Origin of the sequence: Rhodoplanes elegans, assembly GCF_016653355.1 — a bacterium.
GTDB lineage: Bacteria > Pseudomonadota > Alphaproteobacteria > Rhizobiales > Xanthobacteraceae > Rhodoplanes > Rhodoplanes elegans.
Genome location: NZ_NHSK01000097.1, coordinates 1 through 55,969, shown reverse-complemented (window position 1 = coordinate 55,969; position 55,969 = coordinate 1). Strand labels below are relative to the sequence as shown.

At 70.0% G+C, this 55,969-nt stretch carries 48 protein-coding genes; 30 read left to right on the top strand and 18 right to left on the bottom strand.

Annotated features, from left to right (window positions below):
- Positions 1-485: 485 nt before the first annotated feature.
- Positions 486-3,608 carry an EAL domain-containing protein gene (locus tag CCR97_RS13050; protein WP_170145942.1) on the bottom strand — a complete coding sequence of 1,041 codons (3,123 nt, stop codon included), beginning with the start codon at positions 3,606-3,608 and terminating at the stop codon, positions 486-488.
- A 241-nt stretch (positions 3,609-3,849) separates the two neighbouring features.
- On the opposite strand from CCR97_RS13050, the gene CCR97_RS13045 reads away from it, so the two are divergent.
- The gene (locus tag CCR97_RS13045; protein ID WP_111358572.1) at positions 3,850-4,302 is read left to right on the top strand and encodes a baeRF12 domain-containing protein; all 453 of its coding nucleotides are present in this window, start codon (positions 3,850-3,852) and stop codon (positions 4,300-4,302) included.
- Positions 4,303-4,590: 288 nt separating this feature from the next.
- Here the strand turns inward: CCR97_RS13045 and CCR97_RS13040 are convergent, their stop codons facing one another.
- Positions 4,591-5,532 (bottom strand): NAD-dependent epimerase/dehydratase family protein, encoded by a 942-nt coding sequence (locus CCR97_RS13040; protein WP_170145941.1) that lies wholly within the window; start codon positions 5,530-5,532, stop codon positions 4,591-4,593.
- Complete coding sequence (locus CCR97_RS13035; RefSeq protein ID WP_111358570.1) at positions 5,529-6,692, bottom strand: trans-sulfuration enzyme family protein; 1,164 nt, start codon at positions 6,690-6,692, stop codon at positions 5,529-5,531. The genes CCR97_RS13040 and CCR97_RS13035 overlap by 4 nt, the downstream gene beginning before the upstream one ends.
- Before the next feature lie 186 nt (positions 6,693-6,878).
- On the opposite strand from CCR97_RS13035, the gene CCR97_RS13030 reads away from it, so the two are divergent.
- The 5 genes from CCR97_RS13030 (at position 6,879) to CCR97_RS13010 (ending at position 10,730) form a co-directional block, all read left to right on the top strand.
- Positions 6,879-7,073: a twin transmembrane helix small protein gene (locus tag CCR97_RS13030; RefSeq protein WP_111358569.1), complete on the top strand. Its 195-nt coding sequence runs from the start codon at positions 6,879-6,881 to the stop codon at positions 7,071-7,073.
- A gap of 104 nt (positions 7,074-7,177) precedes the next feature.
- Positions 7,178-7,759 carry a cob(I)yrinic acid a,c-diamide adenosyltransferase gene (locus CCR97_RS13025; protein ID WP_201159546.1) on the top strand — a complete coding sequence of 194 codons (582 nt, stop codon included), beginning with the start codon at positions 7,178-7,180 and terminating at the stop codon, positions 7,757-7,759.
- A gap of 156 nt (positions 7,760-7,915) precedes the next feature.
- Positions 7,916-8,665: an electron transfer flavoprotein subunit beta/FixA family protein gene (locus CCR97_RS13020; protein ID WP_201159545.1), complete on the top strand. Its 750-nt coding sequence runs from the start codon at positions 7,916-7,918 to the stop codon at positions 8,663-8,665.
- A 1-nt stretch (position 8,666) separates the two neighbouring features.
- Positions 8,667-9,614, top strand: coding sequence for an electron transfer flavoprotein subunit alpha/FixB family protein (locus CCR97_RS13015; RefSeq protein ID WP_201159544.1), 948 nt, complete (start codon positions 8,667-8,669; stop codon positions 9,612-9,614).
- A 237-nt stretch (positions 9,615-9,851) separates the two neighbouring features.
- A complete protein-coding gene (locus CCR97_RS13010) occupies positions 9,852-10,730 on the top strand; it encodes a 3-hydroxybutyryl-CoA dehydrogenase (RefSeq protein WP_111359395.1) in 879 nt (292 codons plus the stop codon).
- 115 nt (positions 10,731-10,845) lie between these two features.
- Here the strand turns inward: CCR97_RS13010 and CCR97_RS13005 are convergent, their stop codons facing one another.
- The gene (locus tag CCR97_RS13005) at positions 10,846-11,766 is read right to left on the bottom strand and encodes a DMT family transporter (protein ID WP_244670422.1); all 921 of its coding nucleotides are present in this window, start codon (positions 11,764-11,766) and stop codon (positions 10,846-10,848) included.
- Between the two features lie 213 nt (positions 11,767-11,979).
- Here CCR97_RS13005 and CCR97_RS13000 point away from each other — a divergent pair, with 213 nt between their 5' ends.
- A complete protein-coding gene (locus tag CCR97_RS13000) occupies positions 11,980-12,270 on the top strand; it encodes a hypothetical protein (protein ID WP_111359394.1) in 291 nt (96 codons plus the stop codon).
- Between the two features lie 137 nt (positions 12,271-12,407).
- Here CCR97_RS13000 and CCR97_RS12995 read toward each other — a convergent pair whose 3' ends face one another.
- Positions 12,408-13,781 carry an LVIVD repeat-containing protein gene (locus CCR97_RS12995; protein WP_244670428.1) on the bottom strand — a complete coding sequence of 458 codons (1,374 nt, stop codon included), beginning with the start codon at positions 13,779-13,781 and terminating at the stop codon, positions 12,408-12,410.
- Positions 13,782-14,172: 391 nt separating this feature from the next.
- On the opposite strand from CCR97_RS12995, the gene CCR97_RS12990 reads away from it, so the two are divergent.
- The gene (locus tag CCR97_RS12990) at positions 14,173-14,751 is read left to right on the top strand and encodes a hypothetical protein (RefSeq protein WP_201159543.1); all 579 of its coding nucleotides are present in this window, start codon (positions 14,173-14,175) and stop codon (positions 14,749-14,751) included.
- 18 nt (positions 14,752-14,769) lie between these two features.
- Here CCR97_RS12990 and tldD read toward each other — a convergent pair whose 3' ends face one another.
- Positions 14,770-16,191 carry a metalloprotease TldD gene (gene tldD, locus CCR97_RS12985; protein WP_111359200.1) on the bottom strand — a complete coding sequence of 474 codons (1,422 nt, stop codon included), beginning with the start codon at positions 16,189-16,191 and terminating at the stop codon, positions 14,770-14,772.
- Positions 16,192-16,285: 94 nt separating this feature from the next.
- Here tldD and CCR97_RS12980 point away from each other — a divergent pair, with 94 nt between their 5' ends.
- The gene (locus CCR97_RS12980) at positions 16,286-16,594 is read left to right on the top strand and encodes a hypothetical protein (protein WP_111359199.1); all 309 of its coding nucleotides are present in this window, start codon (positions 16,286-16,288) and stop codon (positions 16,592-16,594) included.
- 27 nt (positions 16,595-16,621) lie between these two features.
- Here CCR97_RS12980 and CCR97_RS12975 read toward each other — a convergent pair whose 3' ends face one another.
- From CCR97_RS12975 to CCR97_RS32300, 8 genes are all read right to left on the bottom strand, one after another.
- Positions 16,622-17,761: an ABC transporter ATP-binding protein gene (locus CCR97_RS12975; protein WP_111359198.1), complete on the bottom strand. Its 1,140-nt coding sequence runs from the start codon at positions 17,759-17,761 to the stop codon at positions 16,622-16,624.
- Complete coding sequence (locus CCR97_RS12970; protein ID WP_111359197.1) at positions 17,758-19,515, bottom strand: ABC transporter permease; 1,758 nt, start codon at positions 19,513-19,515, stop codon at positions 17,758-17,760. The genes CCR97_RS12975 and CCR97_RS12970 overlap by 4 nt, the downstream gene beginning before the upstream one ends.
- Positions 19,516-19,743: 228 nt before the next feature.
- Complete coding sequence (locus CCR97_RS12965; RefSeq protein ID WP_111359196.1) at positions 19,744-21,072, bottom strand: ABC transporter substrate-binding protein; 1,329 nt, start codon at positions 21,070-21,072, stop codon at positions 19,744-19,746.
- Positions 21,073-21,269: 197 nt separating this feature from the next.
- On the bottom strand, positions 21,270-21,482 hold the full coding sequence (locus CCR97_RS12960; protein WP_111359116.1) for a YbdD/YjiX family protein: 213 nt from the start codon (positions 21,480-21,482) through the stop codon (positions 21,270-21,272).
- Positions 21,475-23,562 (bottom strand): carbon starvation CstA family protein, encoded by a 2,088-nt coding sequence (locus tag CCR97_RS12955; RefSeq protein WP_111359117.1) that lies wholly within the window; start codon positions 23,560-23,562, stop codon positions 21,475-21,477. The genes CCR97_RS12960 and CCR97_RS12955 overlap by 8 nt, the downstream gene beginning before the upstream one ends.
- 337 nt (positions 23,563-23,899) lie before the next feature.
- Positions 23,900-24,598 (bottom strand): 2-keto-4-pentenoate hydratase, encoded by a 699-nt coding sequence (locus CCR97_RS12950; RefSeq protein WP_111359118.1) that lies wholly within the window; start codon positions 24,596-24,598, stop codon positions 23,900-23,902.
- Entirely contained in the window at positions 24,595-25,008 is a 414-nt protein-coding gene (locus CCR97_RS12945; protein ID WP_111359119.1) for a cupin domain-containing protein, read from the bottom strand. The genes CCR97_RS12950 and CCR97_RS12945 overlap by 4 nt, the downstream gene beginning before the upstream one ends.
- Positions 25,005-25,886 (bottom strand): NAD(P)-dependent oxidoreductase, encoded by an 882-nt coding sequence (locus CCR97_RS32300; RefSeq protein WP_111359120.1) that lies wholly within the window; start codon positions 25,884-25,886, stop codon positions 25,005-25,007. Before CCR97_RS32300 ends, CCR97_RS12945 begins: the two co-directional genes overlap by 4 nt.
- 536 nt (positions 25,887-26,422) lie before the next feature.
- On the opposite strand from CCR97_RS32300, the gene CCR97_RS12935 reads away from it, so the two are divergent.
- The 10 genes from CCR97_RS12935 to CCR97_RS12890 all read left to right on the top strand — a co-directional run bounded on the left by CCR97_RS12935 (position 26,423) and on the right by CCR97_RS12890 (position 38,475).
- Entirely contained in the window at positions 26,423-26,821 is a 399-nt protein-coding gene (locus CCR97_RS12935; protein ID WP_111359122.1) for a cupin domain-containing protein, read from the top strand.
- Positions 26,822-26,985: 164 nt separating this feature from the next.
- Positions 26,986-28,005 (top strand): Bug family tripartite tricarboxylate transporter substrate binding protein, encoded by a 1,020-nt coding sequence (locus CCR97_RS12930; RefSeq protein ID WP_111359121.1) that lies wholly within the window; start codon positions 26,986-26,988, stop codon positions 28,003-28,005.
- Between the two features lie 260 nt (positions 28,006-28,265).
- Positions 28,266-29,984: a CocE/NonD family hydrolase gene (locus CCR97_RS12925; RefSeq protein WP_111358404.1), complete on the top strand. Its 1,719-nt coding sequence runs from the start codon at positions 28,266-28,268 to the stop codon at positions 29,982-29,984.
- Between the two features lie 175 nt (positions 29,985-30,159).
- A complete protein-coding gene (locus tag CCR97_RS12920; RefSeq protein WP_111358403.1) occupies positions 30,160-30,657 on the top strand; it encodes a tripartite tricarboxylate transporter TctB family protein in 498 nt (165 codons plus the stop codon).
- A 6-nt stretch (positions 30,658-30,663) separates the two neighbouring features.
- A complete protein-coding gene (locus tag CCR97_RS12915) occupies positions 30,664-32,169 on the top strand; it encodes a tripartite tricarboxylate transporter permease (RefSeq protein ID WP_111358402.1) in 1,506 nt (501 codons plus the stop codon).
- 103 nt (positions 32,170-32,272) lie between these two features.
- Positions 32,273-33,106 carry a cupin domain-containing protein gene (locus CCR97_RS12910; RefSeq protein ID WP_111358401.1) on the top strand — a complete coding sequence of 278 codons (834 nt, stop codon included), beginning with the start codon at positions 32,273-32,275 and terminating at the stop codon, positions 33,104-33,106.
- A gap of 342 nt (positions 33,107-33,448) precedes the next feature.
- Positions 33,449-35,128, top strand: a complete 1,680-nt coding sequence (locus CCR97_RS12905) for a methyl-accepting chemotaxis protein (RefSeq protein WP_111358400.1) — start codon at positions 33,449-33,451, stop codon at positions 35,126-35,128.
- A gap of 163 nt (positions 35,129-35,291) precedes the next feature.
- The gene (locus CCR97_RS12900; protein ID WP_111358399.1) at positions 35,292-37,097 is read left to right on the top strand and encodes a gamma-glutamyltransferase family protein; all 1,806 of its coding nucleotides are present in this window, start codon (positions 35,292-35,294) and stop codon (positions 37,095-37,097) included.
- A gap of 141 nt (positions 37,098-37,238) precedes the next feature.
- Entirely contained in the window at positions 37,239-37,961 is a 723-nt protein-coding gene (locus tag CCR97_RS12895; RefSeq protein WP_111360678.1) for an enoyl-CoA hydratase/isomerase family protein, read from the top strand.
- 13 nt (positions 37,962-37,974) lie between these two features.
- Positions 37,975-38,475 carry a TIGR02444 family protein gene (locus tag CCR97_RS12890; protein ID WP_170146118.1) on the top strand — a complete coding sequence of 167 codons (501 nt, stop codon included), beginning with the start codon at positions 37,975-37,977 and terminating at the stop codon, positions 38,473-38,475.
- Positions 38,476-38,660: 185 nt separating this feature from the next.
- On the opposite strand, the gene rquA (CCR97_RS12885) is transcribed toward CCR97_RS12890, so the two are convergent.
- Together rquA (CCR97_RS12885) and rquA (CCR97_RS12880) are read right to left on the bottom strand one after the other, a co-directional pair.
- Positions 38,661-39,356, bottom strand: coding sequence for a rhodoquinone biosynthesis methyltransferase RquA (gene rquA / locus CCR97_RS12885; protein ID WP_111358995.1), 696 nt, complete (start codon positions 39,354-39,356; stop codon positions 38,661-38,663).
- A gap of 205 nt (positions 39,357-39,561) precedes the next feature.
- Entirely contained in the window at positions 39,562-40,311 is a 750-nt protein-coding gene (gene rquA / locus CCR97_RS12880; RefSeq protein WP_201159542.1) for a rhodoquinone biosynthesis methyltransferase RquA, read from the bottom strand.
- A 287-nt stretch (positions 40,312-40,598) separates the two neighbouring features.
- Between rquA (CCR97_RS12880) and CCR97_RS12875 the strand changes: the two genes are divergently transcribed.
- The 3 genes from CCR97_RS12875 (at position 40,599) to CCR97_RS12865 (ending at position 43,704) form a co-directional block, all read left to right on the top strand.
- Positions 40,599-41,330, top strand: coding sequence for a CBS domain-containing protein (locus tag CCR97_RS12875; protein WP_111358992.1), 732 nt, complete (start codon positions 40,599-40,601; stop codon positions 41,328-41,330).
- Between the two features lie 275 nt (positions 41,331-41,605).
- A complete protein-coding gene (locus CCR97_RS12870; RefSeq protein WP_170145976.1) occupies positions 41,606-42,625 on the top strand; it encodes an amidohydrolase family protein in 1,020 nt (339 codons plus the stop codon).
- Positions 42,622-43,704 carry an Ldh family oxidoreductase gene (locus CCR97_RS12865; RefSeq protein ID WP_111358990.1) on the top strand — a complete coding sequence of 361 codons (1,083 nt, stop codon included), beginning with the start codon at positions 42,622-42,624 and terminating at the stop codon, positions 43,702-43,704. The genes CCR97_RS12870 and CCR97_RS12865 overlap by 4 nt, the downstream gene beginning before the upstream one ends.
- 207 nt (positions 43,705-43,911) lie before the next feature.
- Here CCR97_RS12865 and CCR97_RS12860 read toward each other — a convergent pair whose 3' ends face one another.
- A complete protein-coding gene (locus CCR97_RS12860) occupies positions 43,912-45,492 on the bottom strand; it encodes an alpha/beta hydrolase (protein ID WP_201159541.1) in 1,581 nt (526 codons plus the stop codon).
- Positions 45,493-45,885: 393 nt separating this feature from the next.
- The gene (locus CCR97_RS12855) at positions 45,886-47,688 is read right to left on the bottom strand and encodes a thiamine pyrophosphate-binding protein (RefSeq protein ID WP_111358166.1); all 1,803 of its coding nucleotides are present in this window, start codon (positions 47,686-47,688) and stop codon (positions 45,886-45,888) included.
- A 727-nt stretch (positions 47,689-48,415) separates the two neighbouring features.
- Here CCR97_RS12855 and CCR97_RS12850 point away from each other — a divergent pair.
- From CCR97_RS12850 to CCR97_RS12815, 8 genes are all read left to right on the top strand, one after another.
- A complete protein-coding gene (locus CCR97_RS12850; protein WP_244670423.1) occupies positions 48,416-49,198 on the top strand; it encodes an SDR family NAD(P)-dependent oxidoreductase in 783 nt (260 codons plus the stop codon).
- 276 nt (positions 49,199-49,474) lie between these two features.
- Positions 49,475-51,229, top strand: coding sequence for a nif-specific transcriptional activator NifA (gene nifA / locus CCR97_RS12845; RefSeq protein WP_111358167.1), 1,755 nt, complete (start codon positions 49,475-49,477; stop codon positions 51,227-51,229).
- Positions 51,230-51,710: 481 nt separating this feature from the next.
- Positions 51,711-53,192, top strand: a complete 1,482-nt coding sequence (nifB, locus tag CCR97_RS12840) for a nitrogenase cofactor biosynthesis protein NifB (protein ID WP_111358168.1) — start codon at positions 51,711-51,713, stop codon at positions 53,190-53,192.
- Positions 53,193-53,222: 30 nt separating this feature from the next.
- Positions 53,223-53,417, top strand: coding sequence for a 4Fe-4S dicluster domain-containing protein (locus tag CCR97_RS12835; RefSeq protein ID WP_111358169.1), 195 nt, complete (start codon positions 53,223-53,225; stop codon positions 53,415-53,417).
- Positions 53,418-53,427: 10 nt separating this feature from the next.
- Entirely contained in the window at positions 53,428-54,255 is an 828-nt protein-coding gene (locus CCR97_RS12830; protein WP_111358170.1) for a 4Fe4S-binding leucine-rich repeat protein, read from the top strand.
- Positions 54,239-54,607, top strand: coding sequence for a nitrogen fixation protein NifZ (locus CCR97_RS12825; RefSeq protein WP_111358171.1), 369 nt, complete (start codon positions 54,239-54,241; stop codon positions 54,605-54,607). The genes CCR97_RS12830 and CCR97_RS12825 overlap by 17 nt, the downstream gene beginning before the upstream one ends.
- Positions 54,608-54,656: 49 nt before the next feature.
- Positions 54,657-54,869, top strand: a complete 213-nt coding sequence (gene nifT / locus CCR97_RS12820) for a putative nitrogen fixation protein NifT (RefSeq protein WP_111358172.1) — start codon at positions 54,657-54,659, stop codon at positions 54,867-54,869.
- On the top strand, positions 54,866-55,777 hold the full coding sequence (locus CCR97_RS12815) for an SIR2 family NAD-dependent protein deacylase (protein ID WP_111358173.1): 912 nt from the start codon (positions 54,866-54,868) through the stop codon (positions 55,775-55,777). Before nifT ends, CCR97_RS12815 begins: the two co-directional genes overlap by 4 nt.
- The last annotated feature ends 192 nt before the right edge of the window (positions 55,778-55,969 follow it).

Genomic DNA, 55,969 nt, shown 5'->3' with positions numbered 1-55,969 from the left:
GCGAATCCCGCGGGCGCGCACGAACGCCTTCAGCTCCCGAGCCGACGCGGTCAGTGCCGCTTCACCACCGAGCCCCTCGACGAGCCGATCCCACTCGGTCGAATCAAGATGGTTCCTTGCCATCTCCAGCTTGAATCACATCCCGGGTCCGACGGGAATCCCCTTATCTTAGCGCCTATGGGGCTCGACCCGCGCATCCATCGCCTTCGCCTGAAAGCACTCTCTCGCAGCGAGATGGGTCGCCGGGTCAAGCCCGGCGACGACGGCGGAGGGGGCAGCCGGCGTGTTTGCCCCTCACTGAAACTTCTCAGCTTTCTGAGATGTGTGCATCCCGTAGCGCGAAGGCGGGGACTCAGGTGCGTCACGGAACGGGGCTCTGGATCCCCGCCTTCGCGGGGATGAGCGGAGCGCGGAGCGACGTCGGTGGACAGCCGTCGTCGGGGGTACGTCGCTGACGGCCCGGCCCGCGCCGCGCCGGGCAGATCTCACGCCGCGACGGTGCGGCGGCTGTGCGCCAGCGTCTCGGACATCGCGGCCGGCATGGCGCGGCCGAACAGGTAGCCCTGGCCGAGCGTGCAGCCGATGGCGCGCAGGATCTCCTGCTGCTCGATCGTCTCGACTCCTTCGGCGATCGTGCTCATGCCCAGCCCGGCGGCGAGCTCGGTGATGCCGCGCGTGATGGTCAGGCAGTCGATGTCGTTCGGCAGCTCGCTGACGAAGGAGCGGTCGATCTTGATCTTGTCGAAGGGGAAGCGGCGCAGGTAGCCGATCGACGAGTAGCCGGTGCCGAAGTCGTCCATCGCGATGCGCACGCCGAGCGCCCGCAGCGCGTGGAGGGTCGCGAGATTGGTCGGGCTGTCCTCGAGCAGCACCGTCTCGGTGATCTCGAGCTCGAGCCGGGCCGGATCGATGCCGCTGTCGGCGAGGACGGATTTCACGGTCCCGACGATGTCGCCCGAGCGGAACTGCAGGGGCGACAGGTTGATGGCGATGTCCACGGTGTCGGGCCAGCGGGCCGCGTCGGCGCAGGCCCGCCGCAGCACCCATTCGCCGAGCGGCACGATCAGGCCGATGGTCTCGGCGATCGGGATGAACTCGGCCGGCGACACCGGGCCGCGTTCCGGATGGGTCCAGCGCAGCAGCGCCTCGAAGCCCTTCACGGTGCCGCTGCGCAGATCGACCCAGGGCTGGTAGTGCACCTCGAACTGCTCGGCGTCGTGGGCGGCGCGCAGATGCAGCTCGAGGGCGCGGCGCGCCTTGAGCTGGGCGTCCATCTCGGGCTCGAAGAAGCAATGGGTCCGGCGCCCGCGCGCCTTGGCGCGGTAGAGCGCCATGTCGGCGTGGTTGAGGAGATCGTCGGGCGAGCGGCTGTCGCGGTCCAGCGTGGTGGCGATGCCGACGCAGGGCGTCACCGTGATGGCGTGGCCTTCGATGAGATAGGGGGTGCTGATCACCGCGATCAGCCGTTCGGCGAGCTGCCCGGCGTCCTCGGTGCGGGTGATCCCGTCCTGCACGACGGCGAACTCGTCGCCGCCGATGCGGGCCGCGGTGTCCTGCTCGCGCACGCAGCCGCGCAGGCGGTCGGCGACGTGCTTCAGGAGCCGGTCGCCGATCGGGTGCCCGAGCGTGTCGTTGACGTCCTTGAAGCCGTCGAGGTCGATGCAGATCAGCGCCAGCCCCTCGCCGTCCGGACGATCGCGGGCGACCGCCTCCTCCAGTCGGGCACGGAACAGGGTGCGGTTGGCGAGCTCGGTCAGGCTGTCGAAATGGGCGAGGCGACGGATCCGCTCCTCGTCGCGGGACTGCTGGGTGACGTCGATCGACGCCACCAGCTTGGCCGGCCGGCCGTCGTAGGAGAGCATCCGCGTGAACGGCTGGGCCAGGATCTCGCTGCCGTCGGCGCGGCGATGCCGCCACACATGCTCGCCGCGCGACGGCTCCGGCGACCGGGCGGCGAGCCGGACCGCGGCGTGGTCGGCGGGATCGCGCAGGTCCAGCACCGTCATGGCGAGAAACTGCTCGCGGCTCCAGCCGTAGTGATGCACGGCGGCGTCGTTGACGGCGAGGAAGCGCAGGGTCTCGCAGTCGAACACCCACATCGGCACCGGATTGGCGTCGAACATCAGGCGGAACGACTGCTCGCTGCGCTTGAGCTCGGTGATGTCGATGCGGATGCCGATCGAGCCGCCGTCGCTGGTCCGCCTCTCCTCGACGCGCAGCCAGCGGTCGCCCGGCAGGCGCTGCTCGTGGCTGCCCGCATGGGCGTGGAAGCTCGCCATGCGTTCGGCCAGCCATTCCTCCTCCCGACCGACCGCCGCCGGAATCAGGCCGGCCCTCAGCCGTTCCCCCAGGCGATCCTCGAGCCGCAGGCCGGGCGCCAGCGGCATCGGATTGGCGGCGTAGAGGTCCTCGTAGAACCGGTTCCACACGACGAAGCGGTTTTCGGCGTCGAAGAAGGCGAGGCCGACCGGCACCGCCTCGATGGCTTCGCGCAGGCGCGCATGTGCGGCCCGCTCCGCCTCGGACGCGCGCTCCGCCTCGCCCCGTGCCGTGCGCAAGGCCGCCTCGCGGTCGCGATTGTCGCGCAGCAGGGCCTGGAGCGATTGCGACAGCGATTCCACCTCGGCGTAGTCGCGCAGCACCGGCAGGTCGACGTCCTGGAAGCGGCGCGCGCCGCGCGCCGCTTCGGTCAGTCGCTCGAGCGGCGCCGCGATGCCGCGGGCGACGCCCATGGCGAGGATCACGGCGAGCGCCAGCGCACCGGCCGAGACGAGCACGCCGCGGCCGATCTTCGTCTCCACCCGGGCGAGCGCGGTGCTGCGGTCGACGGCCGCGACGATGCGACCGCCCGATTCCGGCAGCTGAACCACGCCATAGATACGCCTGGGCCCCTCGGCCGGTGTGCCCGGCGTCCAGGCGTCCGCGACGGCGGTCAGCCGCCGCGCGATCTCCGGGTCGAGCGCCTTCGTCGCCGAGGTGCCGCGGTCCCCCGAGGCGTACGCCATCAGCCGGCCGGCGGAGTCGACGAGCCAGAAGCTCGGGTCCAACCCGTCGGCACTCTCCTGCACGATCTTGTCGAGCCAGGTCGGCCGCAGGGCCATCCCGACCAGCCGAACGACGGTGCCGTTCTCGTCCAGGATCGGCAGCACCAGGAGGGTGACCGGCGCGCCGGTGATGCGGCTGGTCATGACGTCGCTGACGACGAACCTGCGTTCGGCCATCGCGATCTTGAAGTAGTCGCGGTCGGAGACGTCGAGGCCGATGCCGCCCGGCGCCGTGTGGCAGACGACGCGGCCGGCCCGGTCGAGCACCAGCAGGCCTTCCGACCACGGACGCGTGCGCTCGATCTGGGCGAGGTAGCGGTTGCAGCTTTCGGGCGACCCGTGTGTCACCTCCGGAACGAAGCTCACGATGTCGAGCAGGGTCCGCGCCTCGAGCTGTGCCTCGCGGTAGCGACCGGCGGCGCGGCGCGCCAGCGCCTCGACCTGCTGCCCGGCCGTGTCGATGTCGCTGACCCAGTCGCGATGGAGACCGACCGCGATGGCGGCGATGAGCGGCAGCACGGCGACGAGGATCAACCCCAGCAGCCGCAATCTGATACCCGTCACTCGTGGGGACGTTCTCGCCCGGCCGCCTGTCATCGCCTGTCTCGCCTAATGCCGAGACAATCGCCGACCGGCTACCTCCCCGGTCTTAAGGCACGCGGCTAACCAATGGTAAAAGATCGTTATGTTTGACGATGTGTTGTGTCGATTGCCGAATGGCGTCTTCGCGCGTCACGGATTGACCGCGGCTCCGATGCGCCTATCCTGATGCGGGCTTGCCTTCGCGTAAGGAGAGGCGAACCCTATGACCAAGCTCAACATTCCGCATGATGCCTTCGTCTTCGTGGCGGATGGGCGCAAGGCGCTCGTCCTGCGCAACGAGGGGGACGAGAAGTTCCCCAATCTGCGTACCGAGCAGGTCTTCGTCGATGCCGACAACCCGGCCGCCCGCGAGCAGGGCACCGACTCGCCCGGCCGCGCTTTCGCCAGCGTCGGCGCGCGGCGCAGCAGCGTCGAGCAGACCGACTGGCACGTGATGGAGGAGCAGCGCTTCGCCAAGGAGTCGGCGGCCGCACTGCACCGCCTGGTGCGCGATCGCAAGGTGAAGGCGCTGGTGATCGCCGCGCCGCCCAAGACGCTCGCCGAACTGCGGCGCGCCCTGCACAACGAGGTCAAGGCCGTGGTGGTGGCCGAGATCGACAAGGACCTCACCAAGCTGCCGGTCTACGAGATCGAGAAGCATCTGAAGGCGGCATAGGCCGTTCGGCCGGACGGAGGCACCGCGGTCCGCTCGTCCCCGCGAAGGCGGGGACCCAGGGGAGATACGGCAAGACGCCCTGGATGCCCGCCTGCGCGGGCATGAGCGGAGGGCGGGGCGCACTTCGAATCCTCGAGAGCCGAGACTCGGCGACCTGTCATTCCGGGGCGGCGCAACGCGCCGAACCCGGAATCCAGCCGCGGGCTCGGACACCGGGGTTGGATTCCGGGTTCGCGGACCTGCGGTGGTCCGCGCCTCGGAATGACCCATCAAACATGCCGGGCGGCGTCACGCCCGCCGCGTCGCGCCGAGCTCGTAGAGGGCGGCGGCCAGCGCCGCCTCGAACGGCGTGTGCGGAACCTGCCCGATCGCGGCGGCCAGCCGCCGCTCGTCGATGCGGTGCGGCACCGTCCACAGATAGGCGATGTCGGTCAGCTCGCGGAACACCGGCACCAGCGGGGCCAGCAGGCGCAGCATCCACCACTGCATGCGGTCGATCTTGAACGACCGGCCGAGCGCCGTGGTGATCGCTTTCAAGAGCTCGTCGCCCGTCACGGCGTGGCCGGCGAAGCCGTAGGCCGCGAAGGGCGGCACGGCGTCGCGCACCGCCGCGAGCTTCGGGACCGTCGCGGCGACGTCCGGCAGGTAGGCCCAGGTGTGGACGACGTCGAGCGGCCCCGGATAGGCGAGCCGCCCGTGGCTGATGTGGTTGAGGACGACACGGTCGAGCCAGCCGCCGGCATCGCCGCCGTAGAAGTCGCCGGTGCGCAGCACGATGGTGCGCAGGCCGGTCTCGGCCTCGGCCCGCAGCCGCTCCTCGATGGCGACCCGGATCGTTCCCTTGCGCGAGGTCGGCCGCATCGGCGTGTCCTCGTCGAGCACGGGCGGCATGCCGGCGCCGTAGCCGTAGACATTGCCGGGCATCATCAGGGTCGCGCCGGCGGCGCGCGCCGCCGCGATGGCGGTCTCGGCCAGGCCGAACGCCTCCGCCTCCCATCGCGTGTAGGGGACGTTGAGGGCGTGCAGCACCACGTCGGCGCCCTGCGCCGCCTTGACGACCGACTCGGTGTCGCGGGCGTCGAGCGTGATCAGCTCGGTGTCGGGCGCGATGCGGGACGCGGCGCTGCCGCGCACCAGGCTCGCGACCTGCCAGCCGGCGTCACGGAACGCCTCCGCGCTCGCGCGGCCCAGCCGGCCGGCGCCACCCAGCACGAGAACCCGCCCGCTCACGACGCGACACTCCCCAGCGCCCGGTCGAGATCGGCGTAGAGGTCCTCCGGATCTTCCAGGCCGACCGACAGGCGCAGCAGGTTGGTCGGGCAGGGCGAGCCCGGCCCCTCGATCGAGGCGCGGTGCTCGATCAGGCTCTCGACGCCGCCGAGCGACGTCGCCCGCTTCCACAGCGTCACGGCGGCCGCGACCGCGATCGCGATCGCTGCCTGTTCGCCGCCGAGCACGTCGACCGACAGCATGGCGCCGTAGCCGGTCATCTGGCGGGTCGCGATCGCGTGCCCCGGATGATGCGGCAGGCCGGGATAGCGCACCCGCTCGATGCCGCGGTGATGGCCGAGCCAGGTGGCGAGCAGGGCGGCGGATTCGGATTGCGCCCGCACCCGGACGTCGAGGGTGCGCAGGCCGCGCAGCAGCAGCCACGCCTCGAACGGCCCGAGGATCAGGCCGAGACGCGCGCGCAGCTCGGCGATGCGGGTCCACCAGGCGTCATCCGGATCCCGGGTCGCGAGTGCGCCGGCGATCACGTCCGAATGGCCGTTCAGGTACTTGGTCGCCGAGTGCATCACGAGGTCGGCGCCGAGCGCCAGCGGCCGGCTGAACACCGGGGTGGCGACGGTCGAGTCGACCGCCACCCTGGCGCCGGCCGCGTGCGCGATCTCCGCGACGCCGGCGATGTCCGTGATGGTCCACAGCGGGTTGCCGGGCGTCTCGATCCACACCAGCCGGGTCTTCCCGGGCACCACGGCGTCCCGCACGGCGGCGAGATCGGTGGTGTCGACCAGCGTGACCGTGTGCCCGTAGCGCGGCGCCTCCCGCACCAGCCAGTCGCGGAACGCCCAGTACATCACCTGCGACGCGACGATGTGGCCGGGCTCGGGCAGCGCCATCACGGCGGCGGTCGCGGCCGACAGGCCGGAGCCGAGCAGCATCGCCGCCGTGGCGCCTTCGAGCGCGGCCAGCACGCCCTCGGCCTGGCGCACGGTCGCGTTGTCGGGCCGGCCGTAGACGTAGCCGGACGAATAGGCGTTGTCGGGATCGCGCAGATAGGTGGTCGAGACGTGCACGGGCGGCACGATCGCGCGCGTCACGGGCTCGACGGCGCCGAGCGCCTGGGCGGCGAGCGTGCGGGGCTTCGGGGGCGTCGGAGGCTTTGCCATCAGGGGTCCGGGATTTGCGGTGGCGCCGGTGGGCGCCGTCGCCCCGTAGTGGCGCGAAGGCCGGCCTGGCACAAGAGGTGTCGCCACCATTCCCGCCCGGCGAAACATCCCTATATGGTGGCCTCGTGCCGCGGCCCGCGGCGGTCGCGACTCGGCCACGGCCGATTGCAGAGAGGACGCCCCCGCATGGCCCACGCGCTCAGCATGTATGCGGTCCCGGTGGCGATCGGCGCGGTCGCCGTGGTGCTCCTCCTCGGCCTCGTCAACATGCTGCGGGGCGGCTCGCCGTCGACCTCGCAGCGGCTGATGCGCTGGCGCGTGGTGCTGCAGCTCGTCGCCATCGTGGTGATCATGGCGACCATCTGGGCGATGGGCCGGTAGCGGGCGCCCGAAAAAACGCACCGGCATTGCCCGGGCGCCGAAATCCGTTACGGTCCCGCCACCGTAGAGACCCGACTGGACCGGACCTTCGCAGGACAAGCCCCATGGTCGTGCTCAATCGCATCTACACCCGCACCGGCGACGACGGCACCACGGCACTCGGCACCGGCGAGCGGCGCAAGAAGCACGACCTGCGCATCGCCGCCTACGGCACGGTCGACGAGACCAATGCGGCGCTCGGCGTGGCCCGGCTCTCCACCGCGGCCGAGCCGGAGCTCGACGCCATGCTGGCGCGCATCCAGAACGACCTGTTCGATCTCGGCGCCGACCTGTGCATGCCGGGCGAGGCCGGCAAGGGGCCGGGCGGGGCGCGGCTCGCGGTCAGCGAGGAGCAGGTCGCCCGGCTGGAGCGCGAGATCGACGCGCTGAACGCCGATCTCGCGCCGCTGCGCTCCTTCATCCTGCCGGGCGGCACCCCGGCGGCCGCCGCCCTGCACGTCGCCCGCACCGTGTGCCGGCGGGCCGAGCGGCTGATGGCAGAGCTCGCCGACCGGCCCGACGAGACGGTGTCCGGGCCGGCGCTCAAATACGTCAACAGGTTGTCGGACTTCCTGTTCGTCGCGGCGCGGTGGGCCAACGATCGTGGCGCCGCCGACGTCCTGTGGCAGCCCGGCCGGAACCGCTGAGCGGGGCGCCGGGCGGCGCCCGCCCGGGCGGAAATTTCGTCGCAGCTTGAAGGTTTTCCAGACAGGCCCGGCGGTCCCCTGCGGCACTGCGGAAGTCGCGTTGACAGCCCCGGAACCGGGCCATAGGTTGCGCCGCCGCCGCGGGAGTCATGCAGCATGAAGGTCCTTGTCACAGTCAAGCGGGTCGTCGACTACAACGTGAAGGTGCGAGTGAAGCCGGACGGATCCGGCGTCGAGCTCGCCAACGTGAAGATGTCGATGAATCCCTTCGACGAGATCGCCGTCGAGGAGGCGATCCGGCTGAAGGAGGCCGGAAAGGCGACCGAGATCGTCGCCGTCTCGATAGGCCCGGCCCAGGCGGCCGAAACCATCCGCACCGCGCTCGCCATGGGCGCCGACCGCGGCATCCTGGTGAAGACGGACGGCATCGTCGAGCCGCTGGCGGTGGCCAAGATCCTCGCCAAGGTGGTCGCCGAGGAGGCGCCCGGCCTCGTCATCATGGGCAAGCAGGCGATCGACGACGACTGCAACCAGACCGGCCAGATGCTGGCCGCGCTGCTCGGCTGGCCGCAGGGCACGTTCGCCTCCAAGGTCGTGCTCGAAGGTGACGGCGTCACCGTGACGCGCGAGGTCGACGGCGGCCTGCAGACGGTCGCGCTCAAGGGCCCGGCGATCGTGACGACGGATCTGCGGCTCAACGAGCCGCGCTACGCCTCGCTGCCCAACATCATGAAGGCGAAGAAGAAGCCGATCGCCGAGAAGGCCCCGGCCGACTACGGCGTCGACGTGGCGCCGCGGCTCGAGGTCCTCAAGACCGTCGAGCCGGCCGGCCGCAAGGCCGGCGTCAAGGTCGGCTCGGTCGCCGAGCTGGTCGGGAAGCTCAAGGACGAAGCCGGAGTGCTGTGAGATGGCGAACCTTCTGGTTGCGGAACACGACGGCGGAACCCTCAAGGACGCCACCGCCAAGGCCCTGACCGCGGTGCGCGCGCTCGGCGGCGACGTCCACGTGCTGGTCGCCGGTCAGAATGTCGCGGGCGTCGCGGCGGCCGCGGCCGCCCTCGACGGCGTCGCCAAGGTGATCACGGCGGACGACGCCCGCTACGCCCACCAGACGGCCGAGCCGCTGGCGGCGCTCCTGGTGTCACTCGCGCCGGCTTACGACGCGCTCGTGATGCCGGCGACGGCGATCGGCAAGGACGTGATGCCGCGTGTCGCCGCGCTCATCGACGTCATGCAGGTGTCCGAGATCATCAAGGTGCTCGGTCCCGACACGTTCGAGCGGCTGATCTATGCCGGCAGCGCCGTGCAGACGGTGCGGTCGCGCGACGCCAAGAAGGTGATCACGGTCCGCATCTCGTCGTTCCAGGCGACCGGGGCCGGCGGCGCCGCGGCACCGATCGAGCCGGTCGCGGCCGTGGCCGACCCCGGCATCTCCCGCTTCGTGGGCGAGGAGCTGTCGAAGTCGGAGCGTCCGGAGCTGACCTCGGCCCGCATCGTCGTCTCGGGCGGCCGCGCCGTGCAGAGCCGCGAGAACTTCGCCAAGTACATCGAGCCGGTGGCCGACACGCTCGGCGCCGCGGTCGGTGCCTCGCGCGCCGCCGTCGACGCCGGCTACGCCCCCAACGACTGGCAGGTCGGCCAGACCGGCAAGGTGGTGGCGCCGGAGCTCTATGTCGCAATCGGTATCTCGGGCGCGATCCAGCACCTCGCCGGCATGAAGGACTCGAAGGTCATCGTCGCCATCAACAAGGACGAGGAGGCGCCGATCTTCCAGGTCGCCGACTACGGCCTCGTCGGCGACCTCTTCAAGATCCTGCCCGAGCTCCAGGAGGAGCTCGCCAAGCTGGGCAAGTGACGCCGGGCGAGTGAAGCCGGGCAAGCGACGTCTGGCCGACGTCTGCTGCACGACCTGCGCGAATCCGGCCGCCGTCACCCCGACGGCGGCCGCGGCACCGCCCGCCGAGGCCCGGTCCGGGCATCACGGCCGTGGCGGGCGGCCGAGACTGGCGATATAAGAGCTTCCCGGTCCATGGCCGGGCCCGTCCCCCGGCGGGCCCGAGAGCCTGGACCGCCAGTCCCTCGGGTAGGTGACATGACGAATATCGACAAGGTCGGCGTGATCGGGGCCGGGCAGATGGGCACCGGGATTGCCCATGTCTGCGCCCTGGCCGGACTGGACGTGGTGCTCAACGACGTCAGCGCGGACCGCGTCAAGGCCGGGCTCGCGACCATCAACGGCAACATGACCCGGCAGGTGCGGCGCAACCGCATCACCGAGGCGGAGCGCCAGACGGCGCTCGCCCGCATCGTGCCGTCGGTCTCCTACGACGGCTTCTCGGACTGCGACCTGGTGATCGAGGCGGCGACCGAGAAGGAGGACGTGAAGCGCAAGATCTACGGTCAGCTCTGTCCGCACCTCAAGCCGGACGCGATGATCGGCTCCAACACCTCGTCGATCTCGATCACGCGGCTCGCCGCCTCGACCGATCGGCCGGAGCGTTTCATCGGGATTCATTTCATGAATCCGGTGCCGCTGATGGAGCTGGTGGAGCTGATCCGCGGCATCGCCACCGAGGACGTCACCTACGAGGCGACCAAGGCGTTCTGCGTGCGGCTCGGCAAGACGGTCGCGGTGTCCGAGGATTTCCCGGCCTTCATCGTCAACCGTGTGCTGATGCCGATGATCAACGAGGCGATCTACACGCTGTACGAGGGCGTCGGCACCGTCGAGGCGATCGACACCGCGATGCGGCTCGGCGCCAACCATCCGATGGGCCCGCTGCAGCTCGCCGACTTCATCGGCCTCGACATCTGCCTGTCGGTCATGCAGGTGCTGCACGAGGGGCTGGCCGACTCCAAGTACCGGCCGTGCCCGCTCTTGGTGAAGTACGTCGAGGCCGGCTGGCTCGGCCGCAAGACCCAGCGCGGCTTCTACGACTATCGCGGCGAGAAGCCGGTTCCGACGCGCTGACCCGTAGGGTGGGCAAAGGCGCGCCGAAGGCGCGTCGTGCCCACGCGGACGATGGAATCGATGTTGGACGGCGTGGGCACGCTTCGCTTTGCCCACCCTACCCGTCGCGAGCGCATCACCGCTTCCGCCACCTCATAAACATCTTCCACAGCCGTCCGTCGATCGCGGCGAGGCCGGCCGCGATGCCGAGCATGCCGGCGATCTGGTGCGCGGCGAGACGCTCGTCCATCAGCACGGTGCCGAGCAGCATGGCGCTGACCGGGATCAGGAAGGTGACGAGCAGCGTGTTGGTCGCCCCGGCCCGCGCCAGCACCCGGAAATACAGCACATAGGCGAGCGCGGTCGAGAAAGCGCCGAGCGCGACCAGCGCCGCGACGGTCGGCCACGAGGGCAGGGGCAGCGTCCACGGCTGGTCGAAGAGCAGCACCGGCGGCAGCATCAGGGCGATCGCCGCGACCGCCTGGCCGCCGCCCATCTGGTTCGGCGACAGGTGCTTGTAGCGGCGCGCATAGATGGCCCCGACCGCGTACAGGAACGCCGCCAAGAGGCAGGCGATCTCCCCGGCGATGTGGCCGCCGATCCCGCCGAGCGCTGCCGGGCCGATCATCACGGCGACGCCGACGAGGCCGAGCAGCAGGCCGACCGTGCGGGCCGGGGTGATGCGGTCGTCGCGGGTCGTGAGATGGGCGAGCACGATGGCGAACAGCGGCGTCGTCGCGTTGAGGATCGCCGCGAGGCCGCTGCCGATGTGCCGCTGGCTCCACGAGATCAGCGCGAAGGCGGCGGCGTTGCTGAGGAACCCCATCACCAGGAACGGCACCCAGTGGCGCGTCATGCCGGCGAGCTCGCCGGCCCGCCAGCACAGCGCCAGCATGATGGGCGCCGCGACCGCGACGCGGACCAGCGAGATGGTCATCGGCGGCACCTCGGCCACCGCCACCTTGGCGAAGTAATAGGACGCCCCCCACAGGGTGGAGAGGGCGACGAGCATCAGCCAGTCGCCGGGCGACATGGTCAGGACGGGGCCTTGGCGCATGTCTTCCTTTTAAGGGCGAAGACCGGCCGACGCGACAGCGAAACGCACCCTTTCTGCATGTCGTGAGAGCAACGCCCGGGCGGGCGTCGCCCGGCAAGCTTTCGTTAACCGGGGCACCGGGGAGTGCGCCGCGCCGGACCCCGACGTTCAGGACTCGTCAACCGGTCGTGCGCCGCAATGGCACGGAGGAGTTGTGTCACCCGGGAGATGCCCATGGAGCTCACCACCGGACTGACCGCCGCCTGGCTCGACGCGGTGCGCCGCGCCCAGTCGGACATGACGCAGCGCTACGCCCGTCAGGTGCCGGAGAGCCAGCCGTCCTATCAGGAGCGAACGCTCGGCGACGTGATCGAGCGCGCCATCAAGGCGGGCGGCGCCGCCCCGCCGGCCGAGAGCCGGAGCCAGACGACGCAGACCCAGCAGGCCACGGTGGCACAGCGCCCCGCGCCGACCGCGACGGTGCCGAAGGGCGTGGTCGGGCGGATCCTCGACATCGAGGTGTGAGCGGCGCACGCATGGGGTGCCTGCTGCAAGTCGCGGCTGGCGCACCCGAGAGATGAACCAGCTCTCCCGGTGTTCGGCCTCGTGCCCTGGACAAGGCGCGTCGCGCCGCGCCCGGGACACGGAGGCCGTGCTTCAGCTCACGGCAGGCCGGCGATGCTGCGGGGCTCGCCGGTCACCTCGAGAATGTGCATGCCGGTGTTGGCGCGATCGACGACGTAGATGTAGCCGCGGTCGTCGGTCTCGACGTTGTTGCTCTGGATCGCGGTCTTGCAGCGCTCCTCGCCGTTCACCTTGATGCAGCGCTTGTCGGTCGCCTCGGTGATGGCCGGGATGAAGTAGCCGACCTCGCGCGGATTGAACGGGTCGCGGATGTCGAGCGCCCGGACGCCGGCGTTGAACCAGGTGATGAAGGCGAGCTTCCTGTTGAACACCGGGGCCGTGCTCTCGTTGGAGGAGTGCGAGCCGAAGCGGCCGCCGCGCGAGCAGAAATCGCCCGAGGCCTCCTTCACGGTGTAGTTCGAGATGATCATCGGCCGCCGCTCGATCGTGACGTCGGCGAACCACACCATCTGGCGCGCCTCGCCCTCCTGGCATTCGTTGATCAGCGACTCGTTGACGATCATCACGATGTCGCGGGTCGCGCCGAATTTGTCGTTCTTGAACTCGGCGATAGGCATCTTGAGCAGCGGGAACACCGTGTGGGCGCCGGTGAGCGGCAGCTCGAGCCGGCCGATCTCCGGCGCCTTCATGTTCTCGGGCGTCGGCTCGGCGGGACCTTCCAGGAGCTTCTGGCGGTCGACGATCTGCAGCACGCCCCCCTTGTTGGTGCCGTAGCCGAAATAGACACGGTTGCCCGACGGGCCGGTCGAGATCGGGCCGTGCAGCTCGGTCGCCACCGGGCCGGTCGCGCCGGGCTCCTGGCCGGGCAGGCCGAAGTCGCGGATCTTCTTCGGGTTGGCCGGATCGGAGAGATCGTAGACTTGGCTCATGCGGCGGGTGCGCCAGCCGGGCGCGCCCGAGACCAGATAGGCGATGCCGGTGTCGCACTCCCAGAAGCTCTTGTGGGTGTCGCGCAGCCCGTCGAGCCGCGTGATCAGCTTCGGCTCCTCGGGTTTCGTCACGTCCCAGATCTCGTGCGCCTGGCCGCCGAACACGCGGAGCAGATAGAACTTGTCACGGTCGCCCTTCGGCAGCGACGCGCCGGCGCAGACGCGGGTCATCTGGCCGCCGCCGCCTTCGTAGAGACCCTCCAAGCCGGGCATGTGCTTCAGGTATTTCGGGTTCCTCGGATCCGTCACGTCGACGATCGAGGTGCCGTTGAACTCCGGCTGGCCGGTCGTCGGGTTGACGGGCTTCGGCACCGCATCGGTGCCGCCGTGGTGGCCGACATAGGCGATGTAACGATCGCCCTGCTTGGCGATGGTGGGCTGGTACGCGCTGCGGGCTTGCAGGTCGCTGTGGCCGACGAGGCGCATGTTCATCGCCTCCGGCGGATCGCCGAGCTTCTGCATCTGGCCGGCGCTCGCTGCGCTGCACGCGAGGCCGAGCGGCACCGCGAGCAGACAGATCGCGGACACAGTGGTGTTATAATGTCCGATCATGCGCTTCCTCCCTGGTCTTGTTTGGTCGTTTGTTTGTTGGAGGGAAGCCTAAGCAGGTCGGCCCGCCGGCGCAATCGATCGTGCGGCACCCCGTGTCAATCGATGGTGAGGTCTGCAGGGTTTGCATACATTGATCCCGCGATCGGGCCTCGGGCTCGACACCGGCGCCGAAGCCGGCGATCATCCGTGGTCGGCCGACCGCGAAGATCGCGACGCGTCGGTCCCGGACGTGATCAGCAGAGGTGCGCCGTTGCCGGCCGGGAGGGCCCGCATGAGGTCCCGCGGGAGAGCGAGCCGATCGGTGTTCTGGAGCGGCGCGACCGGCGGCGCGCTGCTGCTCGCCGCGTTGCTGGCCGGGGACGGCCCGGCGGCGACGTCGGGCACGGACGACCGGCGACCACCCGCCGGCACCGTGGCCGAGACGGCGCCACGCTTCGTCGAGACCGCGTGGCCCTTCGCGATGGATCAGTGGGGTCTCGGCCGCGCCTTCCGCTGTAGCGCAGCGGACTGCGGCAGCGAGATCACGATCTTCGTCCGCCCGAAGATCGGCTTCTGCAATTGCACGACCGGCGTCGCCGACGACGAGGAGATGGACCGGGTCGGCGACGTCGACCTCCTGGCGCCGCGCTTCGCGCCCGCCGAGGCGGGGCGGGGCGTGGCGGTCGGCGAGATGCCGGGCTGGATGCGCGCCTATGCGCTGGCGGGTCGCAGCGATCCCGCCGGGACCGTGCTGGCCGTCGCCTTCTCGGCACAGTGCAACGTGATGGTGGCGACCGCGATCGGCGCCGCCGGCATCACGCCGGCGGTGCGGGAGCGCGTGCGCGGGTTTCTCGCGAGCCCGCCGGCGCTCACATGGGCGCGCGCCGCACTCGGATCGTGATCAGGACGAGGGTGTGCCTCAGCCGCCGGTGCCGCCGACCGTGATGCGGTCCATGCGCAGCGTCGGCTGGCCGACGCCGACCGGGACGCCCTGGCCGTTCTTGCCGCAGGTGCCGATGCCGTGGTCGAGGGCGAGGTCGTTGCCCATCATGGTGACGCGGTGGAGGTCGGTCGGGCCGTTGCCGATCAGCATGGCGCCCTTCACGGGCGCGCCGACCTTGCCGTCCTCGATCCGGTACGCCTCGGTGCACTGGAACACGTACTTGCCCGAGGTGATGTCGACCTGCCCGCCGCCGAACGACACGGCGTAGATGCCGTTCTTCACCGACGCGAGGATTTCTGCAGGGTCGTGGCTGCCCGCCGTCATCACGGTGTTGGTCATGCGCGGCATCGGCACGTGGGCGAAGCTCTCGCGGCGGCCGTTGCCGGTCGGGGCCATGCCCATCAGCCGGGCGTTCTGGCGATCCTGCATGTAGCCGACCAGGACGCCGTCCTCGATCAGCACGGTGCGGTTGGTCGGCGTGCCCTCGTCGTCGATGGAAAGAGAACCACGGCGCGACGCCATGGTGCCGTCGTCGATCACGGTGACGCCTTTTGCCGCGACCTGCTGGCCGAGGAGGCCCGCGAAGGCCGAGGTCTTCTTGCGGTTGAAGTCGCCTTCGAGGCCGTGGCCGACCGCCTCGTGCAGCATCACGCCGGGCCAGCCGGGGCCGAGCACCACGTCCATCTCGCCGGCCGGGGCCGGGATCGACTCGAGGTTCACCAGCGCCTGACGCACCGCGTCGTCGGCCGCGCCCTGCCAGGCCGCGTCGCTGACGAACTGCTCCATGGTGGCGCGCCCGCCATAGCCGTGGCTGCCGGTCTCCTGGCGATCGCCGTCACCGACCACGACGGAGACGTTGACCCGCACCATCGGCCGCACGTCGCGATAGCTCTCGCCGTCCGGCCGCACGATCTCGACCGCCTGCCAGGTCGCGGCGATCGACGCCGTCACCTGGCGAACCCGCGGGTCCTTGGCGCGCGTGTAGGCGTCGATGGTCTCCAGCAGCCGCACCTTGTCGGCGAAGGCGATGCCGGCGAGCGGATTGGCGTCGGTGTAGAGCTTCGCGTTGGTGCGCGGCGGCGCCGCCGCCAACGTGCCCGTGTAGCCGCCCTTGACCGCCTTCACGGCGTCGGCGGCGCGGCCGATCGCCTCTTCCGAGAGGTCGGAGGCGTGGGCGTAGCCGACCGCCTCGTCCTTGACGGCGCGAAGCCCGAACCCCTGCGTGGTGTCGTAGGTCGCCTGCTTGAGGCGGCCGTTGTCGAACACCAGCATCTCGGACTGGCGGTATTCCAGGAACAGCTCGCCGTCGTCGGCCCCGTCGAGGCCGCGCGCGATCAGGCGCGACACGTTGGTCCGGTCGAGCCCGGCGCGGTCGATCAGCGAGGTCGTGGCGGTCATGGCGGATCTTTCGTTGCGGAAACGGTTGCCCGGAAGATAGTGGGTCCGACGCGCCGGCGCGAGGGGGCATCGGACCACCAGGAGAGGAGGAGCCATGGACTGGATCAGCGCCGTGGAGACGGTGATCGAGACGGCAAATCAACGAAACCCGCAGTACGTCGACGTCATCGACGACATCGTCGCCGGCCGGCTCCACGCCGGCGCCATCGAGGCAAAGTACGGATCGAAAGACCTCGTCGTTTCAGCGCTCTCCCATGTCACCCGGGCCGTGCATGGGATCGGAAGTGGCGCAGTCCGACCTCTGGCCGATGGCGGATGGTATGAGCGCGACGGCGATCGTTACGAGGTCGCGCCCGGCCTCCGCGACGCCTGGTGGGCGGCCCGGAACCGCGTCTCCGCGTAACCGCAGAGGCCGCCGGGGGGGGCCGCCTCACTCTCCCAGCACGTGCAGGCGGTCGGTCGCGATGTCGATCGCGACGGCGGTGCCGGGCGCGAGGCCGGCCGGGGCGGTGCCGTGGGTGAGGTCGACCAGGATCGCGGCGCCCTCGATCGCGCCGGTCATGGAGGCGCCGACCGCGATGCCGTAACGCTCGGTCGCCCCCAAGAACTCCTTGAACCGGATCGTGCCGGAAATTCGCGCGCGACCCTCCGCCGGCGGAGCGTCCGGGCGCGACAGGATCGCGTGGTGCGGGCGGAAGACGAGCTTCGCCCCGGGCGGCGGCTCGCCGGACGGGAGCGCGCCTGCGGGCAAGGGGATGGTGCCGGCTGCGGTTTCGAAGGCCGCCGCAGCGCCGTCGCGGACCACGCGGCCGTCCAGGATGTTGGTGGTGCCGAGAAAGCCGGCGACGAACAGGTTCCTCGGCGCGTCGTAGAGCGCCGTCGGGGCGCCGACCTGCTGCACGGCGCCGTCCTTCATCACGGCGATCCGGTCGCAGATCGTGTTCGCCTCCTCCTGGTCGTGGGTGACGAAGATCGCGGTGAGGCCGAGGCGCTGCTGCAGCTCGCGCAGCTCGCGCCGCACCTCTCCACGCAGTTTCGCGTCGAGGTTCGACAGCGGCTCGTCGAGCAGCAGCACCTTCGGCTCGACCACGATGGTGCGGGCGAGCGCGACGCGCTGCTGCTGGCCGCCGGAGAGCTGCGCCGGCCGACGCTTCTCGAGCCCCCCGAGGCCGACGAGATCGAGGGCGGCGGCGACACGCTTTCTGATCTCCTGGCGTGGCAGGCGGCGCTCCTCCAGTCCGAAGGCGACGTTCTGCTCGACCGTCATGTGCGGCCACAGGGCGTAGGACTGGAACACCATGCCGACGTCGCGCTTCCACGGCGGCAGGCCGGAGACGTCGCGACCGGCGATCAGTACCCGGCCGCGGTCGGCCTGGTTGAAGCCGGCGATCAGTCGCAAGAGCGTGGTCTTGCCGCAGCCCGACGGCCCGAGAAACGCGAAGAACTCGCCGGGCTCGATCCTCAGGTCCACGTCGCGCAGCACGTGATTCGAGCCGTACCAGAGATCGACATGCTCGATGGCGATGTCGACCGAGGGCGTCGCGAGGGTGTCGACGGCGAGCGCAGTCATCCGGTGGCTCCGGGGATGGCCGGGCCCGCGGCGCCGCGGCTCTGGCGGCGGTGCTGGCGTTCGACCACGAGGTGGGACAGGAAGGTGCAGACCGCCACCAGCACCACGGCGATGACGCCGAGCGCCGCGCCCGGCCCGCGGCCGGCGGGCGACTGCATGAACACGTAGAGCCCGTAGGCGAGCGGCGCGTCGGAGTTCGACTGCACCAGCATCAGCGTCGCGGCGAGCTCGACCGAGGCGGTGGCGAAGGACGAGATGAATCCGGCGAGCATGCCGCCCGAGATCAGCGGCACGACGATGCGGCGGATGGTGCGGGCCTTGGTGGCGCCGAGGTTCTCGGCCGCCTCCTCGAGCGACACCGAGACCTGCTGGAGCGCGGCGTAGCAGGCGCGCAGCGCGTAGGGCAGGCGGCGCACCGCGAGCGCCAGAACGATGACGATCCACAGCGTGGCGAGCGGCACGCCGCCGACATCGATGCCGTAGAAGGTGCGCAGGTAGCCGATGCCGATGACGACGCCCGGCACCGCGACGGCCGCCATCGCGATCCAGTCGAGCCACTGCCGGCCGGGCAGCTTCGTGCGCAGCACCAGATAGGCGATCGCGGCGCCCAGCACCACGTCGATGATCCCTGCGAGCGACGCATAGAGCAGCGTGTTGGTGATGTAGACCGAGGAATCGCCGAACACCCGGGCGTAATGCGCGAGCGTAAAACCGTCCGGCAGCGGGCTGTACGACCACACGGTGGCGAGCGACAGCATCAGCAGGGCGGCGTGCGGGGCGAGCACGATCACCAGGATGAGGACGACGACGCCCCAGGCGACCACGTGCTCGAAGGGGCGCAGCCGGCGCTTCTCCAGTCCGCCGCCGCCGCGCTGCACGGTCGCGTAGTCGCGGCCCCGCATGGCGAGCATCGACAGCGCGATCGCCGAGACCGACAGCAGCACCAGCACGACCGAGATCACGTAGCCCATCGGGTCGGCGATGCCGATCGAGGTGATGCGCAGATAGGCCTGCGGCGCGAGCATGTCCTTGACGTTGAGGAGGAGGGGGGTCGCGAGATCGTCGAACACCTTGACGAACACCAGCGAGGCGCCGGCGATGTATCCCGGCATGGCGAGCGGGAAGACGATGCGGCGGAACAGCCGCAGGCCCGAGCTGCCGAGGTTCTGGGCCGCCTCCTCCATGCTGCGGTCGATGGTGCGCAGCGCCGTCGAGAGATTGAGCAGGATGAACGGGAAGTAGTGCACGCCCTCGACGAAGACGACGCCGTTCAGCCCCTCCATGAACGGGATCTCGATGTCGAACCAATCGCCGAGCAGGAGATTGATGGTGCCGCTGCGGCCGAACACGAGCTGCATGGCGACCGCGCCGACGAAGGGCGGCATGATCAGCGGCAGGAAGCCGAGCGTCTGCACCAGCGCGGCGCCGCGGAAGTCGAAGCGCGTCGTGATCACGGCGAGGGGTAGCGCCAGCACGGTCGCCAGCGCGACCGTCATGGCGGCGGCGATGATCGAGTTCCAGGTCGAGCGCACCAGGAGATCGGTGCGGGCGAAATCGTAGAAGTTGACCAGCGTGAAGGTGCCGGTGCCCTTTTCGGTGAAGGCGACCCAGACGACGGTGCCGACCGGGATCACCAGCGCGACGGCGAGGAACGCGACGATGGCAGCCGCCACGGCCCACTGGCCGGGCGTGGCCAGGGCGGCGCGCGCACGAGGTGCCGCTTCGGCAGAGATCGTCGGCGCGAGGGGTGTCATGGCGCGCTCTGCATGGATGGCCGCAGCGCTGGCGCTCCCTCTCCCCGCAGGCGGGGAGAGGGGTGGGGTGAGGGGGCGCCGCCCGGACGCCGAGCATTCGCGATTTGTGGAAGCGCCCGCTCATCCGGCTCGCCGCACGGCGGCGCGCCACCTTCTCCCCGCGCGCGGGGAGAAGGAAGGACTGCGCTCTGCATCGGGGCGGTCATGCGAGCAAGCTGCGTCGTCGCCTCACTTCGCCAGCCGTGTCGCCTCGTCGGCCTTGGCCTTGGCGCTCGCGTAGTTGTCGCGGGCGAAACCGGCCCAGCGGTTCTCCAGCTCGGCCTGGCGGGCGCCCTTCTCCTTGGCGCCCGTGAAGGCACCGCCGATCTCCGGCGAGGCGGCCTCCGCGGCCGTCACCGGCATGGCGGCGACGAGGTCGCGCGCCTGCTTCACCAGCGCGCGGCCTTGCGCGTTGTCCTTCTTCGCCAGCGCCGCCTCGGCCTCGTGGATCGCCTTGGTGGCGGCCTTCAGATTGTCGAGCTGGAACGTGATCAGCTGATCGAACAGCGCGTCGACCACGGCGGTGCGCTTCTCCGACACGTCGGGATCGAACTTCACGCGCGAGCCGAGGGACGGATCCTTGAACGGGTTCGGATAGTCGGCCGGCGCCTTGGCGTAGGTCGCGGGGTTCACGGGCAGGCGCCGGATGGTCGGCTCGAGCAGCACCTCCTGGCCCTTGTCCGACAGGAGGAAGTCGATGAACGCCTCGGCGCCGGCGCGGTTCGGCGCATTGGCGACGATCGCCACGTTGGCCGGCACGATGGTGGTCACGCTCGGATAGACGAACTTCACCGGGAAGCCGGCGGCCTGGGCCGAGAAGCCGAAGAAGTCGATGACGATGCCGACACCGAACTGGCCGGAGTTGACGCCTTCCGGCACGCCGAACGAGCGCTCGGTCACCTGGCGGAAGTTGCCCGCCATCTCCTTGACGGTGCGCCAGCCCTGGTCCCAGCCCTCGCCCTGCAGCACGGTCTCGATGGTGAGATGCGTGGTGCCGGAGCGCGACGGCGCCGCGATCGCCACATGATCGAAATAGATCGGCTTGGCGAGGTCGCTCCATTCCTTGGGGTCGGGCAGCTTGTTGGCGCGGGCGTAGCGGGTGTTCCACATGATGCCGTAGCCGGACGCCGCGAAGCCGAAATAGAAGCCCTCGGGATCGTTGATCGGGAAGGCGCCGATCTTGTCCGGAATGCCGGTCGCCTTGGGCTGGTGCTTGGCGAGCAGGCCCTTGCCCTTGAGCACCTCGAAGGCGTCCGGCGCCGAGGCCCAGAACAGGTCGACCTGGTTTTTGGCGCGGGTCTCCTCGATGTACTTCACGCCCGCATTGGTGTTGCGGTTCTGGACCTCGAGCGTGAAGCCGGGGGTGGCCTGCTCGAAGGCCTTCTTCACCGGATCGGTGACGTCCTTGGAGAAGGAGGTGACGACGGTGACGCGGGCGGGTGCCTGCGCCTGCGCGGGCCCGAGGGCCGTGGTCGCGGCGGCCATGCAGAGGCCGAGGACGGCGAGCAATCGGATCATCGGAGGCAACTCACCTGGGCGGTGACGGGACTGGAATGGCGGAGCGGCGGAGCATAGCCATGAACCCGGGCGCGGTCACGCGCGGGCCGCCGGGCCATCCACCGGTTCGGGCGCCGGCCGTCTCGGGGTGGCGTGCGCCAAACGAAAGGGGCGGCCCGTGGGCCGCCCCTTCGCATCCCGCCCGGCTCCGCGCCGGCCTAGCAGCAGCGGAACCGGCCGTTCTTGCCGAACCCGTACCGGGCGTCCTGCCGTTCCCGGAAGAACTCTTCCCAGGTCATGACCGGCTCGTCCGGGTGGGTCACCTTGCGGTGCTCCACATAGGTGTCGTAGTCGGGCACCCCGACCATCAGGCGGGCCGTGCGAACGGCCCACCCGGCGAGGCCGAGCGTGCTGGGGCCCGGCTCAGGCATGGGCCGCCCGCGCGGTGCCACTGACGCCGCCGACCTCCGCGGTGGTGACCCGCGAGCTCGCGAGCGCCTTGCGGATGCTGATGAAGCCGAACACCAGCATCGACAGGACCACGGCGACGAACGCCGCCGAGAGCGCCGTGTTGATGTAGTCGTTGAAGACCACCCGGCTCATCTCCTCGAGGTTCTTGGCCGGAGCCAGCACCTTGCCCTGGGCGAGCGCGTCGCCGAACACCTGGGCGTGCGCCAGGAAGCCGATGCGCGGGCTGGGGTGGAAGATCTTCTGCAGGCCGGCCGTCAGCGTGCAGGCGAGCAGCCAGGTGGTGGGCAGCAGCGTGACCCAGGCGTACCGCTCCTGCTTCATCTTGAACAGGACGGTGGTGCACAGGATCAGGGCGATGCCGGCCAGCATCTGGTTGGAGATGCCGAACAGCGGCCACAGGGTGTTGATGCCGCCGAGCGGGTCGACGACGCCCTGGTAGAGGAAGTAGCCCCAGCAGGTCACCGAGAGGGCCGAGCCGATCAGGTTGTTGACCCACGACTCGGTGTTCTTGAAGGGCGGGATCACGCTGCCCACGAGGTCCTGGATCATGAAGCGGGCGACCCGGGTGCCGGCGTCGACCGTCGTCAGGATGAACAGCGCCTCGAACAGGATGGCGAAGTGATACCACAGGCCCATCATGGTCTTGCCGCCGATCAGGCCCGACAGGATGTGGGCCATGCCGACGGCGAGGGTGGGCGCGCCGCCGGCGCGCGACAGGATCGTGTGCTCGCCGACGTCGCTCGCCATCTGGCTGAGCATCTCGGGCGTCACCAGGAAGCCCCAGGTGGAGATGACCTGCGAGGCCTTCTCGACCGTGGTGCCGATCACGCCGGCCGGGCTGTTCATGGCGAAGTAGACGCCGGGCTCGATGACGGTCGCGGCGATCAGCGCCATGATGGCGACGAAGGACTCCATCAGCATGCCGCCGTAGCCGATCAGGCGGATCTGATCCTCGTTCTCGATCATCTTGGGCGTGGTGCCCGACGAGATCAGCGAGTGGAAGCCCGAGACCGCGCCGCACGCGATGGTGATGAACAGGAACGGGAACAGGCTGCCGGCCCACACCGGCCCGGTGCCGTCGATGAACTTCGTGAAGGCCGGCATCTTCAGCTCGGGCTGGACGACGATGATGCCGATGGCCAGCAGGCAGATGGTGCCGATCTTGAGGAAGGTCGAGAGATAGTCGCGCGGGGCGAGGAGCAGCCACACCGGCAGCACCGAGGCGACGAAGCCGTAGCCGATGATGGCGAGGGCCAGCGTCTCGCCCTTCCAGTCGAACAGGACGGCCAGCGAGGGCGTCTCGGAGACGGTCTTGCCGAAGATCAGCGCGGTCATCAGCAGCACGAAGCCGATGATCGACATCTCCATGATGCGGCCGACCCGGATGAACCGGGTGTAGACGCCCATCAGCATGGCGATCGGGATGGTCGCGACCACCGCGAAGGTGCCCCACGGGCTGCCGACCAGCGCCTTGACGACCACCAGGGCCAGCACGGCGAGCAGGATGATCATGATCAGGAGCACGCCGACCAGCGCGATGCCGCCGGCGACCGGGCCCATCTCGGCGCGGATCATGTCGCCGAGCGAGCGGCCGTCACGCCGCGTCGACATGAACAGCACGATCATGTCCTGCACGGCGCCGGCGAACACGACGCCGGCCAGGATCCACAGCGTGCCGGGCAGATAGCCCATCTGCGCCGCGAGCACCGGGCCGACCAGCGGGCCGGCGCCGGCGATGGCGGCGAAGTGGTGCCCGAACAGCACGTACTTGTTGGTCGGGACGTAGTCGAGCCCGTCGTTGTGGCGCTGCGCCGGGGTCGGCCGCGCCGGGTCGACCTTCAGCACCTTCTCGGCGATGAACAGCCCGTAGAACCGGTAGGCGATCAGGTAGACGCAGACGGCGGCCACCACCAGCCAAGCGGCATTGATGCTCTCGCCCCGGTTGAGGGCGACCATCCCGAGCGAGACGGTGCCTACCAAGACGATCAAGACCCAGAGGGCCCAATGCCCTCTGGGGTTGCTGCGCACGAGTGCAGTCATGGGATTCTCCTGATCCGGATCCGCCAGTGCAGTGACAAGTGCAGAGAGGTGCAGTGAGGCGCGGCCGCAACGAGAACACGCGGCACGCAATAAACGTTCACTGCGGCTGGCGTATCAAGAAAGGGGAATGCCCTATAGTCGGACGAGTCCTTATCGGGACGTGCAACTCTTTTGAATTTCAGGGTTCTCGCGAAATTTTCGGAGTCACGCAACTTTCGCGTGCCCGAGGCGATCGATCATAACGACAACGTATAAGGGGTATTACGGCGCCTCCGTCTCCTGCACGGTGGCCGAGTATGCCCGCCGCCGGACCGGCGACGGGCAAGCGGGGCGCGGATCAGGAGAACCGGACCGTCACCTCGCCGATCGGCGCCAGACGGTGCGCCAGCAGGCGATCCTCCGCGCCGAGCATCAGGGGCGGCGTGATCGAGCCGGCGATGATCACGTCGCCGGCCCGCAGCGTCTCGCCGAGCGCCGCCAGCGTATCGGCGACGTGGCGCACGATCCGCACGAGCCCGCCCGTGTTGGCGGTCACGTCGTCCGGAGCCGGCACTGACGTACCGTCGCGCAGCACGGTGGAGACGAGACCGGTCGTGTCGCCGTTCGGCCGGGGCATGCGCGGGCCGAAGATCACGTGCCGGTGAAAGATGTTGCCGGAGAGGATCGGCTCCGGGTCGTCGAGCGGCGAGAAGTCGGCGAGCTCGATGGCGGGCCCGAGCGCCGCGATCGCGGCCGCCGCCGCCGCCTCGTCGCCGCCGCCCGGCAGGTCGGTGCCGATCTCGACGGCGATCTCCGGCTCGGCGACCGGCATGGCGAAGCGCGAGATCGCCACCGTCCCGCCCGAGGCGACGACGTTGCGGTCGAGCAGGAAGCCGACGATCGGTGCCGCGATTTTCAGCTTGGCGAGGCCGGCCGGCGCGCCGAAGCCGACCTTCCAGCCGATCGGCCTGGCGCCGCCGGCGAGTGCGCCGCGGCGCAGCTCCATCTGGGCCGCCATGCCGCGGGCGAGCCGCGGGTCGTCGAGCGGACCGCTCATCGCTTGCCCTCCGCGACGCTCTCCGGCGTCTCGTAGCCGGAGTCGGCGATCGAGCCGGCGCCCATCCAGCCCCACACCAGCACCACGTCCTTGTCGGACGTGTTGTTGAAGCCGTGCCAGCAGCCGCGCGGCGAGTAGACGACGTCGCCCTTCTTGGATGGCTCGAGGCCGTCCCCGGTGATGATGTGGCCCTCGCCCTCGAGCACGATGAAGAACTCGTCGCAGTTGCGATGGAGGTGGGCCTCGTGGCTCGCGCCCGGCTTCAGCACGGTCCACCCGACGACGTGGTCGGCTCCGGCCGACTTCTTGTCGATCAGGAACTGGACCTGCATGTCGATCCAGCCGTCGTCGCGCTTGAGGCCCTCCACCAGCGGGACCGCGTCCATGGTGGTGCGGAACATCTTGCTCATGACTGTCCTCCCAGCCGCCGATAGACCTCGTGGGCGGCGACGAAATCGCGGTGGTCGATGCCGAGGCCCCGGCACGCGTTCATCATCTCGTTGGCGGCGGCGGCGAGCGGCACCGGGCTGCCGAGCCGGCGTCCGAGATCGAGCGCCAGCATCATGTCCTTCTGCTGCAGCGTCACGTCGGCGAGCGGCTTCGCCGGCATCTTGCCCTCCAGGATGAAGGGCCCGCGATAGCCGAGCACCGGCGACGCCGCGACGCTCTTGAGGATCGCCTCGACCGCGACGGCGCGATCGACCCCGCCCTTCTCGGCGAGCGCGACCGATTCGCCGAAGCAGATCACCTCGACCATCAGAAGCAGGTTGACGGCGATCTTCATCTGGCAGGCCAGCCCGTTGCCGCCGACCCGCATCACCTTAGGCCCGATGGCGAGCAGCACCGGCGTGATCGTCTCGTAAGCCTTCTCGTCGCCGCCGACCATCACCGAGGCCTGGCCGGCCTGGATGGTGACCGGGCTGCCGGAGATCGGCGCGTCGAGCATCACGCGGCCGGCGGCGGCGAACTTCTCCGCGACGCCGCGGCTGACATGCGGCGCGATGGTGCTCATGTCGGCATAGATGCCGCCCTCGCGCAGGCCGGCGAGAATGCCGTCCGGCCCGAGCGCGACCTGCTCGACGGCGGCGCCGTCCGTCACGATCGAGAAGACGATGTCGGCGTTCGCGGCCGCCTTGCGCGGCGTCTCGGCGAACGCCATCCCGGCCGCGATCAGCGGCTCGGCCTTCGATCTGGTGCGGTTCCAGCCGGTGACCCGGTGCCCGGCCGCCATCAGGCGCGGCACGATCAGGGATCCCATGTCGCCGAGACCGACGAATCCGATCTCCACCGTTGTTCTCCTCGGGGGTTGGCGCCGTCCGGCGCGGCGGCGACCGCAGGCCGCGCGAGGCGGGCCGGCGTCGTGTCGTGCCGCGAAACGGAAGGGCGCGGGGGAAGAAGGCGCCGCATGCTGCCGTGCCGCCCGCGCTTGCGCAAGCGGGACGACACGCGCGTGGGCGGGACGAAACGCCTCGCGCCGGCCTATTCGGGCGACGTCCCGGATCCGGCACACCCGGCGGATTCGTTGTGCGGTGCGAAAGAGGGGCGTCCGCTTGTCATACGAAGTGTCGCGACGCCATCACGGAGGGACGTGGCCGAGATCCACCGTCTCGGCATGCGGAACCCGCTTCGCAGTGCCGCGGGTTTCGCAATTGACAAACTGACGAGCGCCCGCCGAAGCTCGTCCCAACCGACGCGGCGACACGACCGCGACACGAACAACAAGAATCGACCAGGGAGAGACGCATGAGCGAGCCGGCCGCGGCTGCGAAAGACCCGCGCGCGAGCGATCCCACCGTGGGCGAGCGAAGCGCAAACGCTCCCACCATGAGCGAACACGGCGCGGCGCGGACGCCGGGCGCCAAGCGCGCCGCGCCCGGCGAATACGTGTTCGAGCTCGCCAAGGTCAACCACATCCTCGGTGGTCCCGACTACTCGACCGCCAACGGCGCCTGCGTCGAGGGCGACCGCATGATCGTCGGGCTGATGCGCATGCCGGCCGGCACCGGCGCCGAGCCGCATTCGCATCCCAACGAGCAGTGGATCTACATTCTCGAGGGCACGTTCCGGGCGACGATCGGCGATCGGCCGGTCGAGGCCGGACCGGGCTCGCTGGTCTACATCCCGGCCGGCACGATCCATTCGGGCGGCGCCACCGAGGCCGGCGACGTGCTGTTCTTCACCGTCAAGGACGCCTCGCACTCGCTGCACGGCATCAAGGCGTGACGGCGTCCGGCTCTGCGCGGCGCGCGTGAGACGACGCGCACGCGCCGAGGGCGACCCGTCGGTCGCCCCGCGCCACGGCGCTACGCGGCCGAGACGTCTCATGAAGCGAACCAACGATCCGTCAGCCCCCCAAAAATCGACGGACGCATCCCGAGGAGGAGAGCATGAGGAAGAGCGTGCTGAGCCTGACGGCGGCCGTCTGCCTGGCCGTGACCGGCGGCGTGGCGGCGAGCCTCGTGGCCGCGACGACCGCGGCCGCGCAGGACAAGTATCCGTCCAAGCCGGTGAAGATCATCGTCCCCTACGCGCCCGGCGGCGCCACCGACATCGTGGCGCGGCTGATCGGCGAGCACATGCGCCAGGATCTCGGCCAGTCCTTCGTGGTGGAGAACAAGCCGGGCGCCTTCGGCATCATCGCCATCGAGGAGATGGCGCGGGCGAAGCCCGACGGCTACACGCTGATGGTGGGCAACGTGTCCACGAACGCCATCACGCCGGTGCTGTTCCCGAAGAAGTTCAAGATCGACTACGTGAAGGATGTCGTCCCGGTCACGCGCCTCGTCGACATCCCGGAGTTCATGGTCGCCACCACCAAGGACTTCCCGCCGAAGAACGCCAAGGAGCTGGTCGACTACGCCAAGAAGAACCCCGGCAAAGTGCGCTACGGCTCGGTCGGTGTCGGCAGCTATCCGCATTACGACGCGGCCCTGTTCGCCAAGCGCGCCGGCGATCTCGACATGGTGGCGATCCACAACAAGGCGGGCGCCTCGGGCGTGATCAACGACCTCGTGTCGGGCGACGCACAGTTCGCCTTCCTCAACGTCGCCTCCACGGCGCCGATGATCAAGGCCGGCAATCTGCGGCCCTTCGCGCTCGTCAACCACACGCGGCTGCCGGACTATCCGGACGTCCCGACCATGGACGAGATCGGCTTCAAGGGCGTCGGCACCATCGCCTGGCAGGGCCTGTTCGCACCCGCCGGCACGCCGCCCGAGGTGCTGGAGACGCTGTACAAGGCCGCGGTCAAGGCCATGCAGGCACCGGCCGTGCAGGAGGCGTTCAAGAAGCAGAACTTCAACGTCGTGCCGAGCAAGTCGGTCGCCGAGGCGAAGACCTGGCTCGCCGACGAGATGAAGACCTGGAAGACGATCGCCGACGAGGTGAAGATCGAGCTCGCCGAGTAGGGCCTGCCGCGCGGCACCCGTGTTCCCTCTCCCCGCTGCGCTTGTGCTCCCTATCTCGGTCCGCAGCGTCCGCTCTCCCTCTCCCCGCCCGCGGGGAGAGGGTCGGGGTGAGGGGGCCTCTCGTGGATACGGAGGCGCCCCCTCACCCGGACTTCGCGCCTGCCGGCGCAAAGTCCGACCTCTCCCCGCACGCGGGGAGAGGTGAAAACGCCGGCGAATCTTGCACCCGATCTTATCTCCTCGAACCAACGTGACACGGAGTGTCCTCAGTGCTGGACGTGAAGAGCGAGACGACCGGCGGCGCCGGGACTGCCGTGGGTGGCACGATCAGCGACATCGTGGTCGAGCGCGACGTCGACGTGCCGACGCGCGACGGCTCGCGCCTGAAGGCCGACGTGCTGCGGCCTGCCGCCGACACGCGGGTGCCGGCGCTCCTCAATCTCGGTCCTTATCAGAAGGACAAGGTCTGGATTCCGCCGGACAATCTGGAGGAGAAGCCGAACCCGCTGATGAACTGGGAGACGGTCAATCCCGAATGGTGGGTGCCGCGCGGCTATGCCTGCGTGCGCGTCGACGCCCGCGGCACCGGCAAGTCGCCGGGCCGCACCGAGCCGTGGTCGCTGCAGGAGTCGCTCGACTATTGCGACGCCATCGCGTGGGCGGCGGCGCAGCCCTGGTGTAACGGCAAGGTCGGGTTGATCGGCATCTCCTATTTCGCCATCAACCAGTGGTTCGTCGCCAATCATCAGCCGCCGTCGCTCGCCGCGATCGTCCCGTGGGAGGGCTTCGCCGATCTCTATCGCGATGCGCTGTTCCACGGCGGCATCCTCAACCAGTTCATGACCAACTGGTTCGTCACCCACCTCTGCCATCATCTGATCGGCCGCGCCTATCGCGACAATCCCGACACCTTCACGGCCGACACGCTGTGGCGCTGGGTGCGGCACAATCTCGACAGCGGCGCCTTCGCGGGCGAGCAGGCGCAGTGGGACAGGATCACGGTGCCGCTGTTCTCGGTCGGCAACTGGTCCGGCATGGGCCTGCATCTGCGCGGCAACACCGAAGGCTTCATGCGCGCCGCCTCCAGGCACAAGAAGCTGCGCATGCATTCCGGCACGCATGTGCATCCTTTCTACACGGAATCCGCGCGAAACGAGCAGCTTCGCTTCCTCGACCACTTCCTCAAAGGCGTCGACAACGGCGTGATGGACGAGCCGCCGGTGCGCCTGTTCATCCGCCACGGCAACGGCGAGGGCGTCTGGCGCGACGAGCACGAATGGCCGCTCGCCCGCACGCAGTGGACCAAGATGCATCTCGATCTCTCGGCTCCCGCGCCGGGAGCGCCCGCCAACAGCGGCGCGCTGGTGCCGGAGAACCCGGCCGTCACGTCGTCGCGCACCTACAACGCGAGCGGCTCCTCGAAAGGCGGCTCGGCCTCGGCATCGTCGACGTTCCTCGCGTCGGGCGCCATGCAGGCCGGCATGGGCATCTCGCTCGACACGGCGCCGTTCGATCGGGACACCGAGATCACCGGGCCGGTCGCCGCGACGCTGTGGGTGTCGAGCGCCACCGAAGACATGGATCTGTTCCTCACCATCCGCGACATCGATCCGGACGGCAACGACGTGTGGGAGATCGGCCAGCAGGGCCAGCAGGTGCCGATCGCCAAGGGCTGGCTGCGCGTCTCGCATCGCGAGCTCGATCCGGAGCTGACGAAGCCGTGGCGGCCGTATCACCGGCACCAGCGGCGGCTCTATCTGGCGCCCGGCGAGGTCGTGAAGGTGGAGGTGGAGATCTGGCCGACCTCGATGGTGTTCCGCAAGGGCCATCGCCTGCGGCTCGACATCCAGCCGCGCGACGGCGTGGGGAGCGTCCACTACACGCACTATCACGCCGACTACAACACGGGCACCAACACGATCCATTCGGGCGGCGACAAGGAGTCATTCCTGCTGCTGCCGGTGATCCCGGCGCGATGAGCGGGGCGCTACCCACCTCCGTCATTCCGGGGCGCGGGCGTGAGCCCGCGAGCCCGGACTCCATATCCCCTGTCCTGCCTCATGGGGGCCGGGCGTATGGAGTCCGGGCAGCGGAGCTTCGCTCGGCTTCCGGAATGACCGAGAGATGGGCGGCTGACGTCATGAGGAGCCCCGCATGACCGACACGTCCGGCTTCCCGATGACGCGGCCGTGGCGGCGGCTGATCCACCGCGACGTGCTGGCGGGCCTGCTGTTCGTCGCCATCGCCGGCTTCGGGCTGTGGTTGTCGCAGGACTATCCGATCGGCACGGCGCGCCGCATGGGCACCGGCTACGTGCCGCGCCTCCTGTGCTGGATCCTGCTCGGCCTCGGCGCCGTCGTCGCGTTCCGGGGCTTCATGGCGGCGGGCGCGGAGCGCAGCGAGTTCCCGATCGGTCGCGAGGCGGCGCGTCCCGTGATCCTCGTCTTCCTCGCGCTGGTGGTGTTCGGCGTCTCGCTGGAGCGGCTCGGCCTCGTCCTCTCGATCCTGCTCCTCGTGGCCATCGGCACGCTGGCCGGGCGCGGCCTGCGCGTCGCCGAGGCCGCGCTGGCCGCCGTCTTCCTCGTCGGCCTCGCATGGGCCGTGTTCATCGCCGGGCTGGGGCTGACGATCCCGGTCTGGCCCGTGTGGTAGGTCGTCATGGAGCTGCTCTCCAACCTGGCGCTCGGCTTCTCGGTGGCGCTGACGCCGTGGAACATGCTGTTCGCCTTCATCGGTGCGATGATCGGCACGCTGATCGGCGTGCTGCCTGGCATCGGGCCGATCGCCACCATCGCGATGCTGCTGCCGCTGACCTTCCATCTCGAGCCGACCGCCGGCCTGATCATGCTGGCCGGCATCTTCTACGGCGCCCAGTACGGCGGCTCGACCTCGGCGATCCTGATCAACCTGCCGGGCGAGACCTCGTCGGTCGTCACCACGATCGACGGCCATCAGATGGCGATCCAGGGCCGCGCCGGCGCGGCGCTCGCGGCCGCCGCGCTCGCCTCGTTCTTCGCCGGCTGCGTCTCGACCGCGCTGATCGCCGGCTTCGCGCCGCCGCTCGCCCGGCTCGGCCAGTCCTTCGGCTCCCCAGAGTACTTCTCGCTGATGCTGCTGGGGCTGATCGCCGCCGTGGTGCTGGCGCACGGCTCCGTCGTCAAGGCGATCGCCATGATCGTGCTCGGCCTGCTTCTCGGTCTGATCGGCACCGACGGCAACACCGGCGGCCAGCGCTTCACCTTCGGGCTGAACGAGCTCGCCGACGGGCTCGACGTCGCGACGCTGGCGATCGGCCTGTTCGGCATCAGCGAGATCATGGCGAATCTGGCCGGGCGCGACGACGCTGCCCGTGACGTGGTCACCAAGCGCATCACCCGCCTGTGGCCGACGCGCGACGACTTCGCCCGCGGCTGGCCGGCGGTGCTGCGCGGCACCTCGCTCGGCGCCGTGCTCGGCGTGCTGCCCGGCGGCGGCGCGACGCTCTCGGCCTTCGCGGCCTATGCGCTGGAGAAGCGCGTCTCCGACCGGCCCGGCATGTTCGGGCGCGGCGCCATCGAGGGCGTCGCCGGGCCGGAGGCCGCCAACAACGCCGGTGCGCAGAGCTCGTTCATCCCGATGCTCACCCTCGGCATCCCCGGCAATCCGGTGATGGCGCTGATGATCGGCGCGCTGATGATCCACGGCATCCAGCCGGGGCCGCAGATCATGACGGAGCGGCCGCAGATGTTCTGGGGCATGGTCGCCTCGATGTGGATCGGCAACCTGATGCTGGTCATCATCAACCTGCCGCTGATCGGCTTCTGGGTGCAGCTCCTGAAGGTGCCCTACCGCTTCCTCTATCTCGCCATCCTGCTGTTCTGCGCCATCGGCGTCTACACGGTGAGCAACAGCGCCGCGGCCGTCATCATGGCGGCGATCTTCGGGGTCGCCGGCTTCGTGTTCCAGAGGCTCGCCTGCGAGCCGGCGCCGCTGATCCTCGGCTTCGTGCTCGGCCCGCTGATGGAGGAGAACCTGCGCCGCGCGCTGCGCGTCTCCGGTGGCGATCCGATGATCTTCGTCGACCGGCCGATCTCGCTGGGCCTCCTGATTTGCGCCGCGATTCTCCTGTTGATCGTCGCCCTGCCGGCGATCCGCTCGGGCCGCGAGCAGGCGTTCCAGGAGTAATCCGGTCCGCGCCGTGATCCTGTCATTCCGGCGCCGGCGTTTCCCGCCGGCCCCGGAATGGCCGAGAACGATCGGACTTGAACTGCACGCAAGGAGAAGCACCATGGCGATCCATTTCAACGAGAGCGAGGTCGTGGCCGAGGCGCTGGCCGATGACGTGACGCGGCAGCGGCTGCTCGATGCGGCGCGGGTGCCGGGCGTGCTGTTCGAGCTCGATCGCATCGTGCTGTCGCCGGGCACCGCCGTGACCTTCGACATCGCGCCCGATGCGCTCGGCTGGTTCCAGATGATCGACGGTTCGGCGACCCTGCGGATGCCGGACGGCGACGCCGCGGTGCTGCCGACCCATATCGGTCTCCTGCCGCCCGGCCTGTCGGGCACGCTCGACAGCGAAGGCGGCGCGACGCTGCTGTTCGCCCTGGTGCCCGACGTCGGCTCGCTCGACCCGGCCGTGCTGAAGAGCCCGCCACCGTTCCGGCTCGTCGACTGGCGCGAGGAGCCGCTGCTGAAGTCCGAGCACGACGCCCGCAAGCGCATCTACATCGTGACGCCGAAGATGTTCGGTGTGCGGGCGATCCGCGGCGAGATGATCATCTATCCGCCCGGCACCACCTGCCCGGTGCACCATCACGAGGGCGGCGCGCATTTCATGTATTTCCTGGCCGGGCAGGGGACCTGCTACGCCGGCGAGACGCAGGAGATGCAGGTGAGGACCGGCGACGTCGTCTATTATCACGACCGCGAGCCGCACTGGGTGAAGGGCGGCGAGACCGGCGACATGATCTTCTCGGAGTTCTTCGTGCCGAGCGCGGTCGCCACCGTCTGGGCCGATCCCTCGAAGGTCTGCACCTGGATCCCGATGGGCGTGAACCATCGCGGCGGCGCCCCCTCCCGCACCATCGAGAAGCACGCCCACGGCCCGATGGCGGAGGTGTGAGGACGGGGCCGATCCAGAAGCGCAACGGCCACGGCCTTTCGGATGGCGGCGCGTGTTGTCACCGGCGGCGCCGGCGGCCGACCAGAATAGCCGCTTCTGGTCGGGCGACCGTCACTCCATAGCCAGAAAGGGCTAGCGGAGGGCCGACAAATCACGTCGACCGGCTTTCAGGAGCCGATCCGCTCCGGAAAAAACAAGCAAAACACCGAAGGTGGGACGCTCGCCCATACACGAGTTCTTAATCGGGCCGAGGCGAATTTCTCCAAAACCGTCGCAGGTTTTACGCGTGCCAGCGCGTGCGCACCCCCGCGCCTTCCTCTCGATACGATCAAGGACCAGGACATGATTCGGCGCTTCAGCGACCTCGGGACGCTGCGGAAGATCTCGATCGCTTTCGTCTGTCTGCTCGCTGTCAGCTTCGCCATCAGCGGGATCAGCTGGGTCGTCACCGGCCGGCTCGAATCTGCTGCCCAGATGACCGAGCACACCTACAAGGTCCTGATGCGGGTCGACACCCTGGTCGCCGCCATGGTCGACCGCGAGACCGGGATTCGAGGTTATCTGCTGTCCGGTGACGCGCGCTTCCTCGAGCCGTTGCGCAACGGCGAGACCACCTACGCCAAGGCTCTCGCCGAGGTGCGCCAGCTCACCGCCGACAATCCGGCCCAGCAGCGCCGGTTCGACGACGTCGACCGCATGGTCCAGTCCTGGAAGCAGGCGGTGTCGGATCGCGTCCAGTCGATCCTGCAGAACCCCGCCAAGCTCGACGAGGCGCGTCAGATCGAGCTGTCCGGCGCCGGCAAGACCGCGATGGACGGGATCCGGGCGAAGGCGAAGGAGATCTCCGACATCGAGCTGAGTCTCCTGAAGGAGCGCAGCGGTGCGGCGGCAGCAGCGGCCGAGCTGGCCCGGGTCACGATGATCGGCGGCGCCGTCGTGATTCTGGCGATGGTCGGCGGCTTCCTGATGCTGCTCAACAAGGGCATGGTGCAGCCGATGGTGGCGATCAGCCGTGCCGTGCAGTCTGTTCCGGCCGGCGAGTCGCCCGTCGTCCCGGGCGGCGAGCGCAAGGACGAGATCGGCGACATCGCCCGCGCCTTCGCGGCCAATGCCGAGCGGATGGCGGCGCTTGCCAAGCAGCAGCGCGAGCGCGACGAGCGCGCGGCCGTCGAGCGCAAGCAGGCCATGCTCGGCCTCGCCGATCGGTTCGACGCGGCGGTCGGCGAGATCGTCCGGACCGTCTCCACGGCGTCGTCGCATCTCGAGGGGGCGGCGGTGACGTTGAGCAAGACCGCGGAGACCACTCAGACCCTGTCGACGACGGTCGCGACCGCCTCGGAGGAGACTTCGGCCAACGTGCAGTCGGTCGCCTCCGCCACCAATCAGATGTCGTCGTCGGTCGGCGAGATCAGCCGCCAGGTCGCCGAATCCGCCCGCATCGCCGGTGAGGCCGTCCAGCAGGCGCAACGGACCGACGATCAGATCAACGAGCTGTCGCAGGCGGCGAACCGCATTGGCGACGTGATCAAGCTGATCACGGCGATCGCCGAGCAGACCAATCTCCTCGCGCTCAACGCCACGATCGAGGCGGCCCGCGCTGGCGAGGCCGGCAAGGGCTTCGCGGTCGTCGCCCAGGAGGTCAAGGCGCTCGCCGCCCAAACCGGCAAGGCGACCGGCGACATCTCGGCCCAGATCGCCGGCATGCAGTCGGCGACCCAGGTGGCGGTCGGCGCGATCAAGGAGATCGGCGGCACCATCAAGCGGATCTCCGACATCTCCGGCAGCATCGCGGCGGCCGTGGAAGAGCAGGGGGCGGCGACGCACGAGATCGCCCGCAACGTCCAGCAGGCCGCGCAGGGCACCACCCAGGTGGCCGACAACATCTCGCAGGTGAATCTCGGCGCAGGCGAGACCGGCGCGGCCGCCTCGCAGGTCCTCTCCTCGGCCCAGTCGCTGGCCGGCGAGAGCAACCGCCTGAAGACCGAGATCGAGACGTTCCTGTCGATGGTGCGGGCCGCCTGAGGCGGGACGGTCCCCGGCGGCGCGGGCGTGCCCGGGTCCTGCCGTGGCGCAGGAGATCGAGGAGCGGCCGGCCAAACCGGCCGCTTTTTTCGTTTCGGGTCCGTTGACAAAGCCGGCGTCGGACCGCCGAATGGCCGCCCCGCGTTCCTACCCCGAAACGGTAATGAGCAACGTCAATCCAAACCCGTTCACCACCCGCCCCGAGATCGAAGGCTCGTTCGGCGTCGTCACCTCCACGCACTGGATCGCGACCGCGGTCGGCATGTCGATCCTGGAGAAGGGCGGCAACGCGTTCGACGCGGCGGTCGCCACCGCCTTCACGTTGCAGGTGGTGGAGCCGCATCTCAACGGCGCCGGCGGCGACGTGCCGATCGTGCTCTACGACGTGCGCAAGGGGCGCCCGGAGGTGATCTGCGGCCAGGGGCCGGCCCCGGCCGGCGCCACCATCCGCTACTACCGCGGCCTCGGCCTCGACATGGTGCCGGGCACCGGGCTTTTGGCCGCCTGCGTGCCGGGCACGTTCGAGACCTGGATGATGCTGCTCGCCGAATACGGCACGCTGCGTCCCGCCGACGTGCTCGCGCCCGCCATCTATTACGCCCGCGAGGGCCACCCGCTGGTCGAGCGCGCCCATGCGACCATCCGCTCGGTTGAGACGCTGTTCCGCCAGCACTGGCCGACCTCGGCCGCCGTCTGGCTCCCCGGCGGCACCGTGCCGGAGACCGGCAGCCTGTTCGTGAATCGCGGCCTTGCCGACACCTATGCGCGCATCCTGCGCGAGGCGGAAAGCGGCGGTGGCGGACGTGAGCAGGAGATCGCGCGGGCCCGGAAAGCGTGGTCGGAGGGATTCGTCGCCGACGCGATCGATCGCTTCTGCCGCACCCAGAAGGTGATGGACACGTCCGGCGAGGCCCATCGCGGCATCCTCACCGGCCACGACATGGCGACCTGGAAGCCGCGCATCGAGGCGCCGCTCACCTACGACTACGGGCGCTACACGGTGTGCAAGGCGGGGCCGTGGTCGCAGGGGCCGGTGCTGCTCCAGCAGCTCGCGCTCCTGAAGGGCTTCGCGCTCGACGGGCTCGACGTCGCCGGGGCGGAGTTCATCCACACCGTCGTGGAATGCGCCAAGCTCGCCTATGCGGACCGCGAGAAGTTCTACGGCGATCCGGACGTCGTGAAGGTGCCGATGGATGTGCTGCTGTCCGACGCCTACAACGACGCGCGCCGCAAGCTCGTCACCGACGCGGCGTCGCTGGAGCTGCGGCCCGGCTCGGTCGAAGGCTTCGGCGGCGACGTGAAGCTGCGCCGCGCCGGCGAGGTGCCGGTCGCGGCCGGCGCCGGCGAGCCGACGGTCGGCAAGATCGCGGCGAAGCCCGGCGAGGTGCGCGGCGACACGGTGCATTTCGACATCATCGATCGCGACGGCAACATGATCTCGGCGACGCCGTCGGGCGGCTGGCTGCAGTCGTCGCCGATCATCCCGGAGCTCGGCTTCTGCCTCGGCACGCGCGCCCAGATGTTCTGGCTGGAGGAGGGGCACCCGGCGGCGCTCGCGCCCGGGAAGCGGCCCCGCACCACGCTGTCGCCGACGCTGGCGCTGCGCGACGGCGAGCCCTATCTGGCGTGGGGCACGCCGGGCGGCGATCAGCAGGACCAGTGGAACCTGCAGCTCTTCCTGCGCCACGTCCATGCCGGGCTGAACCTGCAGGAATCGATCGACGCGCCGGCCTGGCACTCGGAGCACTTCCCGATCTCGTTCTGGCCGCGCACCGCGCGTCCCGGCGTCCTCGTGATCGAGGAGCGGGTGTCCGAGGAGGTGCGGCGCGATCTCGCCGCCCGCGGCCATGTCGTCGAGGTCGGGCCGGCGTGGTCCGAAGGCCGCCTCACCGCGGCCTCGCGCGACGGCTGGCGCCGCCGCGCCGCCGCCAATCCGCGCGGCATGCAGGGCTACGCGGCCGGCCGGTGAGGGCGGCTGCCGTCTTCCGAATCCGTCATGCCCGGCCTTGTGCCGGGCATCCACGTCTTTTCGAGAATGCCCGCGAGTCACTGTCGTGGATGGCCGGGACAAGCCCGGCCATGACGACCGAGAGGCCGTAGAGAGACCCCCATGAGCAACGTGATCAGATCGTCGCGCGCCGGCGCGGTCGTGACCCTGGTGATCGACCGGCCGGAGGAGAAGAACCTCCTCACCATCGCGCAGGTGCGCGAGCTCACCGCGGCCATCAAGGAGGCTTCGGCGACAGACGCCAAGGCGATCGTGATCCGGGCGAACGGGCCGGACTTCTGCCGCGGCCGCGATCCGCGCGACGGGTCGGGCGCCCCCAACGCGCTGGCGCTGCGCACCTCGACGCTCGAGCCGATCCTCGCCGCCTATGCGGCGATCGAGGCGGCGCCGCAGCCCGTCATCGCGCTCGTGCACGGCGCCGCGCACGGCTTCGGCACGGCCGTCACGTCGGCCTGCGACATCTCCATCGCGGCCGACACGGCACGCTTCAAGCTCCCCGAGATGGAGCACAATCTGCCGCCGACGCTCGCCATGTCGGCCGTGGTGCCGAACGTCTCGAAGAAGGCGCTCGCCTGGATGGTCTTTGCACTCGAGGAGCTGACGGCTGAACAAGCGTTGCAGATCGGGCTCGTCAGCACCGTGGTGCCGGAGGCCCAGCTCGACGCTGCGCTGGACAAGGTGCTGGCGACCGTCACGTCGCGGGCGGCGCCGTCGCTGGTCGCCGTGAAGGATTTTCTGCGCGTCGCCTATCACATGGAGCCGCGCGGGCTCGCCGACTATTCGGCCAACGCGCTCGCGACGGTGCTGTCGTCACGCGAGCGGTAGAGGGAGCCGCCGCGTGGAGCTGATCGAAGAGAACGGCTCGCCGTTCTGGCGGTTCTCGCTCGCGACCTACCGAAAGCCCAGCGTCGCCGAGGCCTGCCTCGCCCTCCAGGACGACCACGGCGTCGACGTCAACGTGCTGCTGTTCGTCATGTGGCTCGGCACGCAGGGGCGGCGGCTCGATGCGGGCGAGATCCTGCGGGTGCGCGACGCCGCGGCCGGCTGGGCGGGCGACGTGGTGGTGCCGCTGCGCATGATCCGGCGGTGCCTGAAGGACGCGCCGCCGTTGGTCGCGTCTGCGGCGGCGCAGGCGTTCCGGACGCAGGTGAAGCGGCTGGAGCTCGAGGCGGAGCGGCTGGAGCAGGAGGCGCTGTTCGGCCTCGCCGCGACGCTGCCCGTCCCCGACGGCACGCCGCCGGAGGCCGCGGTGGGGGCCAATGTCGAGACGCTGGCGCAGGCGATGGGGACGGCATTTCCGGCCGCGGCGGTCGAGCGGCTGGTTTCGGCGGTGGTGTAGATCACGAAGCGGGTCAGGCACTCCGATCACCTCTCCCCAGCGGGAAGAGGTCGGGGTTCGCGCCGAAGGCGCGAAGTCCGGGTGAGGGGGGCCGAGGCTAGCCAACCAGCGCCGTAAACCCTCACCCCGGTGCGCGCTGTCGCGCGCCCCGACCCTCTCCCTCAGGGAGAGGGGAAGAACCGTGATCAGCGCGTGATCACGATCTTCTGGTACAGGCCGCCGAAGTAGGACTGGCGCGGCCACTCGGTCTTCGACCAGGGCGCCGGCATCCAGGTGGTCAGCTTGTGCTTCCACAGGTCGAGCGCGAACGGCTCCAGATAGCCGAGCACCGGCTTGAACCAGTAGCGCCACGGGTGCCACCAGTCGGGCTTGGCGTAGTCGACGATGACCACCTTGCCGCCCGGCTTCACCACCCGGAAGATCTCGGCCAGCGTCTTCTCGCGATGCTCGACCGGCTGCTCGTGGAACAGCAGGTAGACGATGGCGCGGTCGTAGCTCGCATCCGGGAAGTTCAGGTCGGCCGAATCCATGTTGAGGAGGCGGACCGGCGCGTCGGCCTTCAGCTTGCGGCGCACGTTGCGCAGCTGCGCCGGCACGATGTCGATGACGTCGAGCCGGCCCCCGCCGGCGGCGACGCGATCGGCGAGATGCGGCGTCAGATCACCATAGGCGCAGGCCACCTGCAGGGTCTGGCCGGGAAGCTCGTCGCCCATCTCGGCGAGCGCGGCGTTCCGCAGCTTGGCGTAGTTGCCCCACAGGATGAAGTTGATGATCGGCTGGTGGTCGAAGAAACGGATCGCGTTCGGGTGAATATAGGCCCACCAGTAATGCTTCTCGAGATAAGAAGGAATGGAGACGACGGGAGCTTTCGCACTGTCCACCGGCGAGCCGGCCTCGATTCGCACCGAAGTCGACGATCGAACTGCAGCACTCTGCATGTGTAGTGACCTCGAAGCGGGTGGGGGATCCCGCAAGAGTTCATGCCCCCTGGGATCGACCATCGCATTGGCCCCCGTGCAACACCTTGAGAAAACGCAAGACTGAAACTCCGGGCACGTCCGCCATGCGCGGGCGGCGCAACGATGGTCAGCGATCGACGACCAGCGCCTGATAAAGTCCACCAAAATACGAGCGCCGCTCGATTTTCCGGTCGGGCGGCAGGGCCGGCATCCAGCCCGAGACGTCCTCGCGCCAGAGATCGAGCGCAAACGGTTCCAGCGCGGCCAGCACCGGTGCGAATACGTAGCGCAACGGGTTCCACCAGTGCGGCTTCGCGTAATCGACGATGACGAGGCGGCCGCCCGGCTTCAGCACCCGCACCGCCTCGGCCAGCGTGCGGCGGCGCCAGCTCTCCGGCTGCTCGTGCAGCAGGAAGAACAAGAGCACGCGGTCGTAGCTCGCGTCGGGCAGCGGCAGGGCCGACGAATCGGTCTCCAGGAGCCGCGCCGGCGCGTCGGCGGCGAGCTTGCGGCGCAGATTGTCGAGCTGCACGGGCAGCACGTCGACGATGTCGACCGCGCCCTGGCCGGCACTCACCCGCTCGACCAGGTGCGGCGTGAGGTCGCCATAGGCGCAGGCGACCTGCAGGGTGCGGCCGGGCAGGACGTCGCCCAGCAGATCGAGCGCGGCGTCGCGCAGGCGGGCGTAGTTGCCCCACAGGATCAGGTTGGCGAGCCACTGCCGCTCGAACACCTTGACGGCGTTCGGGTGCACATAGGCCCACCAGTAATGCACGTCGAGATACGACGGAATCGCCGGCGCCGAGGCCGCCTCGCGATGCGGCATCCCGGCCTGGGTGCCGCCCGAAACGGCCTGTGTCGCGACCGCTGACTCCATGTCGTTCTCCCCCGCTCCGGACCGAACAGCTCCTAATCTACCGCATAGCACACACCCGCCGGACGCAACATCCTTGGCTTTACAGAACCCTTGTCATGGAGCCCTTACGCAGTGTTGCTTATGGGCCATCAGTGCCGGCGTGGTGCGGCCGATTTCGATTGCCGCCTCCCTGAGGCGGGCCGATACTCGGCCGGCTCGGAGCACGGTGCGGCCGCGGAGCGCGGCGAGGTGCGCCGCCGAGGGGCGGGCGGTGCGGCACCGGAGCGATCCGAGCAGGAGATGCCGCGATGAAAGCCCGAGACGTGATGACGAGCCGGGTGCTGACGATTGCGCCCGAAGCCTCCATCGAGGAGGCGATCCGGCTGATGCTGGAGAACCGCATCAGCGGGCTGCCGGTGGTCGATGCCGGCGGCGCGCTGGTCGGGATCGTCACCGAAGGGGACTTCCTGCGCCGCGCCGAGACCGGCACGGCCCGCAAGCGGCCGCGCTGGCTCGAGTTCCTGGTCGGCCCCCAGAACCTCGCCACCGACTATGTCCGCTCGCACGGCCGGCGGGTCGAGGAGGTGATGACCCGCTCGCCCGTGACGGTCGACGAGGACGCCGGGCTCGACGCCGTCGTGTCGATCATGGAGCGCAAGCGGGTGAAGCGCGTGCCGGTGGTGCGCGACCGCCGGGTCGTCGGCATCGTCAGCCGGTCGAACCTGCTGCACGCGCTGGCGAGCGTCAGCCGCGACCTGCCGGACGCGCCGGCCGGCGACGCCGAGATCCGCACCCGGGTGATGGCCGAGATCGCCCGCCAGCCGTGGGCGCCGGTCGCCCTCGTCGACGTCGTCGTCAAGGACGGCATCGTCGAGTTGTGGGGCAGCATCACCGAGTCGAAGCAGGGCGAAGGCCTCAAGGTGCTGGCCGAGAACACGCCCGGCGTGAAGGGCGTGGTGAGCCACCTCGCCTGGATCGAGCCGATGTCCGGCCTCGTCATCAGCGAGCCCGACGCGCCGCCGACCCGCAAGGCGGGGTAGTCGAAACCCGCCCCGGCTTCAGTCTCGTCATTCCGGGGCGCGGACCGTCAGGTCCGCGAGCCCGGAATCCTTACCCCCGGCGCCGGGGGCTCACGCGAGACAGTGGTTATGGGGCCCGGGCTCGGCGCTTCGCGCCGCCTCGGGACGACCAAGGGCTCGGGGACGAACGCGGTCGGTGCGATGCCCTGCGCGCCCTGCATCGGCACATGTCATACAAGGGGTGGTCCGTCCCTCCGGCAGCCGCTATGACAAGCGGCTCTCGGAGGAAACAAAAAATGCCCACAGCGAAGACGATCGACACGCACGCTCACATCCTGAGCGACGAGACCATGCGGATGATCGCCAAGGAAGCCCCCGCCGTCGCGCCGAAGATCACGCCGATCGACGACGCCTTCTCGGTGCTCGAGGTCGCCGGCGTGCCGTACCGTCCGTTCCCGCGCGGCGGCTGGAATCTCGAAACCCGACTGAAGGACATGGACGCGGCCGAGGTCGACATGCAGGTGCTGTCGAACACGCCGCAGACCTTCCTCTACACCATCGACGCGTCGCTGAACGCCACCCTCGCTGCACTGCAGAACGACCAGATCGCCGCCACCGTGAAGGCGCATCCCGACCGCTTCATGGGGATCGCGACGCTGCCCATGCAGGCGCCGGAGCTGGCGGCCGCCGAGCTGACGCGGGCGATGCGCACGCTCGGGCTCAAGGGCGCCCAGATCGGCTCCAACGTCAACGGCCGCAATCTCGACGATCCGGCGCTCGAGCCCCTGTGGGAGGCCGCGAACGCGCTCTCCGCCTTCATCATGATCCACCCGACCCAGGTGGCTGGCAGCGACCGGCTGAAGTCGTATTACCTCGCCAACCTGATCGGCAATCCACTCGACTCGACCATCGCGGCGGCGTCGCTCGTGTTCGGCGGCGTGATCGCGCGCTTCCCCAAGATCAGGTTCCTGTTCGTCCACGGCGGCGGCTTCGTGCCGTATCAGTTCGGCCGCTGGATCCACGGCTGGCAGGTGCGCTCCGAGCCGCAGGTGCATCTGAAGGAGTCTCCCGAGGCGGCGCTGAAGACCTTGTGGTTCGACAGCATCCTGCATGCGAAGGAGCCGCTCGAGTATCTGGTCGCCTCGGCCGGCGTGCACCGCGTCGTGCTCGGCAGCGACTACCCTTACGACATGGGCACGCTCGAATGCGTCCGTCAGGTCCGGGCGCTGTCGATCCCGGACGCCGACAAGGATCGCATCCTGCGCGGCGGGCCGCTGGCCCTCGCCGGCGCGGCCGAGCAGCGGAGCGCCGCATGAACGCGCCCCAGAAGCCCACGACGTCGGTCAGGCGCGCGCCCGCCACCGCGGTGGAGAGCCTAATCGCCGACTGCCTCGCCGCCGCCGGCGCGCCGCGCGACGATGCCGAGACCGTCGCGGCGCTGATGACCGAGGCGGACCTCACCGGCGCCGACGCGCACGGCGTCTTCCGCCTGCCGCAATACGCCCGCCGCCTGAAGGCGGGCGGCTTCAACAGGACGCCCAAGATCCGGGTCGAGCGCACCGCGCCGGCGACCGCGCTGGTCGACGGCGACAACGGCATGGGCCATCTGGTGGTGAAGCGGGCCGCCGCGACGGCGATCGAGCTCGCTCGCGAGACCGGCGTCGCCTGGGTCGGGGTGCGCGGCTCCAACCACGCGGGCTCGGCCGGGCTCTATGCCGAGATGCCGGTCGCGCACGGCATGGTCGGCCTCTACTCGGCCGTGGCGAGCGCCAACCACATGGCCGTGTGGGGCGGCAACGAGCTCTTGCTCGGCACCAACCCGCTCGCCGTCGCGGTGCCGACCGGGGCGGGGCCGATGGTGCTCGACATGGCGACCACGGTCGTCTCCTACGGCACCATCAAGAAGCATACGCTGCAGGGCCTGCCGATGCCGGAGGGCTGGCTGATCGACCGCGAGACCGGCGAGCCGATCACGGATCCGGCGCAGAGCGGCCGCGGCCTGTTGCTGCCGATCGGCGGCTACAAGGGCTCGGGCCTCGCGCTGATGCTCGGCGCGCTCGCCGGCGTGCTCAACGGCGCCGCCTTCGGCCGCGACTGCGTCGACTTCAACGCCGACGACACCAGCGTCACCAACACGGGGCAGTTCGTGGTGGCGATCGACGTCGCCCGCTTCGTCGGGCTGGATCGCTTCGTCGCCGAGGTCGATCGCCACGTCGCGGATCTGCGCGCCACCGGCCGGATGCAGGGCGTCGAGACGATCCGGCTGCCCGGCGACCGCCGCCGCGAGTGCCGGGCCGAGCGCGAGGCCTCGGGGATTCCGCTGCCCGAGGCGCTGATCGTCCAGCTCGACAAGGTCGCGGCGGAGTTCTCCGTGCCGCCGGTGTTTTCGCGGTAGGGACGTTCTGGTCGCGACGGGCCTCGTGCCCCGGACAAGGCGCATCGGGCCGCAGGCGCGATGCGCCGCAGAGCCGGGGCCCAGGGGCGGCACGGCAGGGCGCCTCGCCATCGATGCCGACCGTGCGGCCTCTGGGTCCCGGCTCGCGTTGCACCGCTCCGCGGTCCAGCGCGTCCGGGACACGGACGTCGTGTGATCTCGCTGCGTCTATCTCACCAGCATCGGGAACGTGACGGCGATCGCCCAGGCGAAGGCGAGCGCGTTGGCGAGGCCGCCGACCCACGGGTGGCCGGTGCGTGCAAACGTCCAGCGGCTGAACAGGCCGTAGACGACGAAGAAGGCGAGGATCACGGGCACGATCAGAATGAGAAAGAACAGCGCCCGCAGGTTCAGCGCGACCGCACCGGCGAGCGACAGCAGGAACAGAAGCTTGGTCGCCGCGTAGGCGCCGCGTCCGGTGCCGGGGCCGCGCGTCGCCCACTCGTCGGCGAGGAAATACGGCACGGTGCCGGCGGCGAGCGCCAGCACCAGAAGCCAGCGCGGCCCGACCGGCACGAAGGATGTGACGAACCAGTCGATCGCCCCGCCGAGCGCCCCGATCGCATAGGCCGTGACCAGCGTGGTTGCGAGCAGGAAGGCGGCGACGGCGCGGGCGGACCAATGAAAGCCTCCGTCAGTCCGGGGTGCCGTCTGCACACCCGCATCCCGGACTGACCAGCGCCTCACGACGAAAAGCATCAGCGCCGTCAGCAGGCCGTAAACGGCGAAATGCACGGCGAGATAGTCGCCGACCAGCACGGGCAGGAAGCTGGTCGGCGCTTTCCAGAGCAGCAGTGGCGTCGCGACCGCCGGCACCACGGCGACCGGCCACAGCCGCCGCCACGGCAGGCCGGCGCCCTGCGGGGTCGACGCGACGCGCGGCAACAGGCCGGCGAGCGGCTTCGCCAGCAGCACGATGCCGAGGATCAGAAGGCCGATCCAGGCGCCGCGATCGTCGACGTAGCCGGAGCCCGCGTGCCGGAATACCTGGTCGAGCCAGAGGAGCGCCTCGCGGCTGCTCGCCGGGCTGTAGAGGACCGCGATGTGCTCGACGCTCGGCGAGAACGCGGCACGCCGCGCCGTGCCGTCGGCGAAGCTCCCGTAGGTGACGCCGGCCTCGACCGGACCGCCGACCGCCATGCCGACGGCGCGCAATGCCTCCTCCTTCAGCCGGCGTTCCCAGTCGCCGACTACGACGAGGAGGTTCTTCGGGCTGTCGGGGCGCACCGCCGGCGAGAACATCGACACGGCGACCACGGCGGCGATCTCGGGGTCTGCCTGCGCGGCCCGCACGATGATGTCGGACGCCATCGAGTGGCCGAGCAGCGCGATGCGCCCGTCGCCGCCGGGAATCCCCTTCGCGAAGGCGACGACGCGGGCGACCTCCTCGACCAGCAGGATGGTCGTGCCGCTCACCTTCGTGATGTCGCCGCCGAGCTTCTCGGCGTTGCGCCCGTGCCCGGCGAAGTCGAACGTGACGGCGACGTAGCCGTTGCGGGCCAGCGTCACGGCGAAGGGCTGCATCAGCTGCTGCGAGCCGGCGAAGCCGTGCGCGATGACGATCACGGGCGCGGGCGACGCGCCGGCCTGACGATAGATCGTCACCGGCGTCGTGCCGACCGTGGTGCGCTCGATCGTCAGCCCCGCCGTGGTGGCGACGAGCTGCCAGAGTGCAATCGCGACGGCGAGCGCGCCCGCGATCCCGAGCACGACGGCGAGGAGGGGAGCGAACGCGCGAAACCGGGACACGGGACCTCTGCGGAGCGTTTCGAAGAGCCCCGTGGGTATGGCGATGCGACCCGGCCGGCGCAAGCGGTGCCGTGTCGCAACCCGTCGTGAGCCAATTCCAAAGCTCCGTCATGCCCGCGCTCGTCGCGGGCATCCACGTCTTCGCCGAACATCGGTGTGGAAGAGCGTGGAGCCTGGACGAGCCCCACAGGCGTTGCTTTAGGCGCGAGGGCACGGCCTCTCGGTGGTCGTCGTCCGCGCAGGCGGACGACCCAGTATCCACTGGCCTCACGTTGTTTCAGTCGAAACGCTGCGGCGTACTGGGTGCTCCGCCTGCGCGGAGCACGACGAAGGAGAGGCTTCGGATCCGGACTTTGCGCCTATGCGCGTTCGCGGGGACACGCCGAGGGCGCCTCACAATCCCCCGTCCACCATCAGCTCGATCAGGAACGGACCGTCGTCGGCCAGCGCGCGGTCGAGGGCCGGGGCGATCTGGTCGGGGCGCTCGACCCGCACGGCCGGGACGCCGAGCCCGTGCGCGAGAAAGTCGAAGCGCAGGTTCTGGGCGGCGAGGTCGAAGCTGTCCGGGAACGGATCGGTCTCGGGCAGGCCGAGGCCGCGCCGATAGTCCAGCAGATTGTATTCGAGGATGCGGTACTTGCGATTGTTCAGGAGCACGAACTTGGCGCCGATGCGATAGCGCGCCGCGGTCGCCAGCGCCTGCACGGTCGAGATGCCGCCACCGTCGCCGGCGAAGCCGAACACGAAGCGGCCCGGGTGCGCCACCTTCAGGCCGACGGCGCCCGGCAGGCCGGTGCCGAGCATGCCGCAGCGGGTCTGGAACCAGGTGCCGGGGATGTCGGGCGGCAGATGGCGCAGCAGCTCGGGCGCATAGGTGAGCGCCTCGTCGAAGATCAGGGCGGGCGCGGGGAGTGCCTTCAGTCGGGCGGCGAGCGCGGCGAAGAATTTTGGCGCCCGCAGCGGCACCGTGTCGGGCAGGGCCGCGTCGGCGGCGAGCGCCGCCGTCAGCGCCTCGGCCTTCGCGGCGGCGTGTCGCGCGGTGCGCGCCTTCGCCTGCTCGTGCTCGGCCGCCGTCATGGTCGCGCGCAGCGCCGCGGCGAGCCGGCCGAGCGCGACTTTCGGGTCGGCCAGCATCCCGATCTCGACGCCCTCGTTCTTGCCGATCTCGGAGACGCCGAGATCGATCTGCACCCGCCGCGCGCCGGGCGCGAACACGCCCGCGGTTAGCGGGAACACCTCGGGCAGCACCGTCGTGCCGACGATCAGCACCACGTCGGCGGCCGCCGTGACGGGTCGGCTCGCGGCGCCGAACATGTGGCCCAGAAACCCGCCGAACAGCGGATGCGAAGCCGGCAGGTTCACCTCGGAGGCGTTGCCGCCCCACACCACGGCGCCGAGCAGCTCGGCCACGGCGGCCAGCTCCGGCTGCGCCTCGGCGGCCGCGACCCCGTCGCCCATCAGGATCAGCGGCCGCGCGCCGGTGCGCAGGAGCGCGGCCGCCGCCTTGATCGTGGCGTCGTCGGGCGCGACCCGGGTCTCGACCAGCCGGGTCGGTTCGACGGTCTCGGGGCAGGGTTGGTCGAGCACGTCCATGGGCAGGGTGAGAAAGACCGGCCCGCAGGGCGGCGTCGCCGCCGTCTTGATGGCGCGGCGGGTGAGGCGCAGCAGCGAGCCCGGATCGACCACCCGCCAGGCGCAGGGGCCGGCGTGGTCGGACTTCACGAAGGGCTTCGCGATGGTCGGCAGGTCGGCCGCCATCTGGCCGTCGAGCGCCTCGTAGCGCAGCCCCGCCTCGCCGGCGAACACCACCATGGGCGTATAGCCGCGGCGCGCGTAGTACATCATGCCGAGCCCGTTCGCGAGGCCCGCATAGGAGTGGAGCTGCACCAGCGCCGGCCGCCGCCACGGCCGCGGGTCGCCGTCCCGCTGCACCGCCGGGGCGGCGCGGGCATAAGCGTCGGCGATCGCCACGGCCGGTCCCTCGTGCAAAGCGAGGATGTATTTCAGCCCGGCGAACTCCTCGGCCCGCAGCGCGTCGAGGAGGTTCTCCTCCGAGCTGCCCGGATTGCCGAACACATACGGGATGCCGTCGGCGACGAGCTGGCGCAGGAACGCGAAACGCCCGGTGGTCGGGCGCGTCGAGACAGGTGCGACCGGTGTCCTTCCGGTCCGCGGGTCGGTGTCGGACTTCGCCATGCGGCCTCCCTGGCGCGACGCCCTAGGCCCCGACGAGAGCCGGCGCTCGCGTAGTGGTTGCGACTATGGCGAATGCTCCTAAAAGATGTAAGGCGCGATTGGTGCAATTCCCGGTGAGCGAGGACGGCCCGGTGGCGCCGTGGCTCATGGGCCCATCACGAGGTTCGGTGAAAACGTTTTCACCGAAATCGGCGGTGCTGGGAGGGGCGGGACGTGATCCTCGCGAGGTCTTTCAGGGCGCTTCGGGACCGGCCCGCGACGGCCTCCCTGCGGAGCAATTCCGGCTGGTGGGTAACGGCATCGCACGGGTATCGCGATTGTCGCGTTTGCGACAGCGATGGTCTCCCGCTCCGCGCTCGTCCCGTGTCGTGAAGTCGACAGCGCTTCCGCTGGGGCGGCCGGCGATCACGGACATGTGCCCATAATTCATGCGCGTAATCCGCGATCCCCCGGAGGGCGGAGCTGGCCTGCTTCCTGCTATGGTCGCGGCGGGGTGCGCTGCAACGTTCGTTCCGCGGCGTGCCGATGCGGCGACGGCCGACCTCGGGACGCCCGAGGGGCGGGCCGGTCGCTCGCGGGACTGGCGTTGGGGGCCTCGATGACCGACAGCACGACCGTGGACGAGAGGCCGGGGGCCCCGGCGGTCGATGCCCCGGCCCCGGAGGCGGGAGCCCCGCCGGCCGAGGCGCGCTGCCCGTTCCACAGCGGCGCGATGGGCGCCGCCGGGATGCCGGGGGCCATGGCGGCGCCGCGACCCGCCTCGGTTGCCGACGACGGCCCGAAGGTGATGGTGCTGACCGGGGCCTCTCGCGGCATCGGGCACGCGACCGTCCGGCTGTTCGCCGAGAACGGCTGGCGGATCATCACCTGCTCGCGCCAGCCTTTCGACCGCGCCCGCTGCCCGTGGGAGGAAGGGCCGGACGATCACGTCCAGGTCGATCTCAACGATCTGCGCGCCCTCAACCTGGCGATCGTCGACATCAAGGCCCGGCTCGCCGGCCGGCCCCTGCATGCGCTGATCAACAATGCCGGCATCTCGCCGAAGGCGCCGGACGGCGCCCGGCTGTCGTCGCTCACCACGCCGGTCGCCACCTGGACCGAGGTCTTCAACGTCAACTTCCTGGCGCCGGTGCTGCTGGCGCGCGGCCTGTTCGACGAGCTGAAGGCCGGGCGCGGCACGGTCGTCAATGTCACGTCGATCGTCGGCTCGCGCGTGCATCCCTTCGCCGGGACGGCCTATGCGACGTCGAAGGCGGCGCTCGCCTGCCTGACCCGTGAGATGGCGCATGATTTCGCGCCCCATGGAATTCGCGTCAACGCGATCGCGCCCGGCGAGATCAAGACCGACATCCTCTCGCCCGAGACCGAGGAGCGGCTCGCGCCGCTGATCCCGATGCGGCGCGTCGGCTCGCCCATGGAGGTGGCGTCGGTCCTGCAGTTTCTCTGCTCCGACGCCGCCAGCTACGTGACGGGCGAGGAGATTCACATCAACGGTGGTCAAACTCTCTGAACCGGAGCGACGGCCTTTCTTCTTGTTGCGGCGATTTGAATGACAACGTCTGTTTTATTGCTTCCGTCCCCGAAAAGTCGTGCGCTGATCGAGAACAACGTCGGCTGTGCCAAAGATCTGTCACATCCCGGCGCAGCGGATGATGCGCACCGAATGAGCTTTTCGAGCAGGTCGCGGCACCAAATATAGGCGCGACAGCCTTGCGATTCCCACGCATACTTATGATTGAAAAACACTGCAGTGGGATGGAGCACCGAGGACGATGGAGCGCAGCGCATGCTTCATGCTGATCCCGAGCGCCCGACCCGAGCGGCGGTAGCCACGACGCCGTCGGCCGCGCGCAGCGAGATCGCCCTCACGGGCGTCTACGAAATCTCGAAGATCCTGACCTCGGCGAGCCGGCTCGAGACGATGCTGGCGAACGTCGTGAATCTGCTCGCCTCGTTCATGCAGATGCGCCACGGCGTCATCTCGCTGCTCGACGACGACGGCATCCCGGCCATCGCGGTCGGCGCCGGCTGGACCGAGGAGGCGGCCGACCGCTTCCACGCCAGCCTGCCGCAGAAGGCGGTCGGCCAGGTGATCGTCACCGGCATGCCGCTCGTGGTGCCGAACATCGCGTCGCATCCGCTGTTCGAGCCGGACGACGTCGACAAGCTGACGCGCGACACGACCGAGGTCGTCTCCTTCGTCGGCGTGCCGATCCGTATCGGCCAGAAGGTCGTCGGCACGCTGACGATCGATCGCGTGTTCGACGCCCAGTCGGCGCAGCGGCTCGACTTCGACGTCCGCTTCCTAGTCATGGTGGCGAACCTGATCGGCCAGACCGTGCAGCTCCATCGCGTGCTGCTGCGCGACCGCGAGCGGCTGCTGACCGAGAGCCATCGGCTGCAGAAGGAGCTCGACGAGTACAAGCCGCGCAGCGTCGGCAACGCGGCGATCGCCGGCATCGTCGGCGAGAGCCCGGCGATCCGCTCGCTGCTCGACAAGGTCGCCGTGGTGGCGCGCTCGCGCTCGACCGTGCTGCTGCGCGGCGAGTCGGGCACCGGCAAGGAGCTGTTCGCCCGCGCCATCCACGACCTGTCGCCGTGCGCCGGCGGACCGTTCATCAAGGTCAACTGCGCGGCGCTGCCCGAATCGGTGCTCGAGTCGGAGCTGTTCGGCCACGAGAAGGGCGCCTTCACGGGCGCCATCCAGGCCCGCAAGGGCCGCTTCGAGCTCGCCCATGGCGGCACGCTGTTCCTCGACGAGATCGGCGAGATGTCGCTGGTCTTCCAGGCGAAGCTGCTGCGCGTCCTGCAGGAGGGCGAGTTCGAGCGGGTCGGCGGCACCAAGACCATCAAGGTGGCGGTGCGGCTCGTCACCGCGACCAATCGCAATCTCGAGGAGGCGGTGGCCAAGGGCGAGTTCCGGGCCGACCTCTACTACCGCATCAACGTCGTGCCCGTGATCCTGCCGCCGCTGCGCGACCGCAAGAGCGACATCCCGCTGCTGAGCCGCGAGTTCCTGGCCCGCTTCAATCACGAGAACGGCCGCACTTTGGAGCTCGGCGCCGGTGCCGTCGAGGTGCTGTCGAGCTGCCTGTTCCCCGGCAATGTCCGCGAGCTGGAGAACTGCGTGCGCCGCGCCGCGACGCTCGCCGCCGGCCCGACGCTGGCCGCCGACGACTTCGCCTGCCGCAACGATCAGTGCGTCTCCGCCATGCTGTGGCGCGGCCGCAACCTGCAGAGCTTCGTCCCGCCGTCGGTGCCGATGCCGTCGGCCGTGCCGATGCCGTCGGCGCCCCCGGCGCACGCCGGTTGCGGTCCGCGTCCGGTGCCGGCCGAGCCGCCGCCGCAAGCCGACGTGGCCCCGTCGCTGCACGACGGCGACGATCTCCGCGGCGGCCGCGGGTCGGAGCGCGAGCGCCTCGTCGAGGCGATGGAGCGGGCCGGCTGGGTGCAGGCCAAGGCCGCCCGCATCCTCGGCCTCACCCCGCGCCAGATCGGCTATGCCCTCAAGAAGCACGGCGTCGAGCTGAAGCGGTTCTGATCACACCGGTCCCGGACCCGCGGCCTGACGCGAACCCGGCCGATTCTCCGGTGCGTGCCCCGGACAAGGCGCGACCGGCCGCAGGCCTGTCGCGCCGCAGAGCCGGGGCCCAGGGGCGGTCCGGCAATCACATCATCTGATCGCCCCTGGGTCCCGGGTCGCGGCGCAATGCGCCGCGCCCGGGACACGAGCTTCGTGTCCTGGCGCCGATCGTCATCAGATGTCGGGTCCACCGGGCGCGGCGCTTTTGCACGCCGGCGGTCACCTCACGGCGAGCCACGTGAGCCTCTCAGTCGGTCTTCCGAGCACCGACACCCCTGTCGGGGATGCGACACGATCGCGTCGGGTTGGGCGCTGGTTGTCGGACGCGCGACAGGCCCGGGCGTCGGACCAAATCGGCAAGTGGCTGACAACACGAATGTTCCTCGCGTGGCACAGGTCTTGAAACACGATCCGGCGTCACCGCCCGTGAGGACCACCGATGGCCAACTTCGTGTCGCTCGACAGCCTCTCCGGAACGACCTCGGCCGACGCCATGCGTCAGGCCCTCGGCGCCTCGGGCTGCCAGTCCTCCTCGTGCGGGTCGAGCGGCGGGCAGGGCGACATGTCGCCGGAGCTGTGGGCGCGGATCAAGGACCATCCGTGCTACTCGGAGGAGGCGCACCACTACTTCGCCCGCATGCATGTGGCGGTGGCGCCGGCCTGCAACATCCAGTGCAACTACTGTAACCGCAAGTACGACTGCGCCAACGAGAGCCGCCCCGGCGTCGTCTCCGAGAAGCTCACGCCCGACCAGGCCTTCCGCAAGGTCGTGACGGTCGCCAACGAGGTGCCGCAGCTCTCGGTGCTCGGCATCGCCGGGCCGGGCGACGCGCTCTACGACTGGAAGAAGACCAAGGCCACGTTCGAATTGGTCGCGCGAGAGATTCCCGACATCAAGCTGTGCATCTCGACCAACGGGCTGGCGCTGCCCGACCATGTCGACGAGCTGGTCGACATGAACATCGATCACGTGACGATCACGATCAACATGATCGATCCCCTGATCGGGACGAAGATCTATCCGTGGATCTTCTACGACCACAAGCGGTGGACCGGCCTCGTCGCGTCGCAGATCCTGCACGAGCGGCAGATGCTCGGCCTCGAGATGCTGGCGGAGCGCGGCATCCTCGTGAAGGTCAACTCGGTGATGATCCCCGGGATCAACGACGAGCACCTGAAGGAGGTCAACGCCGCCGTGAAGGCGCGCGGCGCCTTCCTGCACAACATCATGCCGCTGATCTCCGATCCGGCGCACGGCACCCATTTCGGCCTCACCGGCCAACGCGGACCCAAGCACGCCGAGCTGATGGCCCTGCAGGAGGCGTGCGCGGGCGGCGCCAACCTGATGCGCCACTGCCGTCAGTGCCGGGCCGACGCGGTCGGCCTCCTGGGCGAGGACCGCGGCCAGGAGTTCACGCTCGACCAAATCCCCGAGGAGGTCGCCTACGACCCGTCGATTCGCTCGACCTATCGCGAGGTCGTGGCGCGCGAGCGCCAGGACCACGTCGCCGCCAAGCAGGAGGCGACCGCGGTGCTCGACGAGACCGACAGCGCCGCCCGCATCCTGATCGCGGTCGCGACCAAGGGCGGCGGCCGCGTCAACCAGCATTTCGGTCACGCCAAGGAGTTCCAGGTCTACGAGGCCTCGGCGGCGGGCGTGCGCTTCATCGGCCATCGCAAGGTCGAGGACGCCTACTGCCAGGGCGGCTTCGGCGAGGACGCCACGCTCGACAGCGTGCTGAAGACGCTGGAGGGCGTCGACACGGTGCTGTGCGCCAAGATTGGCGACTGCCCGCAGGGGCAGCTGAAGGGCGCCGGCATCACGGCGACCGACGCCTACGCGTTCGAGTACATCGAGACCGCCATCTCGGCCTGCTACGCCGATCGTTATGGACGGCCCGTCCAGGCGCAGGTCGCCTGACCGCACCGTCGCGAAGAAGGAGAGACTGCCATGGCCCTGAAGATCGTCGCGTCGCAGTGCACCGTGTGTGGGGCCTGCGAGTTCGAGTGCCCGAACAGCGCCATCAAGATGAAGCGCGACATCTACGTGATCGACCCGGCGAAGTGCACCGAGTGCGAGGGGCATTTCGACGCGCCGCAGTGCGCGGCCGTGTGCCCGGTCCCCAACACCTGCATCGCCGCCTGAGCGCCGCGCCATGGTCGCCGCGGGCAGCCAGGCCGCCGCACCGGAGCCGACCGACTGGCTCGGTCATCCGGTGTCCTGTGCCGACTGTCCGCACGAGGAGATCCGGGCCGAGGGCCGCTGCGACCGCGGGCGCATCTGCGTCCGCGACCGCCGCGCCCGTCGCATCGACCGCTTCTTCGCCGGCAATCCCGGCGAGGCGGAGCAGTACCTGAACCATCCCTATTTCGAGATCCGTGCCCTCGCGGCGCGGCGCGCCAGCCTGTTCCTGCTGCCGGCGCTGATCGACGACCCGGAGCCCGACGTCCGCGCCGTGGTGGCGCAGCGTCTGCCGCTCACCCGTGTCATCAAGCTGCGCGAGGATCCCGACCGTAAGGTCCGCATGGTGATGGCGCAGCGCCTCGAGGGCGCGGCGCTCGTCGCCATGCTGGGCGATCCAGATTACGCCGTGCGGCTCGTCGCCGTGCGCCATGTGCCGCCGGACGTGCTGCCGGGCGCCATGCAGGATCCCGACCCGCAGGTGCGCTGCGAGGTGGCGCGGCGGGTGAAGCCGGACGTGCTGCCGGCCATGCTCTACGATCTCGACCCGCTGGTGCGCATCGCGGTCGCCGAGCGGCTCGAACCGTCGCAGCTCGTCGCGTTGGCCGACGACGAGGATCTGCGGGTGCGCTTCATCGTCGCCGAGCGCGGCGCGCCCGCGGCGCTGCCGCTGCTGCGCGACGATCCCGATCCCGAGGTGCGGCAGCGGGCGCGCGACCGCCTCGCCGGCCTCGCCCCGCCCACCCTCGTCGTGTCTCCCGTCATCGAACCCAAGGAGGGACACGATGGGCCTCGGCCGTGAGGAAGAGGTCGAGATCCGCTCGGCGCCGCGCTTCATGCCGGGCGAGAAGGTGCAGTCGACCAAGCACATCAAGAACGACGGCACCTATCCGCGCCGCGAGATCGGCGACATTCTCGTGCGCAAGGGCGATGTCGGCTATGTGCGCGACATCGGCACCTTCCTGCAGCAGTTCTACGTCTACGCCGTCGAGTTCGTCGACCGTGGCACCATCGTCGGCATGCGCGGCCGCGAGCTCGTGAGCCTCGATCGTCCGGTCGTTCCGGCCGGTGCGGCCGATCTGGTCACGTCGGCGGCTGTCACGTCCGACACCGACGCCGTCGAGCCTCGCACGTCCGAGACCGTCGCCTCCTAGACGGTCGATTGTCCGACATTCTTTACCTCCAAGCCCGGGAACCCACGCCGTGAAGATCATGATCCGCAAGACCGAGAAGGGCCTGTCCGCCTACGTCCCCAAGAAGGATCTCGAGCAGCCCATCGTCGAGCTGGAGAAGGACGCGATGTGGGGCGGCTGGGTGAAGCTGAAGAACGGCTGGGTTCTCGTGTTGCCCGAGATGCCTGCGGAGACGCGCCTGCCCATCACGGTCGAGGCGAAGCGGATCAGCGAGGACGCATGAGCACGCCCGAGGTTGTGGCCGAGACATCTGCCGCGACGGCGGCCGAAACGGCGCTCGCCGACACGCTCGGGCTGCCGCCGGTCGGCGGCCCCGAGCGGCTGCCGGCGCTGGTCGCGGCGCTGAAGGCCGGCCGCGTGGTGCCCTATCTCGGCCCCGACCTCCTGTCGGACGAGACCGACGGCGTGCCGCGCACGCCCGAGGCGCTGGCGCTGGCGCTCAATGCGCGGGCCGCCGTCTCGGCCCGCATCCGCGGCAATCTGTGGGCGACGGCGCAGTCGATCGAGAGCCGCCGTCATCGCAAGACCCTGACCGCCGTGATGGCCGAGATCTTCCGCAAGCCCGTGGTGCCGACGCCGCTGCAGCGGGCGATCGCCGCGCTGCCGCTGCCGATGGTCGTCGACACCTGGTACGACGGCGCCATGCGGCGCGCCTTCGTCGAGAGCGGCCGCTCCGACTGGGGCGAGATCCAGGGTGTCACCCGGGCGCACGCGACCGGCGACATCTGGTGGCGGGCCTATGACGCGCAGGGCCGCGAGGTCGAGCCGGAGACGGCCGTCGACTGGACCACGATCCTCTACAAGCCGCATGGCAGCGTCGTTCCGGCGGAAAACTTCCTCGTGTCGGATTCCGACTATGTCGAGGTTCTGACCGAGATCGACATCCAGACGCCGATCCCCGTGCCGGTGCAGGAGCGCCGCGTCGACCGCGCCTTCCTGTTCGTCGGCGCCCGCTTCCACGATCAGACGCTGCGCATCTTCGCCCGCCAGATCTCCAAGCGCTCCGGTGACGGCCACGTCGCGCTGGTCGACCCCACCGTCCTGACCCGCAACGAGGCGCGCTTCCTGGCCGCCGCCGGCGTCGCGCCGATCGCCGCCGGCCCGGCCGACCTCGCCGCCGCGCTCGGCTGAGCGCCAACACGCAGCGTAGGGTGGGCAAAGGTGCGCCGAGGCGCGCCGTGCCCACGCCGACGGGCGCCGTCGATCGCACTCGGCCGCCGGTGCGCGACCGCGTGGGCACGCTTCGCTTTGCCCACCCTACGTCTCCGGCCCTTCTCCTCTCCCCACATCGCTCGTGCCCGGGGCTCACCCCCCCTCCCTATC

What these genes read in the sequence shown, in the direction of transcription:
- CCR97_RS12830 (WP_111358170.1), top strand. Translation starts at nt 53,428, where the DNA reads ATGGTCGCCGCGGGCAGCCAGGCCGCCGCACCGGAGCCGACCGACTGG.
- tldD (WP_111359200.1), bottom strand. Translation starts at nt 16,191, where the DNA reads ATGACCGCCACGACCTCGCTGATCGACCGCGCCGGGCTCGACCGGACC.
- CCR97_RS12855 (WP_111358166.1), bottom strand. Translation starts at nt 47,688, where the DNA reads ATGGCGAAGTCCGACACCGACCCGCGGACCGGAAGGACACCGGTCGCA.
- CCR97_RS13010 (WP_111359395.1), top strand. Translation starts at nt 9,852, where the DNA reads ATGACGAATATCGACAAGGTCGGCGTGATCGGGGCCGGGCAGATGGGC.
- rquA (WP_201159542.1), bottom strand. Translation starts at nt 40,311, where the DNA reads ATGGAGTCAGCGGTCGCGACACAGGCCGTTTCGGGCGGCACCCAGGCC.
- CCR97_RS12955 (WP_111359117.1), bottom strand. Translation starts at nt 23,562, where the DNA reads ATGACTGCACTCGTGCGCAGCAACCCCAGAGGGCATTGGGCCCTCTGG.
- CCR97_RS13030 (WP_111358569.1), top strand. Translation starts at nt 6,879, where the DNA reads ATGGCCCACGCGCTCAGCATGTATGCGGTCCCGGTGGCGATCGGCGCG.
- CCR97_RS12825 (WP_111358171.1), top strand. Translation starts at nt 54,239, where the DNA reads ATGGGCCTCGGCCGTGAGGAAGAGGTCGAGATCCGCTCGGCGCCGCGC.
- CCR97_RS12960 (WP_111359116.1), bottom strand. Translation starts at nt 21,482, where the DNA reads ATGCCTGAGCCGGGCCCCAGCACGCTCGGCCTCGCCGGGTGGGCCGTT.
- CCR97_RS12935 (WP_111359122.1), top strand. Translation starts at nt 26,423, where the DNA reads ATGAGCGAACACGGCGCGGCGCGGACGCCGGGCGCCAAGCGCGCCGCG.
- CCR97_RS13045 (WP_111358572.1), top strand. Translation starts at nt 3,850, where the DNA reads ATGACCAAGCTCAACATTCCGCATGATGCCTTCGTCTTCGTGGCGGAT.
- CCR97_RS12870 (WP_170145976.1), top strand. Translation starts at nt 41,606, where the DNA reads ATGCCCACAGCGAAGACGATCGACACGCACGCTCACATCCTGAGCGAC.
- CCR97_RS12900 (WP_111358399.1), top strand. Translation starts at nt 35,292, where the DNA reads ATGAGCAACGTCAATCCAAACCCGTTCACCACCCGCCCCGAGATCGAA.
- nifA (WP_111358167.1), top strand. Translation starts at nt 49,475, where the DNA reads ATGCTTCATGCTGATCCCGAGCGCCCGACCCGAGCGGCGGTAGCCACG.
- CCR97_RS12815 (WP_111358173.1), top strand. Translation starts at nt 54,866, where the DNA reads ATGAGCACGCCCGAGGTTGTGGCCGAGACATCTGCCGCGACGGCGGCC.
- CCR97_RS12835 (WP_111358169.1), top strand. Translation starts at nt 53,223, where the DNA reads ATGGCCCTGAAGATCGTCGCGTCGCAGTGCACCGTGTGTGGGGCCTGC.
- CCR97_RS12995 (WP_244670428.1), bottom strand. Translation starts at nt 13,781, where the DNA reads ATGCAGAAGCTCGGCGATCCGCCGGAGGCGATGAACATGCGCCTCGTC.
- CCR97_RS12965 (WP_111359196.1), bottom strand. Translation starts at nt 21,072, where the DNA reads ATGATCCGATTGCTCGCCGTCCTCGGCCTCTGCATGGCCGCCGCGACC.
- CCR97_RS12895 (WP_111360678.1), top strand. Translation starts at nt 37,239, where the DNA reads ATGAGCAACGTGATCAGATCGTCGCGCGCCGGCGCGGTCGTGACCCTG.
- CCR97_RS13005 (WP_244670422.1), bottom strand. Translation starts at nt 11,766, where the DNA reads ATGCGCCAAGGCCCCGTCCTGACCATGTCGCCCGGCGACTGGCTGATG.
- CCR97_RS12875 (WP_111358992.1), top strand. Translation starts at nt 40,599, where the DNA reads ATGAAAGCCCGAGACGTGATGACGAGCCGGGTGCTGACGATTGCGCCC.
- CCR97_RS12915 (WP_111358402.1), top strand. Translation starts at nt 30,664, where the DNA reads ATGGAGCTGCTCTCCAACCTGGCGCTCGGCTTCTCGGTGGCGCTGACG.
- CCR97_RS12950 (WP_111359118.1), bottom strand. Translation starts at nt 24,598, where the DNA reads ATGAGCGGTCCGCTCGACGACCCGCGGCTCGCCCGCGGCATGGCGGCC.
- CCR97_RS13020 (WP_201159545.1), top strand. Translation starts at nt 7,916, where the DNA reads ATGAAGGTCCTTGTCACAGTCAAGCGGGTCGTCGACTACAACGTGAAG.
- CCR97_RS13000 (WP_111359394.1), top strand. Translation starts at nt 11,980, where the DNA reads ATGGAGCTCACCACCGGACTGACCGCCGCCTGGCTCGACGCGGTGCGC.
- CCR97_RS12910 (WP_111358401.1), top strand. Translation starts at nt 32,273, where the DNA reads ATGGCGATCCATTTCAACGAGAGCGAGGTCGTGGCCGAGGCGCTGGCC.
- nifB (WP_111358168.1), top strand. Translation starts at nt 51,711, where the DNA reads ATGGCCAACTTCGTGTCGCTCGACAGCCTCTCCGGAACGACCTCGGCC.
- CCR97_RS13025 (WP_201159546.1), top strand. Translation starts at nt 7,178, where the DNA reads ATGGTCGTGCTCAATCGCATCTACACCCGCACCGGCGACGACGGCACC.
- CCR97_RS12970 (WP_111359197.1), bottom strand. Translation starts at nt 19,515, where the DNA reads ATGACACCCCTCGCGCCGACGATCTCTGCCGAAGCGGCACCTCGTGCG.
- CCR97_RS12980 (WP_111359199.1), top strand. Translation starts at nt 16,286, where the DNA reads ATGGACTGGATCAGCGCCGTGGAGACGGTGATCGAGACGGCAAATCAA.
- CCR97_RS12945 (WP_111359119.1), bottom strand. Translation starts at nt 25,008, where the DNA reads ATGAGCAAGATGTTCCGCACCACCATGGACGCGGTCCCGCTGGTGGAG.
- CCR97_RS13035 (WP_111358570.1), bottom strand. Translation starts at nt 6,692, where the DNA reads ATGGCAAAGCCTCCGACGCCCCCGAAGCCCCGCACGCTCGCCGCCCAG.
- CCR97_RS12905 (WP_111358400.1), top strand. Translation starts at nt 33,449, where the DNA reads ATGATTCGGCGCTTCAGCGACCTCGGGACGCTGCGGAAGATCTCGATC.
- CCR97_RS12975 (WP_111359198.1), bottom strand. Translation starts at nt 17,761, where the DNA reads ATGACTGCGCTCGCCGTCGACACCCTCGCGACGCCCTCGGTCGACATC.
- CCR97_RS12865 (WP_111358990.1), top strand. Translation starts at nt 42,622, where the DNA reads ATGAACGCGCCCCAGAAGCCCACGACGTCGGTCAGGCGCGCGCCCGCC.
- CCR97_RS13015 (WP_201159544.1), top strand. Translation starts at nt 8,667, where the DNA reads ATGGCGAACCTTCTGGTTGCGGAACACGACGGCGGAACCCTCAAGGAC.
- CCR97_RS12920 (WP_111358403.1), top strand. Translation starts at nt 30,160, where the DNA reads ATGACCGACACGTCCGGCTTCCCGATGACGCGGCCGTGGCGGCGGCTG.
- CCR97_RS12850 (WP_244670423.1), top strand. Translation starts at nt 48,416, where the DNA reads ATGCCGGGGGCCATGGCGGCGCCGCGACCCGCCTCGGTTGCCGACGAC.
- CCR97_RS12930 (WP_111359121.1), top strand. Translation starts at nt 26,986, where the DNA reads ATGAGGAAGAGCGTGCTGAGCCTGACGGCGGCCGTCTGCCTGGCCGTG.